Raw genomic sequence first — 57,252 nt, 5'->3', positions numbered from 1 at the left:
GCCGCCTTACGCGGCGAGCTTCGCCAGGGCCGCGTCGACGCGGGCCAGGGTCTTCTCGCGGCCCAGGATCTCCAGGGACTCAAAGAGCGGCAGGCCGATCGTGCGGCCGGTGACCGCGACGCGGACCGGGGCCTGGGCCTTGCCGAGCTTCAGGCCGTGCTCCTCGCCCGCGGTGAGGATGGCGTTCTTCAGGGCGTCCGCGTTCCACTCGGCGTCGGCCAGCTTGGCGCGGGCCGTGACCAGCAGGGCGTCGGAGCCCTCCTTCATCGCCTTGTTCCAGGACGCCTCGTCCGTCGCCGGCTCGTCCAGGAAGAGGAAGTCGACGTTGGCCGTGATGTCCGAGAGGACCGTGACCCGGGTCTGGGCGTGCGGGGCGATCTCCGCGAACCGCGCCGCGTCGAAGGCCTCCGGGGCCCAGGGGGCGAACGGGGCCTTCAGCCAGGGGCCGCACGCCTCGGTGAACGCCTTCACGTCCATCCGGCGGATGTGCTCGGCGTTGACGTGCTCGCACTTCTTCAGGTCGAAGCGCGCGGGGTTGGCGTTGACGTCCCCGATGTCGAAGGCGGCCACCATCTCCTCGACGGAGAAGATGTCCCGGTCCTCGGCGATCGACCAGCCCAGCAGGGAGAGGTAGTTGAGCAGCCCCTCCGGCACGAAGCCGCGCTCGCGGTAGAGGTTGAGCGAAGCCTGCGGGTCGCGCTTGGAGAGCTTCTTGTTGCCCTCGCCCATGACGTACGGGAGATGGCCGAAGGCGGGGGTGTCCTTGGCGATGCCCAGCTCGATGAGCGCCTTGTAGAGGGCGAGCTGGCGCGGGGTGGAGGAGAGCAGGTCCTCGCCCCGCAGGACGTGGGTGATCTCCATCAGGGCGTCGTCGACCGGGTTGACCAGCGTGTAGAGCGGGGCCCCGTTGGCGCGGACGATGCCGTAGTCGGGGACGTTCTCCGGCTGGAAGGTCAGCTCGCCACGGACCAGGTCGGTGAAGGTGAGCGGCTCGTCGGGCATCCGGAAGCGGACGATGGAGGTGCGGCCCTCGGCCTCGTACGCGGCGGTCTCCTCGGCGCTCAGCTCGCGGCAGTGGCCGTCGTAGCCGGAGGGCTTCCCGGCGGCGCGGGCGGCGTCGCGGCGGGCGTCGAGCTCCTCGGTGGTGCAGTAGCAGTGGTACGCGTACCCGCCCGCCAGGAGCTTGTCGGCGACGTCCTTGTAGATGTCCATCCGCTGCGACTGGCGGTACGGGGCGTGCGGGCCGCCGACCTCGGGGCCCTCGTCCCAGTCGAAGCCCAGCCAGCGCATGGAGTCGAGGAGCTGCTCGTAGGACTCCTCGGAGTCACGGGCGGCGTCCGTGTCCTCGATGCGGAAGACCAGGGTGCCGCCGTGGTGCCGGGCGAAGGCCCAGTTGAACAGGGCGGTGCGGACCAGGCCCACGTGGGGGTTGCCGGTCGGCGAGGGACAGAAACGTACACGGACAGGTGCGTTAACCACGCTTGATCACCTTGTTGGTGAGAGTGCCGATGCCTTCGATGGTGACGGCGACCTCGTCGCCGACATGGAGGGGTCCGACCCCCGCGGGGGTGCCGGTGAGGATCACGTCGCCCGGGAGCAGCGTCATGGCTTCCGTGATGTGGACGACCAGGTCCTCGATCGAGCGGATCATCTCGCTCGTACGGCCCAGCTGGCGTTGCTCGCCGTTGACCGTCGCCTGGATGGTGACGTCGCCGGGGTCGAGGTCGGTCTCCACCCAGGGGCCGAGGGGGCAGGACGTGTCGAAGCCCTTGGCCCTGGCCCACTGCTTCTCACGCTTCTGGGCGTCGCGGGCGGTGACGTCGTTGGCGCAGGTGTAGCCGAAGATGACGTCCTTCACGCGCTCGCGCGGGACCTCCCGGCACATGCGGCCGATGACCACGGCCAGTTCGGCCTCGTGGTGCAGCTCGTTCGAGAAGGAGGGGTACTCGATCGCGTCGCCGGAGCCGATCACCGAGGTGGTGGGCTTGAAGAAGGCGACGGGGACCTCGGGCACCTCGTTGCCCAGCTCCGCGGCGTGCTCCGCGTAGTTGCGGCCGATGGCCACGACCTTGTTGGGGAGCACGGGCGGCAGGAGCCGGACCTTGCTCAGCGGGACCTTGGTGCCGGAGAGCTCGAACTCGGCGTACGGAATGCCCTTGATGATGTCGAGGACGAGACCATCGGGCCCCTCGCCCTCGACGGCGCCGAAGGCGACATTGCCGTCGATGGAGAACCTGGCGATGCGCACGGGATGCTGTCGCCCCTCACTCACTTGCTGGCTGAAGACTGACGCTCCAGGCTAACGCGTTGCCCGGCGGGGATTGCCCCGATTTCGAGCGGCGCGGGCGGTGGCGGGGTGAGGGGGACGGCCCGGGGGCGGCGCCCTCGCTACTGGGCGGCCACGGCGGCGGCAGGGGCTTCCATCAGGATGGTGCGGCGGGGGTTGGCGGTCTGGCCCGGGAGCTCCACGGCGTGTTCCGGCCGCTCCGGCGTCCGCAGTTCACCGGCGTCCTTGAGGTGCGCCAGCGTGGTGCGGCGGGGGTTGGCAATGTTGCGGAACGTCATCGTCGTCTTCATCTGCCGTTCGGACCCTGTCGGTACGGGCGCCGCCCGGAGGGGCGCCGGTGGTCGGTTGTGCCATCCCAGTAAAGCGTCAGGCTAAACATCCAATTCCCGGCCGGAGCCCGGAAGAGACAACGATCATTGTGTGAGTTTGCTCACGACCGCGCACACAATTCACTCATTCCGGGCAGTCGATCACGCTGACAGAAAAGGACATTCCATCACTGAATCAACCATTCCACTCCTGACCATGGCGACTGGGACACCCATGGGGGCTTAAAAATTCGCTCCGTATCGACCGTTTTATGCATGATCACGCTCCACGGCTTGTCACTCGTTAATCACAACGCGTCACTCATGTGACGGTGCGACAGGGGGCCCTTGTTGGAGATCCGGCACTGTGCTGGAATTCCACGCACCGCCGCGGGTTTCAAACCGGCGCGCAGGGGGCGCGACAGAGCGCCGAGTGGCGGCGGAGAGGGGAAGAGGGCGCCGGTCACTCACGACCACCATGGGGCGGGCACGGGACGCCCCACAACGCCGACACCGTTCCACCGCCTCGCGCGGGCGGAACGCCTGGTCCAGAGGTTGCGACGCTAGTGCAGGGACGTTTCAAGAGGGATGGCAGCGCTGCGGCCGAGCAGGAGCCGCGCGGCGGGACCGACCGCGGTCCCTCGGCCCCGCACGCCCAGAACCCCGGGGCGGCCACGGCCGCCGATGGCGGTGACCGCGCTCAGCGCCCCGCCTCGGAAGGCGCCGACGACACCGCCGCGGTCTCCTCGCCGCAGGCCCAGGACCCCGTCAGCACCGGCTCGCGCGTCGCTCTGCGCAACTGGCGCATCAGCACCCGGCTGGTCTCCCTGCTCGCCCTTCCCGTGGTCGCCGCGACCGCGCTCGGCGGTCTGCGGATCAACGAGTCGATGAACGACATGCAGCAGCTGGACCACATGCAGCTGCTGACCAAGCTGACGAAGCAGGCGACCTTCCTGGCGCAGGCGCTCCAGGAGGAGCGCGACAACTCCGCCGGTCCGCTGGCCAACGGCGCGAAGCCCGACGACTTCAAGGTCGCCGATCCGCGCAGGAAGACCGACCGGGCGAAGACGGCCTTCCTCGACGCCACCAACGAGATCGGCGACCCCTCCGGCGACGAGGCCCTCGAAGGCATCGCCGCGAGCACCTCGCAGATCGCGGGCCAGCTGGCCGGCATCCGCGGCATCCGCAAGGAGGCGTACGCGAACGGCGCCCCGAGCTTCCTGACCGTCGACCAGTACAGCCAGCTGATCACCTCGCTGCTGAGCCTCTCCCAGGACATGGCGCAGGCGACCAGCAACTCGGAGATGATCAAGCGGACCCGTGCGCTGGCCGCCTTCTCCTCCGCCAAGGAGTACGCCTCGATCCAGCGGGCCGTCATCGCCGCGGCCCTGCCCGGCGGCAACGACGACAAGAAGCCGCACCTGGACTCGAACGAGAAGCAGTTCGGCAAGCTGGCGCTGGAGGAGGAGCAGTCGGCACTGCGCTCCTTCAAGTCCGTGTACGCCGCCACCGGCAACAACGCCGACGAGCTGACCGCCACGCTCGACGAGGGCAACCCGGAGATCAAGGCCGCCTCCACCTACGCGAAGAAGGTGCTGGACAGCCCCACGGGCATGGCAGGCACCACGCGGCGCTCCTACCTCGACTGGTACGACCAGAGCTCCACCAAGATCGGGGCGATGACGACCATCGAGGAGACCCTCCTCAGCGACATGGAGGGCAAGGCCCGCGAGCTCCGCGGCGAGTCGAAGCGCGAAGCGATCATCAGCGGTGCGCTCATCCTGCTCGTGCTCGGTGTCTCGCTGGTCGGCGCCTTCGTCGTCGCCCGGTCGATGATCCGTTCGCTGCGCCGCCTCCAGGACACCGCCACCCGGGTCGCCCAGGACCGGCTGCCCGAACTCGTCAAGCAGCTCTCCGAGGCCGACCCGCAGGACGTGGACACCTCGGTCGAGTCGGTCGGCGTGCACTCCCGGGACGAGATCGGCCAGGTGGCCGCGGCCTTCGACGACGTGCACCGCGAGGCCGTCCGCCTCGCCGCCGAGCAGGCCCTCCTCCGGGGCAACGTCAACGCGATGTTCACCAACCTCTCGCGCCGCAGCCAGGGCCTCATCCAGCGCCAGCTCTCGCTCATCTCCGAGCTGGAGTCGCGCGAGGCCGACCCGGACCAGCTGTCCTCGCTCTTCAAGCTCGACCACCTCGCGACCCGTATGCGCCGTAACGGCGAGAACCTCCTCGTCCTCGCGGGCGAGGAGCCGGGCCGCCGGTGGACCCGCCCCGTCCCGCTGGTCGACGTGCTCCGTGCCGCCGCCTCCGAGGTGGAGCAGTACGAGCGGATCGAGCTGGCCGCGGTACCCGCCACCGAGGTCGCCGGCCGCGTCGTCAACGACCTCGTCCACCTGCTCGCCGAGCTGCTGGAGAACGCCACGTCGTTCTCCTCCCCGCAGACCAAGGTGCGGGTCACCGGTCACGCGCTGCCCGACGGGCGGGTGCTGGTCGAGATCCACGACACCGGCATCGGCCTCTCCCCGGAGGACCTGGCCGCGATCAACGAGCGGCTCGCCTCGCCGCCCACCGTGGACGTCTCGGTCTCCCGCCGCATGGGTCTGTTCGTGGTCGGCCGGCTTTCGCTGCGTCACGGCATCCGGATCCAGCTGCGGCCCTCCGACTCCGGCGGTACGACCGCGCTGGTCATGCTGCCCGTCGACCTCGCCCACGGCGGCAAGCAGCCCGCGCCCAAGCCCTCCCCCGGTCAGCAGGCCGGCGCCCCGGGCGGTCCGCTCGCCGGCGGCCAGACGGGTGCCGCGGGCGGCTCACGCCCCGGTCTCGGCGCCGCCCCGGCGGGCCCGGCAGGACGTCTGGCCCCGGGCCAGGGCGGCGGCGCACGCGGCCAGGTCGGCCCGGGTTCCGCGCCGCGTGCCGCGCTGCCTTCCCGCGACTCCGGTCCGCGCCCGCCGCAGGGCCAGCAGAACGCCGGGTTCCCGCCCGCCGGGACCGGCCCGCAGGACGCCTCCCGTCCGGAGCCGCAGCGTCACGGCGGCGGCCTCGCCGGCGCCTTCGGCAACGGAGCCCGGCTCGGTGCCCGTGGCCAGGGCGACGGTCCGGGCCACCAGGAGCCGGGCGGCCGACCCGACCTGTTCAGTGAGAAGCGCCAGGCCCAGGACCGGCAGCACGACAACGCAGCCTGGCAGTCGCCGCCGCAGCAGGACCGGCACAACCCGGCCGGTCCGGGCGGTTTCCAGCAGCCCGGCCAGGGCGGACCCGAGCGCCAGCTGCCTCCCGTCGGCGGTCCGCGTGCCGAGCTGCCCGGTGCCCCCTCCCAGGGCCCGGCGACGGGCGGATACCCCGTACCGCAGCGTCCGCAGACCACCAGCTGGGGTGCCGACGACCCGGCGCGGCGCACTCCCCTGGACGCCCCGCGCGGTCACGAAGAGCCCGATTCCACCGGCCAGTTCGAGCGCCCGGTGAACCCGCAGTTCGCCCCGCGGATGCCGCTGGACGAGCAGCAGGGCCCCGGCTCCACCGCCGAGTTCGCCCGCCCGGACTTCTCCGCCCCGGCCCCGCAGGCCCACGCCCCGCAGGACTTCCCGGCCCAGGACCCGGCGGGCACCGCGCAGTTCGCCCGCCCGGACTTCGGGCAGCCGCAGCCGGTCCGGGCCCAGGACCAGGGCTTCCCGGCCCCGGTCCAGCAGGGCCCGGGTGACGGCTTCGGCACGCCGCGCCCGCCCGCCGGTGACGGTCAGTACCGCCCGGTGCTGCCGCCGCAGCCGCAGCCCGAGGCGCTGCCCGCCGCCGGGCCCGGGGACGGCCGTACGCCGCTGTACGACACCCTGGAGACCAACTGGTTCCACGGCCCGCAGCAGAGCGCCCAGCAGCAGCACAGTGCCCAGCAGCCCGCCCAGCCGCAGGCGCCGGACTCGTCCCTCCCCCGTCGTCAGGCCCCGGAGTCCCCGGCTCCCGCGGCCCCGGCCGGTGGCGGCGACACGGGAGGCACCCCCGCAAGTTCCTGGCGCCCCTCGCCGAACGACGAACTCGTGCGGCAGGCGGAGCGGGTCAAGAAGCCCGCGGCAGGCGGAGTCACCACTTCCGGACTGCCGCGTCGAGTGCCCCGCGCCAATCTGGTGCCGGGAACCGCTCAGCAGCAGAACCACCAGTCCGGTCCGCAGGTGTCACGCGCCCCCGACGATGTGCGCGGGCGGCTGACCAATCTCCGCCGGGGCATTCAGCAGGGGCGGCAGGCCAACGGCCAGTCGACCGGCAGTTTCCCACTCGGCCCCACTCACCAGCAGGAGCGTTAGTTGAGCCCGATGAGTCAGGCCGCGCAGAATCTGAACTGGTTGATCACCAACTTCGTGGACAACACCCCCGGGGTGTCCCACACCGTGGTGGTCTCCGCCGACGGACTCCTGCTGGCCATGTCCGAAGGATTCCCCCGTGACCGCGCCGACCAGCTGGCCGCCGTCGCCTCCGGGCTGACCTCGCTGACCGCGGGCGCCTCCCGGATCTTCGAGGGCGGCGCCGTCAGCCAGACGGTCGTGGAGATGGAACGCGGATTCCTCTTCCTGATGTCCATCTCGGACGGCTCCTCACTGGCCGTTCTCGCCCACCCCGACGCCGACATAGGTCTGGTCGGGTATGAGATGGCCCTGCTGGTCGACCGCGCGGGCAGCGTCCTCACCCCCGACCTCCGTGCCGAACTCCAAGGCAGCCTGCTTCACTAGGCGTCCGTGGATCGATGACAGACTCGATTGCCCCAGGAAACGCCCTCAACCCTCGTCCGTCAGACCACCTGGAGCCCCTGCCGGCCCCATCAGACGGCACGCCGACGCATTGCTGTCACGCCCGGAGGATTCATGACCCCGCCACCCGCCTCACCCGATCCGTACGGCGCACTGCATCACGCGTCGTACGACGGTGAAGGCGACCAGCCGCTGGTCCGCCCGTACGCCATGACCGGCGGCCGGACCCGGCCGCGCTACCAGCTCGCCATAGAGGCACTGGTCTCCACCACCGCCGACCCCGCGCACATGGCGACGCTGCTCCCTGAGCACCAGCGGATCTGCCACCTCTGCCGTGAGGTCAAGTCGGTGGCCGAGGTCTCGGCGCTGCTGTCGATGCCGCTCGGTGTGGCCCGGATTCTCGTCGCGGACCTGGCGGAAGCCGGCATGGTGGCCATCCACCAGCCGGGCAATGGAGAGGCCGGCGGCGCGCCGGATGTGACACTGCTCGAAAGGGTGCTCAGTGGACTTCGCAAGCTCTAGTGGCGGCGCGACCCGGGCCACCACCTCGGCGAAGATCGTGGTGGCCGGGGGCTTCGGCGTGGGCAAGACCACGTTCGTCGGTGCCGTCTCGGAGATCAACCCGTTGCGTACCGAGGCCGTGATGACGTCCGCGTCCGCGGGCATCGACGACCTGACGCACACGGGTGGCAAGACGACGACGACCGTCGCCATGGACTTCGGTCGCATCACCCTGGACCAGGACCTGATCCTGTACCTCTTCGGTACGCCCGGTCAGGACCGCTTCTGGTTCATGTGGGACGACCTGGTCCGCGGCGCCATCGGCGCCGTCGTCCTCGTCGACACCCGCCGCCTCGCCGACTGCTTCCCCGCCGTCGACTACTTCGAGAACAGCGGACTCCCCTTCGTCATCGCCCTCAACGGCTTCGACGGACACCAGCCCTACACCCCCGACGAAGTCCGCGAGGCCCTCCAGATCGGCCCGGACACCCCGATCATCACGACGGACGCCCGTCACCGCGCGGACGCCAAGAGCGGTCTGATCACGCTCGTCGAGCACGCGCTCATGGCGCGGCTCAAGTAGGCACAAGTCGGTATTGCCGTACGGTAGTTGCCGTAGTCGGGCGGGGGTGGACTGTGTCGTTTGACACGCTCCGCCCCCGTATTCATAACGTTTCGACAGAGAATTGACCCGCGACCGACACCCGACGCATCCGTCTGGTGTCACAGCGCACACCCGAGCCCCGTCTTTTGGCGGGGCTCGTTCCTTATGCCCGTTTTATCTGAGGTCTGCGCCACTCGGAATGGCAGGTTCCGACTGTTTGGAACGCGACCGGTCCCCATGCTGGAATTCGACGGACTTCCGAGTAGTACGGCCCTGAACGAAATACGGCACAGCTGAGGTGCCGACGCCGAGAGGTTGTTGGTCGAGTGAGGCGAAGCAACGCGGGCTCCACGGCGCAGCGGGAGCGGGGCAGTTTCACGCCTCCGTCGCGCGCCGCGGCGTCGTCCGCCGATGCGTCGGACGCCAAGGTGCCCGTCGGCGGTTCCAGCAAGCTGTCTCCGCGCAACTGGCGGGTGCCCACCCGGCTGAACGCGATCCTCCTGATCCCCGTCCTGGTCGGCCTGGTCATGGGCGGTTTCCAGGTGAAGGGATCGATCGACACCTGGAGCGAGGCCGAGGACGCCGCGAAGACCGCGCTGGTCGTGCGTGCCGCCGCCGAGTACGGCCAGGCGCTCCTCAACGAGCGCGACCTCTCCGCCCAGCCGCTGCTGTCGAACAAGCGCGACGCCGCCGTCGTCGCGGAGGTCCAGACCACGACGGACAACGCGGCGGGCAAGTTCAACGAGGCCGTCAAGGACATGCCGAAGAAGAAGGGCCTGGAGCGCCGTCTCCGGCTCTTCAGGCTGGAGGAGCCGACCCTCCCCGGGCTCCGCAAGTCCGCTTTCGCCGAGGGCCTGGACCCGGTGAAGACGGAGGAGGGCTACGTCAAGGTCCAGCACTCTCTGATGGACTTCAGCAATGAGCTGGGGCTGGGCACGGGCAACATCACCAGCTACGGCCGTACGGTCTACGCGCTGGAGCTCGCCAAGGCCGCAGAATCGCTTCAGCGCTCCATCGGCATGCATCTGCTGGTCCGGCCGAGCCAGCAGCGCGCCACGTTCGACGCCCAGGTCAAGGCCTTCGGTTCGTACAACTACCTGGAAGTGATCGCGCTCGGCGAGTTCAACTCCGGTGGGACGGACGCGGACGCGGCCCGACTGAAGCAGGTCATGGCCGCCAAGGCCGACGAGGGCAACGAGAAGCTGAAGAAGGCCAAGGAACAGGCCGACGCCACCGGGGTGCCGTTCGTGACCCCGCCCAGCATCGACGGCTCGGTCTTCGACGGCATGGCCGAGCAGATCTCCCAGGGCAAGTCGCCCGGGAAGCTGGCCGCGAAGGGCATCACGCCGGAGACCTGGATGGCCGCCGCCACCGCCAAGTTCGACGGCTACACCACGGTCGAGAACGAGCTGGTCGACAAGGCGGTGAACGAGGCCGCGGACATCTCCTCCCGCGCCCGGACCGACGCCATCGTCAACGCCGCCGTGGTGATCGTCGCCCTGCTGGCCGCCTTCGTCCTGGCCGGTCTCATGGCCCGGCAGATGAGCCGGTCGATGCGCCAGCTGCGTACGGCCGCCTTCGGGATCGCCGAGCAGCGGCTGCCGATGCTGGTCGACCAGCTCTCCCGGGCCGAGCCGGGCCGGGTCGACACCCGGGTGCAGCCCATCCCGATCCACAGCCGGGACGAGATCGGCGAGGTCGCCCGCGCCTTCGACCAGGTGCACCGGGAGGCGGTCCGGCTCGCAGCCGAGCAGGCCATGCTCCGGGGCAACGTCAACGCGATCTTCACCAACCTGTCGCGCCGCAACCAGTCCCTGATCGAGGGTCAGCTGACCCTCATCACCGACCTGGAGAACAACGAGGCCGACCCGGACCAGCTGGAGAACCTCTTCCGGCTCGACCACCTGGCCACCCGCATGCGCCGCAACGGCGAGAACCTTCTGGTCCTCGCGGGCGAGGAGCCCGGCCGCCGCTGGAACCAGCCGGTGCCGCTGGTCGACGTGCTCCGCGCCGCCGCCTCCGAGGTGGAGTCCTACGAGCGCGTCGAGCTGTCGGGCGTACCGGAGACCGAGATCCACGGGCAGGCCGTCACCGACCTGGTGCACCTGCTGGCCGAGCTGCTGGAGAACGCGACCACGTTCTCCTCGCCGCAGACCAAGGTGCGGGTCACCGCGACCCGGCTGCCCGACGGCCGCATGATGATCGAGATCCACGACAAGGGCATCGGTCTCACCCCCGAGGACTTCGCCGACATCAATCACCGGCTGGCCAACCCGCCGACCGTGGACGCCTCGGTCTCGCAGCGGATGGGCCTGTTCGTGGTCGGCCGCCTCTCCGACCGGCACGGCATCCGGGTCCAGATGCGCCCCTCGGGCGAGCAGGCCGGGACCACCTCACTGGTCATGCTGCCGGACGCGATCACGCACGGCGGTGGCGGCGAACCGGACGCCGGGGCCGGCGACTTCACCGTCTCCTCGATCATTCCGGAGCAGCAGGGCCTGGAGCAGCAGCCCCAGGCGCACCAGCGCACCGCGGCGGAGCTCGGCTTCGACGACTCCCGTTACGAGCAGCCGCCGACGGGGGCCGCGCTGGACCCCGTGGGCCGTTCGCTGATGCGCGAGGAGCGCCGGGCGGCGCTGGGGGCGCAGGCCTCCGGCGAGCACCAGCAGTTCGGCCAGCAGCCGTATGCCGCCGAGGGGCATCAGCCGTACGCGCAGGGCCCGTACGCCGGGGCCGGATACGGTCAGCAGCCGGGGCAGGAGCCGTACGGCCAGGAACGCTACGACGGCCAGGACCCGTACGGACAGCAGGGCCAGGACCCGTACGGACAGCAGGGCCAGGACCCGTACGGGCAGCACGGCCAGGAGCCGTACGGACAGCAGGGCCAGCAGCACTACGGGCAGCAGGCCGCGTACGAGGGCGGCTACGCTCCGTACGCCGCTGAACCGGCCGCCGGACATGCGGAGTCCGGTCAGCCGGCCGGTGAGCTCCCGCGGCCCGGGTACGACGGGCCGTTCGCTCCCGGGCCCCAGCAGGGCGAGTGGCCGGATCAGGGCGACTACCGGGAGGCGTACGCGCCGCCGGCTCCGGAGGAAGCGGAATCAACCCTCCCGTCTGCCCCCGCCGAGTCGCCGGAACGCGTAGGCTTCGACCATTCGGGGCCCACGCCCAACTCAGGCCACGAGCTCACCGAAGCCGGTCTGCCGCGCCGGGGTGGTCAGCAGCACTGGCAGCCCACCGGCCGCGGCAACCACCGGCCCGCCGCAGCGCAGCAGCCGCAGCAGCAGGAGTTGCCGCAGCAGCCCGCGCAGCAGGACGGAAACGGCTCCTCCGACGACTGGCACTCGGCCAACGACGAGCGCTGGGAGCGGGCCGAGAAGCTGCGGGAGCCGAAGGCGGGCGGGATCACCCCGTCCGGTCTTCCCCGACGGGTGCCCAAGGCCAACCTGGTCGAGGGCACGGCGGAGCAGGCCGTTCAGGACGGCCCTCAGGTTTCCCGCGCCCCCGAGGACATCCGCGGCAGGTTGAGCAACCTGCGGCGGGGCGTGCTCCGGGGACGCAGCGCGGGTTCGGACGACAGTAATACCTACGACCAGGAGCGTTAGTGTGAGCCCGATGAGCCAGGCGGCGCAGAATCTGAACTGGTTGATCACCAACTTCGTGGACAACACCCCCGGGGTGTCCCACACGGTGGTGGTCTCCGCCGACGGACTCCTGCTGGCCATGTCCGAAGGATTCCCCCGTGACCGCGCCGACCAGCTGGCCGCCGTCGCCTCCGGGCTGACCTCGCTGACCGCGGGCGCCTCCCGGATCTTCGAGGGCGGGGCCGTCAGCCAGACGGTCGTGGAGATGGAACGCGGATTCCTCTTCCTGATGTCCATCTCGGACGGTTCCTCACTGGCCGTTCTCGCCCACCCCGACGCCGATATCGGTCTGGTCGGGTACGAAATGGCACTTCTCGTCGACCGGGCGGGCAGCGTCCTGACCCCGGATCTCCGGGCCGAGCTCCAGGGAAGTCTTCTTAACTAATAGACAGACAGTGCGTTTCGCGCCACTGGGCCATAAGGTGCGGTGGCGCGGACCCACTGGGATCGGGACCGGCAGTCGGAGGAGGAATCGTGGACACACCCCGCAACGGGCACCAGCACGACGGTGGCCGCCAGGTATCGGGTGAGCACGGGGACAACCGGTTCAACTTCCCCTCATCCCCCAGCAGACAGGGTGCCCAGCCTCCTTTCCCGCCCTACCGGCAGCCGCAGCAGCCGCCGCAGCCGCGGGGCGCCCAGGAGGACACCGGGTGGCACCCGCAGCGTCCGCACCGCTACGACTCGCCCCGGGCGCCCCGCATCCAGCCGGTGCAGCCGCGGCAGAGCCCCGAGCCCTCCGCGCACAACCCGCTGGTTCGTCCGTACGCCATGACCGGCGGCCGGACGCGCCCGCGCTACCAACTCGCCATTGAGGCGTTGGTCAGTACCACGGCCGATCCGTCCCGGCTGCACGGGCAGTTGCCCGAGCACCAGCGGATCTGCCGGCTGTGCTTCGAGATCAAGTCGGTCGCCGAGATTTCGGCACTGCTCTCGATACCCCTCGGCGTTGCCCGGATCCTCGTGGCCGACCTGGCCGAGGCCGGACTCGTCGCTATCCATCAGCCCGGCGGCGACGAGTCCGCCGGCGGCCAGCCAGATGTGACACTGCTCGAAAGGGTGCTCAGTGGACTTCGCAAGCTCTAGCGGCGGAGCAGCCCGCTCCACTACCTCGGCGAAGATCGTGGTGGCAGGGGGCTTCGGCGTGGGTAAGACCACGTTCGTCGGTGCCGTCTCGGAGATCAATCCGCTGCGTACCGAAGCCGTGATGACGTCCGCGTCCGCGGGCATCGACGACCTGACGCACACCGGGGACAAGACGACCACCACGGTGGCGATGGACTTCGGCCGTATCACCCTGGACCAGGACCTGATCCTGTACCTCTTCGGTACGCCCGGTCAGGACCGCTTCTGGTTCATGTGGGACGACCTGGTCCGCGGCGCCATCGGCGCCGTCGTCCTCGTCGACACCCGCCGCCTCGCCGACTGCTTCCCCGCCGTCGACTACTTCGAGAACAGCGGACTCCCCTTCGTCATCGCCCTCAACGGCTTCGACGGACACCAGCCCTACACCCCCGACGAAGTCCGCGAGGCCCTCCAGATCGGCCCGGACACGCCGATCCTGACGACGGACGCCCGTCACCGCGCGGACGCCAAGAGCGCGCTGATCACGCTCGTCGAGCACGCGCTCATGGCGCGGCTCCGCTAGCGGGGACACCGCGCATGCGGAAGGCCCCGCACTCCCGAGGGAGTGCGGGGCCTTCCGCATGCGGTGCGCGCGCTCGTGTCAGTGCTGCCAGGAGTGCGGGGCGCGGAAGCCCGGGGTGCGCTCCAGGCGCCGCCACACGGCGGTGCTGCGGCCGTGGTGGGCGGGGGGAGCGGCGGGGCGGGACGCGGCGCGGGCGAGCAGGACCGCGGTTATCGCGGCCAGCTCCTCGGGCTCGGCAAGCCCCTTCTCGACGCGCAGCACGGACTCGGCGGCAGTGCTCATAGGTGGTCTCTCCGTCTTCTCGGCAGGGCAGGCGGTCGCGGGGCGGGCCGGCGGCGGTGCCGCGCGGCCCTGCGGCCTACTGCGGGGGGTTGCCGTGCTTGCGGGACGGCAGGTCGGCGTGCTTGGTACGCAGCATGGCGAGCGAGGCGATCAGCACCTCGCGGGTCTCGGCGGGGTCGATGACGTCGTCGACCAGGCCGCGTTCCGCCGCGTAGTACGGATGCATGAGTTCCGCCTTGTACTCCTTGACCATGCGCTTGCGCATGGCTTCCGGGTCCTCGGCGTCGGCGATCTGCCGACGGAAGATGACGTTGGCGGCGCCCTCGGCGCCCATCACCGCGATCTCGTTGGTGGGCCAGGCGTAGGTCAGGTCGGCACCGATGGACTGGCTGTCCATGACGATGTACGCACCGCCGTAGGCCTTGCGCAGGATCAGCGAGATCCTCGGCACCGTGGCGTTGCAGTACGCGTAGAGGAGCTTCGCACCGTGCCGAATGATTCCACCGTGCTCCTGGTCGACGCCGGGCAGAAAGCCGGGTACGTCCAAAAGAGTGATGATGGGGATGTTGAACGCGTCACACATCTGGACGAAGCGGGCCGCCTTCTCGGAGGCCTCGATGTCCAGCACACCCGCCAGCGACTGCGGCTGGTTGGCGACGATGCCGACGACCTGGCCGTCGAGACGGGCCAGGGCGCAGACGATGTTGCGGGCCCAGCGCTCGTGGACTTCCAGGTAGTCGCCGTCGTCGACGAGCTCCTCGATGACCTTGTGCATGTCGTACGGGCGGTTGCCGTCGGCCGGGACCAGGTCCAGCAGGACATCGCCGCGCCGGTCCGCCGGGTCCTCGGAGGGGACCACCGGCGGGTTCTCGCGGTTGTTCTGCGGGAGCATCGACAGGAGGTACCGGACCTCGGCGATGCAGGTCTCCTCGTCGTCGTACGCGAAGTGCGCGACGCCCGAGGTCTCGGCGTGGACGTCGGCGCCGCCGAGCCCGTTCTGGGTGATCTCCTCGCCGGTGACCGCCTTCACGACGTCCGGGCCGGTGATGAACATCTGCGAGGTCTCGCGGACCATGAACACGAAGTCCGTCAGCGCCGGGCTGTAGGCGGCGCCGCCCGCGCACGGGCCGAGCATCACGCTGATCTGCGGGATCACGCCCGAGGCCTTCGTGTTCCGCTGGAAGATCCCGCCGTACCCGGCCAGCGCCGAGACGCCCTCCTGGATACGGGCCCCGGCGCCGTCGTTCAGTGAGACCAGCGGCGCGCCCGCCGCGATGGCCATGTCCATGATCTTGTGGATCTTCGTGGCGTGGGCCTCGCCCAGCGCGCCCCCGAAGATCCGGAAGTCGTGCGCGTACACGAAGACCGTACGGCCCTCGACCGTGCCCCAGCCGGTGATCACACCGTCCGTGTACGGCTTCTTCGCCTCCAGGCCGAACCCGGTCGCCCGGTGCCGACGCAACTGCTCGACCTCCCTGAACGAACCCTCGTCCAGGAGCAGCGCGATGCGCTCGCGCGCGGTCAGCTTGCCCTTGGCGTGCTGCGCCTCGGTCGCCCGGTCACTCGGTCCGCGCCGGGCCTGCTCACGCAGTGCCAGCAGTTCGGCCACACGGCCACGGGTGTCGCTCGGTTCGCCCGGAGTCTCGTCCACAACGGTCATGTACCGACCCTACGAACCCGGGCAAGTAAACCCTGCCGTCGACTCCGTACAGTCTCCTGCCCGGTTTCCTGGCGGGGCTCCACATACTCCGGGCGACGTGCAGGCGAAGTACCAGCCGGTACGGGTCTTTCTTTGTGGGGGTCTCACAAAGTGCGGTGGTCGTGGGTCGCCACCGTCCGTCAGTCCCGGGGTGTGCTCCGGTTGGGGGGTCCGCACCTTTGACCATGATGCGGCCCCCCTCGCGCGGCTGGGTCGCCGGGGTTCTCAGCCGCCGCAGTGGAAGCGGGCGTCACCCCAGTCGGCGTGGTCGTTGCCGTTGCCGTCGCCGCCGTCGCCGACGACCAGGTCGACGTAGGCGGCCCCGGTGACGTCGGCCTCCAGTGTCCAGGCGGTGTCGGCCGCCTTCAACACCGGCGACGTCACTTTCGCGGCACCGTCGGCCAGGACGGAGAAGCGCACGCTTCCGGCGCTCTTCTGGACGTCGTCCACCCCCACCCGGGCGGTGAAGGAGGTGCACCGCCCGCCGAGGTAGTAGCGGACCTTCGCCGGGGCGTGGGTGCCCAGGCCCTTGGCGTAGACAGTGCCGCCGATGGTGAGCGGGGTGCCGTCACCGGTGCCGGTCTCGCCGTTGGAGAGGTCCCGTTCGACGGGGCCCCAGCCGTTCTCGGCGGCCGTCCAGTCCAGGTCACTGGCCCAGCTGTCGGTGGTGGGCGGCGGCGGCAGGGTGCGTACCGAGGTCTGCGCGCCCAGCGTGCGCCGGGCACCGTCGACGGCGTACGTGGCCTCGGCCGCCAGTGCGTACGTCTGGTACACCGCGTCCGCCGGCGGGGTGACCCGCCAGGTGCCGGTGGCCTTGGCGCCCGCCGCGACGGAGTCGAAGGTGACGGGGCCGTCCGTCTCGGCCGTCCAGCCCTCGGGGACGGTCAGGGCGAGCGCGACGCCGGTGGCCGCGGTCGCCTCGTGGTTGGTGAAGGACGCCTTGACGGTGGCGGCCCTGCCCGGTTCCAGGGTCTCGGCGCCGGGGTCGACGGCGAGGGTGCCGCAGGCGGCCCGCTCGGACTCGGGGGCGGGACCGAGGTCGGTCACGGTGAAGGAGTCGAGGACGAAGTCGGCGCCGTCGGGGGCGTCACCGCGCTTGCGCAGCCCGGTCCAGGTGTCGCCGCAGCCCGCGGTGAGGGTCTCGGTGAAGTGGCCGGTGGTGCGCTGCTGCCCTATCGCGGTGGTCCGGGTCTCCACGGCGTCGGGCGTGCCCTCCGCGGTGATCCGGTCGTAGCCGTCGACCCATTCGTAGGCCCCGGCGTGGCTGGACTGGTAGTCGTACGCGACCTTGTAGCGGTGCCCCTCGGTCATGGGCACGGTCCAGGGGGCGGTGCGGTAGACGAGCCCGGCGTTCTCCTCGTGGGACTTGAGGGATTCCTCGCCGCCGAGCACATCGTCGGACAGCTTTCCGTTCCACCCTGCCTGGGTGTACGGGGCGTGCAGCTGGGAGATGACGGTGCGGGGGTCGGTCGAGCCGCCCGCGTCGCCCTTCAGGAAGGGGCCCCAGCCCTGGTCGACGTCCTCGAAGTCCTCGTGGACGACGGTGCCCGGCACGGTTTTCGGGGCGTTGGCGACGATGCGCACGTCGTCGGCCCGTACGGTGGCCGCGCTGCCGCCGGCCGCCTCCACGCGCAGGGTGGCGCGCCCGTTCGCGGGGGCGGTGAAGTTGACCTCGGCGCGCTGGAAGTAGCTGCCGTGCCAGTCGGACGCGGCAACCTGGTCCTTGACGGTGGAGCGGTCCACGGCGACGGACTTCCCGCCGATCGAGAGCGTGGTGTGCCGGGTCTTCCCCGGCTGCACCTCGATGAGCGCGGAGGCGGTGTAGCGCTGGCCCGGGACGAGCCCGTCGACGCGCTGCGCGAGCGCGGCGGGTGCGCTGCCGGTGAACGCGGCGCTGTTGCGGCCCTTGCCGTCGGTGTCGCGGCCGACGGCCCCGGTCTTCGTCCAGGCGGTCAGCGCCCCGTCGTTGAAGCCCGGGTCGTGGACCGGGGTGCCCTCGCCCCACTCCGGGTCGGCGGCCCTGGGTGCCTGCCGGGGGTAGAGGACGTACGGCTGGCCGGCCTTCGCGGTCAGGGTGACCCTCCCGTCGACCGGCTTGACCGTGCCCGTCTTCACGCGGCCGTTGTCGGTCAGCGCGTAGACGGTGTACGTACCGTTCGACGGCACGGCCCAGCTGCTGGTCCCGCCGGACTGGCTGTAGTGGTACAGCTTCTTCCCGCCGTCCCAGGGCAGCAGGTAGCCGGTGCCGCTGAGGACCTTGCGGCCGTGGTCGTAGAAGGTCCGCTTCCCGTCCTCGACGGTGCCCCGGACCCCGCCGGTGAGGGTGATGTCGTTGCCGTCCCAGCGGGTGATCCTCTGCTGCTGGAGGTACTTGGCGGGCAGGTTGCGCTGCCAGATGTTGTCGTAGAAGGCGTTCCAGTCGGTCTCGCCGGTCCAGCCCTCGAATTCGGCGAGGGCACTCTGGCCGAGCACCGGGTCGTTGTTCCAGGTGTCCCGCTCGCCGTTGCGGATGAAGCGGATGATCTTCGAGTTGAGCCCCTTGTTGGTGGCCCCGCCGTAGTCGAGGTCGTTGGCCCAGTGCGACCACAGGGTGCCGCGCTCGAACTTGTCGGACCACTCGCTGCCGACGTTCCAGCCCTGCTTCTGCACGGCGCGCAGCGTCTTGTCCGCGATCCAGCCGTGCGTGTAGTAGACGTCGATGTAGAGGAAGCCGAGGTTGGGGTCGGTCTCGTCGCGCAGCTGCTGGAAACGCCTGGCCAGGTCGCCGCTGTTGATGTCGCGGCGCTGGTCGATGTAGTAGCTCTGGCCCAGCCAGTTCCAGCCGGGCCTGGTCTTGTCGACGAGCTGCTCGTCGAACTCCCTGGCCTCGGGGTACGCCTCGGTCGCGTTGACGTGGACGCCGAAGGTGGCGCCCCATTTCTTGCCGTCCTTGAGCAGCGCGTTGAGGTCCTTGAGCCCTCCGGCGCGCTTGTTGTAGTCGCCGCCGTAGTCGGGGTGGGCGGAGTCGTGGCCCTCGGAGGCGTACCCCTTGAGGACGGCGAGCTGGCCGAGTCCGTCGGTGGCCAGGGAGATCCGCTTGACGTCGTCGAGGGTACGCAGGAAGGGATGGGTGGCCTGGCTGGCGAAGTTGAACGGGATGTGGGTGACGACCCGGTCAGCGGTGGACTCACTGCCGGGGGCCCGGACGCCGATGGCACGGAAGGCGACGGCGCCGTCCTGCCAGTCCACGGTCCGGTCGCCGTTGGCGTCGGGGGTGACGACGACCCTGGCCCAGGGGAGGTCGTCCCCGCTCTCCGGCTCCGGTGCGCCCTCGCCCCGGTAGGTCCACTGGCCGGACCAGACGCCGACCCGGACGCTGCCGTCGTCGGCGGTGCGGGCCTGGTGCCAGAAGCGGGCGTCGTCGCCGCCGGTGGCGCCGGAGGGTTTGTCGTAGGAGGAGTTGGACTCGACGGCGGCGGCGAGCGAGGAGGTGTTGACGATCGCGTAGGTGGCGCCGAGCGGGGCCTTGTCGGCGGCGGTGGCGGCGGTGACCGGGCCGAAGACGTCGGCGGTCTTCGTCGAGTCGTTGTCGAGCCTGGTGAAGGCGGTGGCGGCGCCGGTGTCGGTGGAGCCCACGGAGACCAGGTCGTGGCCGGGTATGTCGAGGGTGGAGACGCGGAACGCCCCGGTGTCGCGGACGGCCGTCACCTTGAAGGTGGTGGCGCGTCCGGTGACCGAGAGCGAGGCGTCGATCTCGACCCCGGGCAGGCCGGTGAAGGTCAGGGTGTAGTGGGCGGCCGAGGCGGTGATCCGGGGGGCGCCCTTGAGCTGGACGGGGTACGCGCTGCCGTTGAGGGTCACGGTGGTGACCGGCCGCGTGCTGCCCAGCAGCCGCCCGCCCCCGGCCCGGTCGGTGTACGCGAGGACCCGCGGGAAGTCCTCGGCCACGGCGACCGCGAGCTGGGCGGACCGGATGACGGGGGCGTCCGCGGGCACGGACGGCGCGACCGCGGCGGACGGGCCGGAGGCGGGAGCGGCGGCCGAGGCGGGGAGCGCCGTCCCCGCCAGGGCCAGGACGACGGCTGTGGCGGCGGCTGCGGCGCCCGCCGAAGTGAATCTTCGAGAGGACATGTGCACTGCGTAGTCCCCGCCCCGGGACACCGTCAACGACCTGCGACGACTCCGAACGCACCAGTCCAACAACCGCGTTGCGTAAGTCCAAGTGGGCCCTGACCGGCCCGGGTGAAGTCCGTCAGGGCCGGGCGCGGGGACTCCGGTACGTCACCAGCGGACGGCCGTGAAGTCGACCGGCCGGGGCCGCAGCAGCGCCGCGCGTTCCGTGAGGGCGTGCAGCCGCCGGGACATCTCGTCGGCGTCCAGCCGTCGTCGGTCGCCGTGGCCGGGCAGTACCCATTCGAACCTCAGCTTCCCCGCCGTCCGGGCCAGGGAGGCCGCCTGCTCCTCGATGGAGTACCAGGTCACGGGGTCCACGACCTCCAGGTCCTGGGTCGTACGCGACCAGTGGAAGCTGTCGCCGCTGAAGCAGTACCGGTCGTCGGCGAGGTAGAGCACGCTGCCCTTCGTGTGGCCGGGCAGCGGATGGACGGTGACTCCCCCGCCGACCTCCACCGGGTCCAGCCCCCGGATCACCTGGTCCGCGTCCGGGGCCGCGTCCAGATCGCCCTCGTGGATCCAGAGCCTGGCCCCGTAGTGGTCGGCGTAGCGCCGCCCGTGCGCGGCATGGTCGCGGTGGGTCAGCAGTACGTCGGTGACGGGCCCCGCCACCGTCGCGTACCGGTCCGCGAGGCCGGAGCTCCAGCGCGGGGTGTCGATCATCATCGACGTACCGGAGGGCCGCCGGAGCAGGTACGCGTTGGCCCCGGCGGTGTGCGTGGAGTTGTGCCCGCAGATCAGCACGCCGTCGTCCAGCGCCATCGGGAACGGGTCGAGCACCGGGTCCAGCTTCCGCGACCCCGGCCGGATCGAGCGGGTGTGGCAGGCGAAGGCGGCGGCGTGTAAGCGCCGGGTCTCCTCCGGACTCTCCGGCTGGCGCAGCACCTCCGACCTGTGGTTCACCTCCTCGAACAGCTCGGGGGCGAACTGCCGGGCGACATCGCAGTTGGTGCAGCGGTCGTCCACGTACCAGTCATCCACAGCGGGGCTCCTCACCTGTCCGCGTATACGACCCGGGCCGGGCCTCCGGCTCCAGGCACAGCCAAGGCATAGCCCACGGACGGCCATGAGGGGAAGGGTGCACCGGGGCCCGGCGTGCCCTTGACGGTTCCTCGGCGAAGGCGGCGGAGGACTCGTTCCGCCGGTTCGTGAAGGGACGCGAGTCCACCACGTCCTGAACTCCGCGCCCCGCGTCATGCGCCCTGCGTCCTGCACGGACGCGACGTCACCGCCGTCCGGGACGCGCACCTCACAAGGGCGACCGGACCGGGTGCACGGCGGCCTCGCGGATGTCCCGCGGCCGCACCGGACTCGCGCCCCGGGCAGCCCGGCAGCCCGCACGGGTCTCCTCACACACCTGGCAGCGCTCAGGCGTACCGGGGAGGGCGAGAAAGGGGAACTCGTGCACGGCATCGACCGCGAACAGGCTGGCCAGGTTGTCCGCGGACTTGCCGGGCACCGCCTGCCGGAACCGGGACAGGACGTCACGAGGGCCGAGGCAGGCCGCACGCTTCTCCGGCGTGGTGGCGGAAATCCGTCAGCGCGGGGACGGCCGGGATCAGTGGAACGCCGGGCCGTCGGACGGTGCCAGGGTCCGCAGGACGTCGAACTCGTTGCCCTCGGGGTCGGCCATGACCACCCAGCTCCGGCCGGGCCCCTGCCCCACGTCCACCGTGGTGGCGCCGAGGGCGAGCAGTCTGGTCACCTCGGCGTCGGTGCTCCGGTCGATCGGGCTGACGTCGAGGTGGATCCGGTTCTTCGCCGCCTTGCCCTCGGGCACGTGGATGAACAGCAGGGTGGGCGGCATCTGCCGGGCCCGGACCTGCTCGACGGTGGGCTCCCAGGAACCGATCTCGACCTTGTCCTCACCCCGGTCGATCACCTCGAAGTCCAGGACCGCGCACCAGAAGGCCGCGAGCCGCTCCGGATCGCGGCAATCGACGACCAACTCCGTGAATCTACTGGCCACTTCTCCCCCAGGCAGTGCGGACGGCAGGCTCAGCCTACGAGGCCGGGCCGCCGTCCGCCCCGGCTTGTTCAGGCCCGGTGCGCCTTGGTCCAGCCCGGCGCGTCCTGCCCCAGCCCGATGCGGCTCGATCCGGAAGGCAGCCCTCCGGCAGTCAGCCGGTCCGGCCCGCGCACCGCGAACTCGCACCAGACCACCTTGCCCGGGTTCCGCTCCCCCACGCCCCACGTGTCGGCGAGCGTCGCGACCATGAGCAATCCGCGCCCGGACTCCGCGCCGGAATCCGCCCAGGCCCCGGGGAGCCGCACCTCCCCGTCCCCACTGTCGTGGACCTCCACACGCAGGACACCGTCGCCCGGGTCCAGGCTCAGCCGGAGCCGGAACCCCCGGCCGGGCGGCACCCCGTGCAGCAGGGCGTTGGTGGCCAGCTCACTTACGCAGAGCACCACATCGTCGGCACGCTTCTCGCACGCCCAGTCGCGCAGGGCATCACGTACGAACTTCCGTACGAGCGGGATGGCCCGGCGTTCCCGCCGGTGGAACACCTCGCGGAAGTGGGGGAGTTGGGTAATCTCGTTCACGCAGCCAACGTCACGCAATGTCACTGGTGATGAACAGTGCGTGGGGTCGTACATCTCATCTGTACGACCTCTGACGGGTCATCCGGGGTTCGGAACGGGGAGAGGCAGTCCATGCACACAGCGAAGAAACGCAAGAGCAAGCAGATCACCACATGGACGATGATCGGGAACTTGCTCGCGGAACACCGTGGTGACATGCGAATGACCCAGGCGGCCCTGGCCGAGCTGTGCCGGGTGAGTGTGGACACCATCGCGTCGATCGAGCAGGGCCGCAGGCCGCTCCAGCGCGACCTGGCCGTCCTGCTCGACAAGCACCTCCAGACGAAGAAGACGTTCCAGACCTTGGCGGAGGCGATGCCGAGCAAGGACCGGCTGCCCGCGTTCGTCCATGACTTCCTGGACTACGAGCGGGAGGCACTGACGCTGCTCTGGTACGAGAACCAGGTAGTGCCGGGGCTGATCCAGACCGAGGAGTACGCCCGCTTCCTCTTCTCCTGCCTCTTCCCTCCTCTGGACGAGGCCGAACAGGAGAGCTGGGTGACGGCACGCATGGACCGGCAGAAGCTCCTCGAACGCAAGCCGCGCCCCATGCTTCACTTTGTCCTGGAGGAGAGCACCCTACGCAGCCGACTCGGCGACCCTGCCATGATGCGGAGCCAGATCCGGCATCTGCGCCAGTGCATGGAACTCCCCTTCCTGGGTCTCCAGATCATGCCGATAGAGCTTCCGAAGCATGCCGCGCTCGACGGCCCGATGGTGCTGCTGGAGACCCCCGAGCACGACCACTTGGCCTACGTCGAGGGTCAGTTGACCAGCTACCTGCACGAGGACCCGGATCAGGTCAGTGTGCTTCAGCAGAAATATGGGATGCTGCGTTCGCAGGCGCTCTCCGTCGATGCGAGTGCCCGGCTACTGGACGAACTGCTTGGAGAGACATGACCCGCGCAGCACACCCGGCCTCCCCCTCCGCCACCCTTGCTTGGTTCAAGTCGAGCTACAGCGGCAGCCAGGGCGGTGCCTGCCTGGAGGTCGCCTACGACTGGCGCAAGTCCAGCTACAGCGGCAGCCAGGGAGGCGACTGCGTGGAGGTGGCCGCGCACCCCGCCGCCGTCCACATCCGCGACTCCAAGGTCACCGAAGGCCCCGTCCTGACCGTCCCGCCGACCGCCTGGACCGCCTTCCTGAGCGCCACGGTCTGAGAAGCCGTCGCCCTACCGGTCATGGAGTCTGCCGTCGAACGGGCGTCCCGATCGGGTGAGCGCGGGCACTGCCCGGCCTGAGAGCGGGGCCTGGCGGTATACGGGAAAATCCAGGGGAGTGGACGGGCGCGCGCTGCTACGGTCGGGCGCTATGAGCTGGCTCCCCGATGACTTCGCCCATCCCGTCCTGGTACCGCTGCCGGGCAGTGACCATCACCTGCGGCCGATCCGGGAGGCGGACACCCCGCTCGACTATCCGGCTGTGATGGGTTCGCGCGAGCGGCTGTGGAGCATTTTCGGCCCGGCCTGGGGCTGGCCCGCGGCCACCATGACCTACGAGGCCGACCAGGCCGACCTGTTGCGGCACGAGAAGGAGATCGCAGCACACCAGTCCTTCAACTACGCGTTGCTCGACGTGGCGGAGACAGCTCTGCTCGGCTGCGTCTACATCGACCCACCGGAGAGGGCCGGCGCGGACGGCGAGATCTCCTGGTGGGTGGTGGACGAGCTGGTGGGCAGCAAGGTCGAGCAGGCCCTCGACGAGCTGGTGCCGCAGTGGATCGCCGCCGACTGGCCGTTCGAGCAGCCGCGCTTCCTCGGCCGCGAGATCTCCTGGGCGGACTGGCTCGCCCTGCCGGAGCACGCCGACGCGTAAGTAGCTTCTGCCGTAACGCTCTGGGCAAGGGCTGTCCCGTAATCCCTTGCGGGCGTGCGGCGTCAGGGATTACGGGACAGCCTTTACTTGGCGCTCGCACGGCCGTCTCGCTCCGCGCCGTGCCGCGCCGCCCACCACCGCCCACCACCGCCTGCCGCCGTCCCTACGGCCGCCTGGTGGCCCATCCCCCGCGCGGAGCCTTACTCCCCCTGTGCGCCGATCGCGGCGACGACGGCACCCACCCGGGCCGTGGCACCCTCCCCACGCGCGACGAACACGAGCGTGCCGCCGACCGGCGCGGTGATCACGGCCGCTCCCCGCTCCCACACAAGGGTGAGCAGCGGCTCGTCGGCGGTGACCTGGTCGCCCTTCCTCTTGTGCCAGCGCACGATCCGCAGCCGCGTTTCCGGGCCCGGCAGCAAGAGGTGCCGGGGCAGGCTCACGAAGGCGTGGCCGGTCACGGACTTCCGCACGGTGGCCCGGACCTGCGGCACCTGCCGGGGCGCGGCCCGGTCCGGGAAGGGCACCGGTCGGGCTTCGGTCTTCGTGGCGGGGCCTGGTACGGGGGCGCGGCCGGGGGCTGGTTCTGGGGCCGGTGCGGACTTCGGTTCGGGCGGGGCCGCGCGCGGGACCGTCGCGTCGGCCCGGACCGTCCGTGCCGTCCGTATCTCCCGCTCGTCGATCAGCCCGGTCACCGCGTCCGGGAGGCGGAGCCCGTCCGGCCCGGCCAGCGCGGCGCAGCGGCCGAGGATCTCGTCCACGCCGGGCCGGTCGCCGGGCGCCTTGGCGAGGCCCGCCGCGACGACCGGGACGAGGTCGGCCGGTACTCCCGACAGGTCCGGCTCCTCGTGCACGACGCGGTACATCACGGCCTCCTTGCGGCCGCTGCCGAACGGGGCCTCTCCGGTGGCGGTGTAGGCCAGTACGGCCGCCAGACAGAAGACGTCGCTCGCCGGACCGGCTTCCTCGCCCCGGATCTGCTCGGGCGACATGTAGGCGGGGGTGCCGATCACACCGGACCTGGTGAGCTCGGACGTCTCGTCCAGGGCTCGGGCGATGCCGAAATCGATGACGCGCGGCCCGTCGTTGGCGAGGAGCACGTTTCCGGGCTTGAGGTCGCGGTGGACCACTCCGCACGCGTGGATGGCCTTCAGTCCTTCGGCCAGGCCCGCACCGAGCGCCGCGACCGCCTCCGCCGGGAAGGGGCCGTACTCGGCGACCGCCTCGCGGAGCGACGGGCCGGGGATGTAGGACGTGACCAGCCACGGCTGGTCGGCCCCGGTGTCCGCGTCGACGACCTGCGCGGTGTAGAAACCCCCGACACGGCGGGCGGCCGCCACCTCGCGGCTGAAGCGGCGGCGGAAGTGCACGTCCTCGGCGAGCGGGCGCCGTACGACCTTCACCGCGACGATCCGCCCGCCCGGCGAGCGCCCGAGGAACACTTCGCCCATTCCACCGGCTCCCAGTCGCGCCAGCAGCCGGTACGGGCCGACCGCGCGGGGGTCGGCGGGGAGCAGCTCTCTCATTCCGCAGATGCTCGCAGGTCTGGGTGAACCATCGGCACGGATCACCAACATCCGTGCGAACCAAGGGCGTTGCGGACGACGGGCCCGCGTCCGCTTCTCAGCGCTCCCGCGTGTACGTCACGACCCACGCGACGCTGAGAACGACGCCGAGACACCCCACGCCGAAGACACCGAGAGCCGTCCAGATCCCCTTCCCGTCCGCTACGGAGCGCACTCCGCCCGCCAGTCCCCCGACGGCCATGCAGAGGCCGAGGACGAAGCTCCGGGAACTCCGGGGGCTCAGCCGGTGCCGCGGGTCCGGACGGCGACGGTCCCGCGACGGCGGGCCTGCGGAGTGCTTCACCGGAATCCTTCTTCGCGCCGGAGGAAAACGACCATGCTAAAGGGCTGTCCCGTCGCGGTTCGCGAGGGCTGGCCGTCAGGTCTTCCGCTGGAGGACCGGGCGCTGCTGGAGGACCGGGCGCCGCTGGCCGAAGCACGTCCTCGCCCGCATGACGACCTGAAAGGTCCTCCGCGGCTGCCGCCTCGAAGGCGACGGCGTCCGCCATGCCATGCCCGGCATCGCCCGGCATCGCACGGATGCACCAGACGCCGCGCAGCCCGGCCTCCGGCCGGACGCCGGCCGTCCGAAGACGGGGCCCAGGCCCGCACATGCCCGCGGCGTCGCGGTGTCCGGTACCGCCTGGCCGCCGCCCGAATAGGGGGAGTCATGAAAAGTTCACCCGCTTGAGAGCGCTCTCAGCCCTATGTCTTGACGGCTGGAGCGGCCCTCACGAGAGTGGAGATTTCCCCCCACACCCCCAGGAGTCCCCGTGGTCTCACGCAGGCTTTTCCTGAAGGGCGGCGCCACCGCCGCCGCGACCGCTCTCACGTACCCGGCCTGGGCCAGTTCGCTGAGCCCGAGCGCGCACGCGGCTCCCGCGACCTGCGAACTCGCCCTGGCGAACCTGTCGTTGCCGGGCAAGGTCAACGCGTACGTCACCGGCCGCGAGCAGGGCTCCGGCCACTGGGTCCTGCTGCGGGCCGACGGCACCCCCTACCGCCCGGACTCCCCCTCCGCCCCGCAGACCCCGCTGCCCGTCGACTGCGCCATCCCGCTGAACGCGGCGGGCGCCGCTCCGGTGGTCCTCACCCTCCCGCAGATGTACGGCGCGCGCGTCTACTTCGTACGCGACGACACCCTCACGTTCTTCCTCAACCCGGGCCCCGAAGTCGTCGAACCGGCCTTCGCGACGCCCACCGACGCCAACTACGGGCGCACCTGGTCCTTCTGTGAATTCACGTTCAACCCACAGCAGTTGTACGCCAACATCAGTTACGTGGACCTGGTCACCGCGCTGCCGATCGGCCTGACCCTGGAGGGTGACGCGACGCACACCGTGGCCCCGCTCCCGGACGGCGCGGTCCAGCGCGTCGCGGACGGTCTCACCGCCCAGGCCGGCACCGACGGCCAGCCCTGGGACAAGCTGGTGATCCGGGGCGGGGACGGCGGCGTCCTGCGGGTGATCTCCCCGCAGAGCCTGATGGCGCCGTATTTCGACCGGCCGGACGAGATGCCGTTTCGGGACGCGTTCACCTCGTACATCGACCGGGTCTGGGACAAGTACCGCTCCACCGATCTGCGCATCGACCTCCAGGGCGGGCGCGGCGTCCGCACCGGCCGGGTGAACGGCGACGTCCTGGCCTTCGAGGGCGACCACACCTTCGCCAAGCCGACCTCCAAGGACGTCTTCACCTGCGACCACGGCCCGTTCACCAACAACCCGGCCGACTCCGACGACAAGAAGGCGCTCCTGGCCCGCCTCGCCTCCGGCTTCAACCGCTCCCTGATGCTCACCCACCCCGACCAGCCGAACGGCACCTCCCCCGCCGACTACTACCAGGACCCGGCCACCAACCACTGGTCCCGCGTCGTCCACGCCCACACCCCGATCGGCTACGCCTTCCCGTACGACGACGTCCGCCCCGACGGCCAGCCCGACGTGTCGGGCGCCGCCAACGACGGGAACCCGCGCCGGTTCACGGTGGCGGTCGGCGCCTGATCCGGTGGGCCAGGGCCCCGTTAGAGTCGCTGGATGACCGAGGACCTACGCATCTGCTTCATCGGCGACTCGTTCGTCCAGGGCATCGGCGATCCCGAGCACCGGGGGTGGGTCGGCCGGGTGCTGGAGGCCACCGGCAGGGACATCACGGCCTTCAACCTCGGTATCAGGCGCAACACCTCCGAGGATGTGCTGCGCCGCTGCTGGCGGGAGGTGCTGCCGCGGACCCTGTCCGGCGCCGACAACAGGCTCGTCGTCTCCTTCGGCAGCAACGACATGACCGAGGAGAACGGCACGGTGCGCGTCGGTGCGGCCCGCTGTCTGGAGAACCTGGCCTCGGTCCTGGACGAGGGCCGGTGCCGGGCCGTCACGCCGCTCGTGGTCGGCCCGCCACCGGTCGTCGGCGTGGGCGCCGGACATCTGACCCGTACGGCGGAGCTCGCCGACGCGATGGGGGCGCTCTGCCGGGAGCGGCACGTGCCGTTCGTCCCCACCACCCGGCTCCTGGCCGACGACCCCGTCTGGACGCGCGAGGCCCTGGCGGGCGACGGCGCCCACCCGGGTGGCGGCGGCTACCGGCGGCTGGCCGCTCTCGTCCTGGCTGGCCCGTGGCAGCGGTGGATCGCCCGGTCACCTTCCTGAACTGAACGGCCGGTGCGCGAGGGAGACGTATCCCGCTCCCCGCACGCGACCGCCGTCCGCAGCCGCGCGGGGCCGGGCCGGTGCGGTGCGGTGCGGTGCTCAGCTGATGATCCCGCCGTGCGCCCACCGCGGATCGTCGAGGTCCAGCCCGCCTCGCCCCGGGCCCCGAGTCCGTCCAGCACCGCCCGGTGCGGCCGACGCCACAGGCCGGTATCGGTCAGCACCGTGAAGCGGCGATGCGCGGTGACGGGCCGGGCGGCGGGCGGCGGGCGGCGGGCGGCGGGCGGCGGGCGGCAGATGCCACCAGGCACAGCCGCCGGACACAGCCGCCGGACAGCGCGTACACCACTGCCGTGAACACCACTGCCGTGAACACGGCCCGCTCGCCACACGGGGGGGCGGTCCCGCCACCGTGCGGACGAGCGGCGAACATCGGCGTCAACGGGGCGGCCAGCTGCCAGAGTTCATCAGGAACCAGACGCCCGGCGGACCGGCGTCCACGGCCGGCATCAGGCCGCACGACCCTCACACCACGTCAGACAACCTCTCATCCGTGACGGGTACGGCCGCTCTGGCGGCCTGCTCGATCTTCGCGCGGTAGGCCGCACGGGCTTCCTCGTCGATCTGCTCCTCGTGTTCGGCGCGCAGCCCGGTCCGGCCGTCGAGGCCCTCGCGCAGGATGTCGGCGTGCCCGGCGTGCCGGACGGACTCGCTGAGGACATGGACCATGACGGCGAACAGGTTCGTGTTGGGATACGGCTCCGGCCACCACGGCACGTGGCCGGGGGCGTCGAGGGGAAGCGCGTTGATCGTCGCGTCCGAGTGTTCCCACGTGCGCTGGTAGAACCCGATGATCTGATCGCTGGTCTCGTCCTCGGTCGCCCACAGATCGCCGCCGTCGTGGTCCTGCCACCGGGGCAGCGGTTCCGGGGAAGGGCGGCCGAAGACCTCGCCGAAGTACCTGGCCTCGACGCTGGCCACGTGTTTGACCAGGCCGAGGAGGTTGGTCCCGGTCGCGGTCAAAGGCCGGCGGGCGTCGTACGCGGACAAGCCGTCGAGTTTCCAGAGCAGTGCCTTGCGGTCCCTCCGCAGTCTCCCGTGCAGGTTGTCCTTGGCGAATTCGTCGATCATGCGGCATGAGCCTGCCATGGGCCGCTCGTGGTCTCAAGATCGCGCAGTGGTCCGCGACGACCGGCAGAACCGGGGCCCGGCCCTGGCCGCCGCCCCGGCACGGCGGGCCCCGGTCCGGTGAGGGGCTCCGGGTCAGCGGACCAGCTCGGCTGCCAGGAGGTCCATCAGGAGGCCGTCGTGCCAGGTGCCGTCGGCGGCGCGCTCGTACTGCCGCATGACGCCCACCGGGCGGAAGCCGGCCTTGGTGTAGCAGCGGATCGCCGCCGCGTTGTCGGCCGCCGGGTCGATCACCAGGCGGTGGTAGCCGTGGTCGTCGACGAGGTGGCGGGCCAGCGTCCGTACGACGTCGGTGCCGAGGCCCCGGCCGTGCACCGCGGGATCGAGGAAGAGGTCGATGCCCGCGTGCCGGTACTCGGCGTCCTCCTCCGCGTACCACTGGATCATGCCGGCGACCCGCCGTTCGTACTCGACGGCCAGGCAACGCGTATCCGGATCGCCGAGCCCGGCCAGCACCTCAGCCTCCAGGTCCTCCCCGCCCCGCCACCGGGCCCGCACCTCGGGTGTGGCCCGGATCGCGGCCAGAGCGGGAGCGTCCCCGCGTCCGGCGGGCCGGAGAACCACCTGTGCGCCGCGCAGCAGACCCACTCCCACAACCCCGCATTCCTTCTGTACCTGTCCAGTGGACCGGACCGTTCCCCTGCCGGAGGGACGAGGCCGGGCGCATCGCCGGGAGGACCGGGCCGGACCGGCGGAGCCAGCGGACGAGAGCGCCCCGCCCCGGAGTCCCGCGGTCGCGCCCTCCCGGGCCGCTGGGACGCCGGAGCGAAGGGTGCCGGGGGCCGACCTGCCCCGGCCACGCGGTTCGCCCCTCGCGTGTCAGCGGGAGCAGATCACACTGACGAGCGTGAACGACGCGTAGAACGGCCCCTGGGACAGCCCGGCGAACCAGCGGTGCCCGCGGTCGCGGTCGACGTGGCCCGCGTCGATGGCCTTCTGCATGGTGCGGCCCAGGCCCAGGGTGTGATCCGCGTCGTGGACATCCCGGAAGACCGGTGTGGTGGCGAGCACCTCTTCGACGCGGAAGCCCGCCTGTCCGGCGAGGCGGGCGAGGCTGCGGCCGATGGTCGCGTGGCGCACGGCCTCGGCCGTGGTGTAACGGGTGAAGGCGCGGCTCGTCTCAAGGTCCTCGGCGTCGACGATCAGCGTGTCCCAGTCGGGTTCGGCGAGGCCGATGCGGGCGCCCGGACGGGTCGCCCGGTACATCTGGGCGAGGACACCGGCCGGATCGGCGACGTGCATCAGGACCCGGTCGGCCTTGGCCCGGTCCACCGTGCCCGGCTCGACGGGCAGGGCGTGCGCGTCGCCCTCGCGGATCTCCACCCGGCGCAGGTCCTCCGTACGCGCACGGGCCAGCGCGAGCATGCCCGGGTCACGGTCCACGCCGATGACCGTGCCGCCGTCGCCGACGCGTTCGGCCAGCGTCGGCAGATCCGTACCCGGGCCGCATCCCACGTCCAGGACGGTCTGGCCCGCGCGGATGTCCAGCAGGTCCAGCGTCTGCCGTTTGTACGCACGGCCCGTATCACTGGCGGCGGCGCGCAGCATGTAGGAGGCCTGGTCGGGTGGGGGCGTGCCCAGGGTCGATGACATGGGGGCAGTCAAACACCTGGGCCCGGCGTCCGTCGTGCGTTTCCCGTTCCGCGCGGGGGACGCCCGCGGATGCTCCGCCCGTGTCCGGGGCGGGCGCTGAGGAACGGCGGAACGCAAGGAGGGAGGTCAGCGGGCGCGGAGTGCCCCTCGCAGCCGCCGCGGACCTCGCGGCGCTGACGGCCGGTCCCTGGCGGCCTCCGCCTCCGCCCGCGGGCCGTCCCGGGCGCATGTCCAGCCGGCCCGGCTCGCGCCCCGCCGCGTCCCCGCGGCGCGGCAGCGCTCCGGTGACCCCGCCCTCGCGGGCGGATGCCCCCGCTCCGGGCGGGCCGGGACGGGGGCATCCGGGGCCGGTGCGCGCGGTACGGGGGTCAGCAGCCGCCGCAGTTGTAGTACGTCACGTCCCAGTGGTTGCCCTCGTCGGCGTAGATGTTGCCGGAGCCCGCCTTGTACTGGGGGGCGCCGTCGCCGCGGAGGCCGATGTAGGTGAACGTGTTGTGGATGTAGTTGGTGAGGCAGGTCGACTTGCCGAAGTCGAGCTTGTAGCCGTTCCAGTGGGAGTACGTGCCGCTGGCGTGGCCGGTCTCGGTGCCGCCGGTGATGTTCAGCGCGCAGCCCGTGGCGCTCTTGAGGGTCTGGGCGCCCTGGGCGGTCGGCAGGTTGAGCTGGTCGAAGGACGTGCAGGTGGAGACGTTGCGGTTGGAGCAGCCACCGGAGGACGACCAGGTGATGCCGGAGGGGCTGAAGCGGGCGGTGGCCTGGGCGTGGGTGAGCTTGGTGACGGCGTGGGCCTGGGGGGCGGCGCCGCCGATCACACCGAAGCCCGGCGCGAAGAGCACACCGAGCACCAGGGCGAGTGCGGTCAGGACGGGGCGCAGTCTCATTGCGGACGACATGGGGGGAATCCTCCTGCTCATGACAAGTAAGGGCAGGGAGATACTGCCCGAGTTCTACGCGCGTCCGCCAGAGGGGGACGGCATCAACAGGGGGCAATTGGCGGCACGTTCGGCCGCCGTTCACGCCCCCTGCGGCATTCCCGGGTGATCGCCGGACCCCCACTCCGGCGACTCTGTTGAAACTTGAACTAGATTCCGGTACAGTCAATCTCGTTGAAGGTTAAACAACAACCGCGACGGTCACGACCGTCGCATCCCGTCACATCACGTCCCCCGAGGAGGAGCCATGGCTCTGTTCAACCGCAAGAACGACAAGACCCCCGCCGTCCCCGCCGCCGTGGACCCGGCCCTGGCCGCCCTCACCGGTGACTACACGATCGACCCGGCCCACAGCAGCATCGGCTTCACCGTGCGCCACGCCATGGTGACCAACGTGCGCGGCTCCTTCGGCGAGCACGAGGGCAGCCTCAAGCTCGACGGTTCCGACCCGGCGAACTCCACCGCGTCCATCGACGTCAAGATCGCCAGCGTCGACACCGGCATCGCCGACCGCGACGGCCACCTGGTCAGCGGCGACTTCTTCGACGCCGAGAAGTTCCCGCTCATGACGTTCCGCTCGACCCGCGCCGAGCAGCTCGGCGGCGACCAGTACCGCGTCACGGGTGACCTGACGATCAAGGACGTCACGCGTCCGCTCTCCATCGACCTGGAGTTCAACGGCTCCGCCACCGACGTCTACGGCAACGAGCGCGTCGGCTTCGAGGGCAGCGCGAACATCCTGCGCTCCGAGTGGGGCCTGACCTGGAACGCGGCGCTGGAGACCGGCGGCGTGATGGTCAGCGACAAGGTCAAGCTGAACTTCGACATCTCCGCGATCAAGGCCGCCGCGCCCCAGGCCTGACGCCGCTCCCCCGCCGGATCCCCCGTCGGCCCGCTCCCGTCGGCTCCCCGCCGGGCCGGGGCCGTCCCGGACCGGCACGTACCCCCTCACCGCGCGGTCACCGGCCGCCGGGCCCCGCTCAGGCCCGGCGAGCGGCGACCGCGCGGCGTACGTCGTCGTCGATCAGGTCCGCGTTCAGCGCCGCGGCGGCCTGCATTCCGGCTGCCGCGGCCACGATGACCTGGGCCTTCGGGTCAGCGGCGTTTCCGGCCACCCGGACGCGGGGCACCTGCGTGGACCCGGCCGGACCGGTGGCGAAGCAGCTCCCCGCCGACGCGCCGCCCGCCGTCACCGCGGTCACGGACAGGCCGAGACCGGCGAGCGCCTCCGCACGGGCGACGGACCGCGGCTGCACCACGACCGCCCCGCACGGCACCACCCGGCCGCCGCTCAGCCGCACCCCGGTGAGCCGGTCGTCCGCCACCTCCAGGCCGGTCACCTCACCGTCGACCACGGCGATGCCGCGCGCCGCCAGCTGTTCGTACTCCTCCTCGGCGGGCTCCGGCCCGGTGTGACCGAAGAGCGTGACGTCCTCGGCCCACTGCCGCCACATCAGCGCCTGGTGCACGGCCAGCGGGCCGGTGGACAGGACGCCGACCGGGCGGGAACGGACCTCCCAGCCGTGACAGTACGGACAGTGCAGCACCTCGCGCCCCCAGCGCTCGGCCACGCCCGGCACCCCGGGCACCTCGTCGACCAGGCCGGTGGCCACCAGGAGGGCGCGGGCCACGACGGCCGTCCCGTCCTCGCATACGACGCGGAAGTCCTCGTCGCCGGGCAGCCGTTCCGCCGCGGCCACGGCGCTCTCGACGACCTCGCCCCCGTACCGGGCCACCTCCTCGCGGCCGGTGGACACCAGCCGTGCGGGCGGGAGCCCGTCGTGCCCCAGGTATCCGTGCATGTGCGCGGCCGGGGCGTTGCGCGGCTGTCCCGCGTCGAGCACCAGCACCGAACGGCGCGCCCTGGCCAGGGTCACCGCCCCGCTCAGCCCGGCGGCACCGCCGCCGATCACCACCACGTCGTAGCGCCGGTCCGTGCCGCCGCGTGCGGTCGTTCCGCTCATCAGGAGCTCCTCCCTCTCGCCTTCGTCAGGGAGCGTCCACGAGGCGGTGCACTTTCGGCAAGAATGATTGCCGTATCGGCAAACGGCAGAGCTACGGCGTGGTCCCCTCCGTCTCGCCGACCGTCTGCTCCGACCAGATGACCTTGCCCGTGTCCGTGTAGCGGGTGCCCCAGCGTTCGGCGAACTGGGCGACCAGGAACAGGCCCCGGCCGCCTTCGTCGGTGCTCGCCGCGTACCGCAGGTGCGGGGCGGTGCTGCTGCTGTCGGACACCTCGCAGATGAGGTTGCGGTCGTAGAGCAGGCGTACGGCGATGGGCGCGGTGCCGTAACGGACCGCGTTGGTGACCAGTTCGCTGAGGATCAGCTCGGTGGCGAAGGCCTCTTCCTCCAGTCCCCGGTCGGTGAGCCACTGGGAGACGTTCTTGCGGACCCCGGCGACGGCCGCCGGGTCGGTGGCCACGGGCCACTGCGCCACCTGCCCGGGGTCGAGGGTGCGGGTGCGGGCCACGAGCAGCGCGACATCGTCGTCCGGCCGGTCACCGAGCAGGGCGTCGAGCACGTCGTCGCAGGTCTCCTCCGGCGTCCGGTCGCGCCCGGCGAGCGCCTCGCGCAACCGGTCGAGGCCGACGTCGATGTCCCGGCCGCGCCGCTCGACGAGTCCGTCCGTGTACAGCACGAGACGGCTCCCCTCGGGTACGTGGAACTCGGCGGCCTCGAAGGGCATGCCGCCGATGCCGAGCGGAAGCCCGGCGGGGACCTCGGGAAACTCGACGGTGCCGTCGGGCAGGACCAGCGCGGGGCCAGGATGACCGGCGCGGGCCACCGTGCAGTTGCCGTTGACCGCGTCGTAGATCGCGTAGAGGCAGGTGGCCCCGGCGATCTCGGCGTCGCCCTCCGCGATCTCGTCCCGGTCGATCCGGGCAACCAGCTCGTCCAGGTGCCAGAGCAGTTCGTCGGGTGCCGGGTCCAGCGAGGAGAAGTTGTGGACGCTGGTGCGCAGCCGCCCCATGGTGGCCGCGGCGTGCAGCCCGTGCCCGACCACGTCGCCGACGACCAGGGCCACCCGGGCGCCGGAGAGCGGGATCACGTCGAACCAGTCGCCTCCGACGCCCTCGTAGGCGGGCAGATAGCGGTAGGCGACGTCCAGGGCGCTCTGCTCGGGCAGTCCGCGGGGCAGCAGACTGCGCTGGAGCGTCACGGCGAGGGCGTGCTCCCGGGTGTAGCGGCGGGCGTTGTCCACCCCCACGGCGGCGCGGGCGACCAGCTCCTCGGCGAAGGACACGTCGGCGTCGTCGAAGGGCCGCGAATCGCCCGTGCGCCAGAAGTTGACCATGCCCAGGACGGTGCCGCGCGCGTGCAGCGGCACCGACAGCATCGAGTGGAAGCCGTGGGCCTTGATCCGTTCGGCCACGTCGGAGTCCCAGTTCCGCAGGCCCAGCCGGGTGAACTCCTCCGCCAGGTCGGCGTCCTCGCGGTGGGCGCGCATGGCGCGGGTCCGGGCGGGAACGAAGCCCACGACGCGGCCGACCGGGTACAGCGGGTGCTCGTCGGTGACGGACGCGACGACGGTGCGGCGCATCTCCAGGGTGGCGCCCTGCGGGGTGACCGGTTCGTCGCCCCGGCGCACGGGATCGGCGATGTCGACGGTGGTGGCGTCGGCGAATCCGGGGGTCGCCACGTCCGCCAGCTCCTGGGCGGTGCGGGTGACGTCGAGCGTGGTGCCGATGCGGGATCCGGCCTCGTACAGGAGCAGCAGCCGTTCGGTGGCGAGTTCGGCCTGTCCGGTGACCGCGCGGAGTTCGGTGGTGTCGCGCAGGGTCACCACCGTGCCGGGCGGACCGCCCTGGGCGTCGGTCGGGCGGAGGTTGACGGCCAGCAGCCGGTTCCCGGCCCGCAGCACCTCGTCGGTGACGGTGCGGCCGGAGACGAGGAGCTTCGCGGCCTCCGGGGCCAGCCCGAGCGTCGCCACCGGTCTGCCCTCGGCGTCCGGGGGCAGGTCGAGCAGGCGGCGGGCCTCGTCGTTGGCCAGGGTCAGCCGCCGGTCGGCGTCGACGATGAGGACGCCCTCGCGGACCGCGTGCAGGACCGCGTCGTGGTGTTCGTACATCCGGGTCATCTCGGCGGGGCCGAGGTTGTGGGTCTGCCGTCGCAGGCGGCGGCTGAGAAGTGCCGCGCCGCCCGTGGTGAGCGCGAGGGCCACCGCCGCGGCGGCGGCGGCCAGCAACAGGGAGCGGTCCGCCAGGCTGTTCACCGACTCGACGGTGATGCCCACGGACACCAGCCCGGCGACCGAGCCGTCGATCCGGCGCACCGGCACGAGCGTGCTGACCGCGGGGCCGCCGCTCACGACGACGGTACGGGTGTAGCCGGACCCGGTCAGGGCGTCCGGAGGGAGGCCCTCGATCCGCTGCCCGATCATCGCCGGATCGGGGTGGGTGTAGCGCACGCCCTCGGGACTCGCCACCACGACGTACGCCACCTCGGTCTGGCGGCGGACCTGCTCGGCGCGGGGCTGGAGCTGCGCGGTGGGGTGCGCGCTGTCCAGGGCCTGCACCATGCCGGGTGAGTGGGCGAAGGCGGAGGCGACACTCAGGGTGCGCTGCCGGGCGTCGGACATGCTGGCGCGGCGGCCCTGCACGACCAGCGCGACCGCGCCCGCCGCGACGAGCAGCAGCACGAGTCCGAGGACGCAGCAGAAGACCTGGCCCGCCAGGGTGCGCACGCTGAACAGGGAGCGCAGGCCGCCGCCCGGGGACCGGGTCGCCGTGTCCCGGGCGGTCGGCGCGGGGGAGGCCCCCGGGCGTCCTTCATCGTGCCGACGTGATCGCCGGACGGAGCGTCGCAGCTTCGCCCGGAATCGGCCGATATCAGCCATATGTTCAGGTCTAGCATGAATCGCGGCTGCCCGAGAGGCCGTGCCGCGCCGAACGGCTCCGGTCACCCGTACCGGTTCGCTGGCGCCCGGCACCGGTCCCTCGCCGGGGAGCGGCGGCTCGGCCGCCGGTGCCCCGGGGAAGGCGGCGGGGTGTTCCCGGGCTCCCCCGCAGGAGCCCGTCGCCGAAGCCCGCCGCCCTCCCCGGGGCAGCGGCCGTCACGGCGGCTTCGACGGGGCCAGCACCCCTGGCCCCCTCACACGCGCGGGCGGAACCGTTGTCCGGTACCGGCCCCGGAGCCGGTACCACCGTCGCGGCGTGGGCTGGCCCCGCCGGAACACCGCCGTCCGTACATCACGCCGGGATGGGTCCGGACCCGTCTTCGGCCGGGTCCGGAGAACGGAGCGTCCCGCGTCCGGAACCTCATCACCCTTGGCCTGAACAACACTCTGGGTAGGGTGACGGGATGACGGAATTAGATCTCCTCGACGACAGCGCGGCCTGGCAGCAGGACTTCGAGCGGCGGACACGTGCCGCGTACACGATGTCCGGGCTCGACGCACCCGCCGCGGAACACATGCTCGACGGCGTCCGCCGCACCGCATGCACCTGGACCGTCGCCGGGATCATGGACGCCGGAACACGGGTGGGGTATGCCGCCGTGGTCGTCGCCGAGGAGAACGGCGCGGTCGTCAGCCGCGTCGGCGACCTCCACGTCGACGCGGCCCACACCGGCCGGGGCCATGAACGGGCCGCCCTGGACTGGGCCGAGCGCTGGTGCGAGGAGCGCGGCGCGACCGTGATCCGCGTACGGCTCGCCGAGCCCGCCGACGGCCTGTTCGACGCCTACGGCCTCCGCGGCCAGCTCAGGGCGCGGCGGATCGACTTCCCGCCGGAGCTCGTCAAGGACTTCGCCGCCCGGCCGATGACTCCGGCCGACTTCCCCGAGTGGCTCGCCACCGAGAAGGCCTCCTACGCGGACAACATCACCCGGTCCGGCGCGCTGAGCGCCGAGGAGGCCCTGCGCAAGTCCGACCGTGACTTCGCGGAACTGATCCCCGAGGGCCTGGACACCCCCGACAACACCTTCCTCGTGCTGGAGGCGAACGGCGAGCCCGTCGGCACCGGCTGGCTGAAGCACGGATACCTGCCGGGTGTGACGTACGGCTACGGGCTGCGGATGGCGGAGGAGCACCGCGGCAAGGGATTCGGCAGGGCGGCGATGGCGGCGGGCGAGCGGGCGACGCTCGCGTCCGGCGACTCGGCGCTGATGTTCAGCGTGTGGGGCGGCAACGAGGTCGCCATGAACCTGTACACGAGTGCGGGCTACCGGATCGTCGAGGAGAACCGCTCCCTCCCCCTCTCCCGCTCCTCCGGCTGACCGCCCGGTGCCGGGCCGGCGGACCCGTCGCGGGCCCGCCGGTCCGGAGCGGTCACTCCGTCGGCTCGACCCCGGCCCGCAGCAGGCCGTAGGTGCAGGCGTCCTCCAGCGCCCGCCAGGAGGCGGCGATGACGTTGTCCGCGACGCCGACCGTCGACCACTCACCCTCGCCGTCGCCGGTGGTGATGAGGACGCGGGTGGTGGACTCGGTGCCGGTGCGGCCTTCGAGGATGCGGACCTTGTAGTCGATCAGCTCCAGCTTGGCGAGCTGCGGGTAGATGCGTTCCAGGGCGACCCGGAGCGCGCGGTCGAGGGCGTTGACCGGACCGTTGCCCTCGGCGGTGGCGACGATCCGCTCGCTCCTGGCCCAGAGCTTCACCGTCGCCTCGTTGGCGTGCGTGCCGTCGGGGCGGGTCTCGATGATGGACCGCCAGGACTCGGTACGGAAGTAGCGGCGCACCCGGCCCTCCACCTCGGCGCGCAGCAGCAGTTCGAAGGAGGCGTCGGCGGCTTCGTACGTGTAGCCCTGCAGTTCGCGTTGCTTGACCCGCTCGACGATCCGGCCGACGAGTTCGCGGTCGCCGCTGAGGTCGAAGCCGAGTTCCTTGCCCTTGAGTTCGATGGAGGCCCGGCCCGCCATGTCGGAGACCAGCATCCGCATGGTGTTGCCGACCCGGGCGGGGTCGATGTGCTGGTAGAGGTCGGGGTCGACCTTGATCGCGGAGGCGTGCAGCCCGGCCTTGTGGGCGAAGGCCGAGACACCCACGTAGGGCTGGTGGGTGGAGGGGGTCAGGTTGACGACCTCGGCGATGGCGTGCGAGACGCGGGTCATGTCAGCGAGCGCGCCCTCGGGGAGCACGGTTCTGCCGTACTTGATCTCCAGGGCGGCGACGACGGGGAAGAGGTTGGCGTTGCCGACCCGTTCGCCGTAGCCGTTGGCGGTGCACTGGACGTGGGTGGCGCCCGCGTCGACGGCGGCCAGGGTGTTGGCGACCGCGCAGCCGGTGTCGTCCTGGGCGTGGATGCCGAGCCGGGCACCGGTGTCGGCGAGCACCGTGGCGACGACGGCCTGGATCTGGGCGGGGAGCATGCCGCCGTTGGTGTCGCAGAGGATGACGACGTCGGCGCCCGACTCGGAGGCGGCGCGGACAACGGCCTTGGCGTACTCGGGGTTTGCGCGGTAGCCGTCGAAGAAGTGCTCGCAGTCCACGAAGACCCGGCGGCCCTGGCCGCGGAGGTAGGAGACGGTGTCGACGATCATCTCCAGGTTCTCCTCGAGGGTGGTGCGCAGCGCGAGTTCGACATGGCGGTCGTGCGATTTGGCGACCAGGGTGATCACCGGGGCGCCGGATGCCAGCAGCGCCTTGACCTGCGGGTCCTCGGCGGCCTTGGCACCGGCCCGGCGGGTCGCGCCGAAGGCGACCAGTTGGGCGTTCTTGAACTCGATCTCCTGCCGGGCACGGGCGAAGAACTCGGTGTCGCGGGGGTTGGCGCCGGGCCAGCCGCCCTCGATGAAGCCCACTCCGAAGTCGTCCAGGTGCCGGGCGATGGTGAGCTTGTCCGCGACCGTCAGGTTGATGCCCTCACGCTGGGCCCCGTCGCGCAGCGTGGTGTCGAAGACGTGGAAACTGTCGTCGGTGGCGTTGGCCTTGGTGGTCATGCTGGTCTGACTCCTGTCGGATGAGCGGATCCGGACGATCTGGTTCCACTTGCCCCCATCATCCCGTGTGCGTCTCGCCCCGGCCGGAGTGAGGGCCGGAAAACGAAAAAACCCCTCGCGGGTGCGAGAGGTCTGCGCGCGGGTCTGGGGCACGGTGGCCGTGCCGCACGAGGTGGTGCGGGACGATCACTGCGGACCGGCGCGCCTGCTGCCGATAATCATGGCGAACGAGGGCACGGACGCAGTCTTGCACAAGGCCGCGGCCGTGCCCCGCCCCGTCTCAGGATGCGGGCGTGACGCTGGACGCCCCGGGCCGCTCCGCGGCGCCCCGCTCCGCTTCCCTGGCACCGATCCGGCCCAGATCGATGTCGCGGGTCTCCCGCATCGTCAGGTAGACGACCAGGGAGACCGCCGCGCAGCCCGCCACGTACCAGTAGAAGCCGGACTCGATGCCCGCCTGCTTGAACCAGAGCGCCACGTACTCGGCGGTGCCGCCGAAGAGGGCGTTGGCCAGGGCGTACGGAAGGGCGACGCCCAGGGCGCGGATGCTGGTCGGGAAGAGCTCGGCCTTCACACAGGCGTTGATCGAGGTGTAGCCGGTGACGACGACCAGGGCGAGCAGCGCCAGCCCGAAGGCGGGCCAGAAGGTGCCCGCGTGCCTGAGCATCGTCATGATCGGCACGGTCAGGAAGGTGGAGCCGACCGCGAAGGTGATGAGCAGCGGACGGCGGCCGATGCGGTCGGAGACCATCCCGGCCAGCGGCTGGATGCACATGAAGACGAACAGGGCGCAGAAGCTGACGAGCGAGGCGGTGGACTTCTCCATGCCCGCGCTCTTGGAGAGGAACTTGGTGAGGTACGTGGTGTACGTGTAGTACGCCACGGTGCCGCCCATGGTCAGCGCCATCACCAGGAACGCCTCGCGCTTGTGCCGCCACAGCGCCTTGAGGGTGCCCCGGTCCTGCTGTCCGGCGGCGCCGGACTCCGCGTAGACCTCGGTCTCCAGCATGTTGCGGCGCAGGTAGAAGACGATCGCGGCACCGAGCGCGCCGATGACGAACGGGATGCGCCAGCCCCAGCTGTGCAGGGCCGCCTCGGACATGTTGCGCTGCAGGACGATCTGGAGGCCCAGGCCGACGAGCTGCCCGGCGGTCATGGAGACGTACTGGAAGCTGGAGGCGAAGCCGCGCCGCTGCGGGGCGGAGGCCTCGGTGAGGTAGGTGGCGCTGGCCGCGTACTCTCCGCCCACCGAGAGGCCCTGGAGCAGCCGGGCGACCAGCAGGACGGCGACGCCGCCGTACCCCGCGACGTCGTACGTCGGGGCGGCGGCGATGAGGATCGCGGAGGCCGACATGAGGGTGACGGTGAGGGTGAGCGCCGCCTTGCGGCCCCGGCGGTCGCCGATCCGGCCGAGCAGCCAGCCGCCGACCGGCCGCATGAAGAAGCCCACGGCGAAGATGCCCATGGTGTTCATGAGATTGGCGGTCTCATTGCCTTCGGGGAAGAACGAATCCGCGAAGTAGACCGCGAAGGTCGCGTACACGAACCAGTCGAACCACTCGACCATGTTGCCGGCCGAACCGACCCAGATTTTCTTCCACTGCTCTCGTCCCATGGTCCGTCACCGTGCCCGAACCACCGGGAGGGGAACAAGAGCGCGCGGCGCAACGATCACACGTACTTACGTGCGTTCCGTTCACAGCGGCGCGGCAGAGGACCGGCCGGGGCGGTGCCCGGCCGCTACCGGGCCAGCAGCGAATCCCCGACGAACTCCCCCACCCGGGCGAGGGCCTGGGCGCGCCCGGTGCCGGGGAGGCCGACCGCGACATGCACGCTGAAGCCGTCGAGCAGGGCGCGCAGCCGGGCCGCGAAGCCCCCGGCGTCGACCGGGCGGAACTCCCCCGCCGCCGTGCCCCGCGCCAGCAGCTCCGCCAGGTCGCGGTGCCAGGCGTCCTCGATGGCGGCCTGGCGGGCGCGCGCGTCGTCGTCCGCGTTGCGCGAGCGGTTCCACACCTCCAGCCAGAGCGTCCAGTGCGGGTCGCCGGGGCCGTCGGGGAGGTACAGGCCGACGTACCCGTCGAGGTGTTCGCGGGCGCTCCCCGGTCCCGACAGGAGGGCACGCCGCCGCGCGCCGAGCCGTTCCTCGCTCCACTCCAGGGTCTGGAGCAGCAGCTCGTCCTTGGTCCGGAAGTAGTAGAGGAGGTGCCCGCTGCTCATCCGGACCTCGCGGCCGAGCCCGGCCATGGTGAGGCCGTCGAGCCCCCGCTCGGCGATGGTCGCCATGGCGGCGGCCAGCAGTTCCTCACGGGGCGGGGCGGTGTTGCGGCGGCGGGGCGCGGGGGGCACGGTTTCAGACCTTCGGCTGCTGCTGGGTGATGCAGTGGATACCTCCACCGCCGGCGAAGATCGTACGCGCGTCGACGAGGGTGACCGTGCGGTCGGGGAAGAGTTCACCGAAAAGAGCGGCCGCCTGCTGGTCGCGCGGGTCGTCGAAGGCGCAGAGCACCACGCCGCCGTTGCAGAGGTAGTGGTTGATGTAGGAGTAGTCGGCCCACTCGCCGTCCGCCGTGAGCACGGTGGGCGCCGGGACCTCGACGACGTTCAGTGCGCGGCCCCGGGCGTCGGTGGCCTCGCGCAGGATGCGCACGGTCTCCCGGGTGATCTCGTGGTCGGGGTGGGCCGGGTCCGGCTGGACGTGGGCGACGACGGTGCCGGGGCGGACGAAGGCGGCGACGATGTCGACGTGCCCGAGGGTGCCGTACGTGCCGTAGTCACCGGAGAGTCCGCGCGGCAGCCAGATCGCCTTCTCGGTGCCGAGCCGGGCGTGGATCTCGGACTCGACCTGCTCGCGGGTCCAGTCGGGGTTGCGTTCCTTGCCGAGCTGGACGGTCTCGGTGAGCAGGACGGTGCCCTCGCCGTCCACGTGGATCGCGCCGCCCTCGTTGACCAGCCGGGAGCTGCGCACGGGGACGCCGGCGAGCTCGGCGACGGCGCGGGCGATGTGCCGGTCGTGCTCCCAGCGGGCCCAGCCCTGGGCGCCCCAGCCATTGAACGTCCAGTCCACAGCGGCCAGTTCACTTCCGTCGGTGACGAAGGTGGGGCCGATGTCCCGCATCCAGGCGTCGTCGAGGGGGCGTACGGCGATCTCCACGTCCGGGCCGAGGAGCGCGCGGGCGCCGTCCTCCTGGCCGGGGCCGACGATCATGGTGACCGGCTCGAAGCGGCGTACGGCACGGGCGACGGTGGCCCAGGCGTCCCGGGCCGCGGCCAGTTCGGCCCCGGACTCGAAGGTGGGGTTGGGGCCGGGCCAGGCCATCCAGGTGCGTTCGTGCGGGGCCCACTCGGGGGGCATGCGGAAGGTCACTGCGGGTCCTTGCGGAGGTCTCGGGAGAAGGGTCGGAGAAGGCGTCAGAGGAAGTAGAGGCGGTTGAGGGAGACGGAGTCGGCGGGCTCGGAGCGCAGCGGGTCACCGTCCAGGGTGACCAGACCGCTGCGGGCGTCCACGGCGACCTGTCCCGTGCGGGAGTTGTGGATCAGGTCGCCGGGGCCGATGCCGCGGGTGCCGCGCACGCCGACGCGGCGGCGCCGGGTGGGCATCTCGTCGGCGCCGAGCTGGGCCGCCGCCTGCGAGACGAAGGCCACCGAGAGGTCGGCGGCGGTGGCCCCGTGTGCTCCGAACTGCGGTCCGAGGACCAGGGGTTCGCAGGTGTCGGTGGCGGCGTTGGGGTCGCCGGTGACCCCGTACGCGGGAAATCCGGCCTTCAGCACCAGCTGCGGCTTCGCGCCGAAGAACTCGGGCCGCCACAGCACGATGTCGGCGAGCTTGCCGCTCTCGATGGAGCCGACCTCGTGCGCGAGGCCGTGGGCGATGGCGGGGTTGATGGTGAGCTTGGCGATGTACCGCAGGACCCGGGCGTTGTCGTCACCGGGGCCGTCGCCCTCCATGGGGCCCAGCTCCGCCTTCATCTTCCCGGCCATCGCGAAGGTGCGGCGCACCGTCTCCCCGGCCCGGCCCATGCCCTGCGCGTCGGAGGAGGTGATCCCGATGGCGCCCAGGTCGTGCAGCACGTCCTCGGCGCCCATCGTCCCGGCGCGGATGCGGTCACGGGCCATGGCGGCGTCGCCCGGCAGGTCGGTCTTGAGGTCGTGTACGGAGACGATCATCCCGTAGTGCTCGGCGACCGCGTCCCGGCCGAAGGGCAGCGTGGGGTTGGTGGACGAGCCGATGACGTTCGCCACGCCCGCCATCTTCAGGACGTTGGGGACGTGCCCGCCGCCGCAGCCCTCGATGTGGAAGGCGTGGATCGTACGGCCTTCCAGGACGCGCAGCGTGTCCTCGACCGACAGGCACTCGTTCAGCCCGTCGCTGTGCAGGGCGACCTGGACGTCGTGCTCCTCGGCGACCCGCAGCGCGGTGTCCAGGGCGCGGGTGTGGGCGCCCATGTCCTCGTGGACCTTGAAGCCGCAGGCCCCGCCCTCCGCGAGCGCCTCGACCAGCGGAGCCGGACGGGAGGACGAACCCCGGCCCAGGAAGCCGATGTTGACCGGCCAGGCGTCGAAGGCGTTGAAGGCGTGGCGCAGCGCCCACGGCGAGTTGACACCGACGCCCCAGACCGGGCCGAACTCCTGGCCGATGATCGTGGTGACCCCGGAGGCGAGCGAGGCCTCCATGATCCGCGGCGAGAGCAGGTGGACATGGGTGTCGACGGCGCCCGCCGTGGCGATCATGCCCTCGCCGGAGACGATGGTGGTGCCGGTGCCGACGACCACGTCGACACCGTCGAGGGTGTCCGGGTTGCCCGCCCGGCCGATCGCCGCGATCCGGCCCTCGCGGATGCCGATGGACACCTTGCGGATGCCCTGCACGGCATCGATGACCAGGACGTTGCTGATGACGACGTCGCAGGTGTCGCGGACCGCGGCGGCCTTGAGGTGGAGCCCGTCGCGGGCGGTCTTGCCGAAGCCCGCGAGGAACTCCTCGCCGTACGCCTGCGCGTCGGACTCGACGCGGACGGTCAGCCCGGAGTCACCGAGCCTGACCCGGTCCCCGGCCCGCGGGCCGTGCACGGAGGCGTACTCGTACGGGTCGATGCTCATCGTCCGGCTCCCAGGTATCCACAGGCCGCGGCGCGCCGCAGGGCCTCCTCGCGTGCGCCGGGCGCGTCGAGCGGCCCGTCCACCAGCCCGGCGAAGCCGATCGCGATCCGGCCGCCGCCGATGGGCACGAGCCCCACCTCGACGCTCTCGCCCGGCCCGAACCGCACGGAGGACCCGGCGGGGACGCAGAGCCGCATCCCGTAGGCGTCCGCGCGGGCGAAGTCGAGCCGGGGGTTGGCCTCGAAGAAGTGGAAGTGCGAGGTCACCGAGACCGGCACGGTCGCGGTGTTGCGGACGGTCAGCCGCACCGCGGGCTCCGGCTCGGGTGCGGCGGGCCCGGGGAGTACGGCTCCGGGGGCCTCGTCGCCGAGCCCGTCACCCAGCGGCCGGGGCACCACGGCGAGCCGTGAACCGTCGTCGAAGACGGCCTCCACATGGACCTCGGTGACGACGTCGGCGACGCCCGGAAGTACGTCGTCGGGGCCGAGCACGGACCGGGCCGCCTCGATGGCCCCGGCCAGCCGGAGCCCGTCCCGGGCGGCTTCGCAGACGGTGTCCGCGATCAGGGCGGTGGCCTCGGGGACGTTGAGCCGGAGCCCCCGGGCGCGGCGGGCGCGGGCCAGTTCGGCGGCGCTGAACAGCAGCAGCCGGTCCCGTTCCGTCGGAGTCAGTCGCATGTGTCCCACCTCTCGGTTAGAGTGCCACTCTAACCGAAGGTTAGAGCAGTGCTCTAAAAGAGGCGGGAGACCCCGCTCCGGAAGCGGGGGGGCGGACCCTTCGCCGGGCGCGCGAAAGCCGCGCCGGCGACGTGCCTGGCGCGGCTTTCGCGCGTACGTGCTCCGGGGCCGCGCCCCGGGTCCACGGGGGCTCAGCCCAGGGGGTGCATCCAGCCGTGCGTGTCCTCGACGACGCCGCGCTGGATGTCGAGCAGGCGCTCGCGCAGCTTCATCGTGACCTCGCCGGGCGTGCCGTCGCCCTGGACCCATTCGCCGCTCGCGCACTTGACGGTGCCGACGGGGGTGATGACCGCGGCGGTGCCGCAGGCGAAGACCTCCAGGAGGCCGCCCTTCGCGCTGTCCTCGCGCCACTGGTCGATGGAGACGCGGCCCTCCTCGGACTCGTAGCCGAGGTCACGGGCGACCTGGAGCAGCGAGTCGCGGGTGACACCGGCGAGCAGCGAGCCGGTCAGGGCCGGGGTGACGATCTTGTCCCCGTACACGAAGTACAGGTTCATCCCGCCGAGCTCCTCGACCCACTTGTGCTCGATCGCGTCGAGGTAGGCGACCTGGTCGCAGCCCTTCTCGGCGGCCTCGGCCTGGGCGAGCAGCGACGCGGCGTAGTTGCCGCCGGTCTTGGCGTCGCCCATGCCGCCGGGGACGGCGCGCACCCGGTCCTCCGAGAGCCAGATGGAGACCGGCTTCACACCGCCGGGGAAGTAGGCGCCCGCGGGCGAGGCGATCACCGCGAACAGGTACTCGTTGGCGGGCTTCACCCCGAGGCCGACCTCGGTCGCGATCATGAAGGGGCGCAGGTAGAGGGACTCCTCGCCGCCGTGCGCGGGCACCCACGCCTTGTCCTGCCGGACCAGCGTGTCGCAGGCCTCGATGAAGGTCTCCACGGGCAGCTCCGGCATGGCCAGACGGCGGGCGGAGGCCTGGAAGCGCTTGGCGTTGGCCTCGGGCCGGAAGGTGGCGACGCTGCCGTCGGGGCGGCGGTACGCCTTCAGGCCCTCGAAGATCTCCTGGGCGTAGTGGAACACCGTGGTGGCCGGGTCGAGCGAGAGCGGGCCGTAGGGGACGAGCTGGCCGTCGTGCCAGCCGCGTCCCTCGGTCCAGCGGATCGTCACCATGTGGTCGGTGAAGCGGCGGCCGAAGCCGGGGTTGACCATGCTGGCCTCGCGCTCCGCGTCGGACAGGGGCTTCGAGGAGGGCTTGAGCTCGATCGTGGGCGTCGTCATGAGTGCGTGTCCTTCACCGGTTGTATGGGGTGGACCGCGCTCACGCCGCTCCCGCCAAGCAGGCACCAGGACGTCCGAGCTTCCGTTCGAGCCACGGCCCCGTTCGATTATCGCTCCCGAGGGGCCGTGTGTGAAACGTGTGAATGCGGTCCAGTGGTCGATGGTGGCACCCGGGGCCGCACAGGTGAAGCCGCCGGGTGCGGCTGCTACCCGGCGGCTTCGAAGCGGAGTCGTCGGGTCAGCCCGCTGCGCGTACCGCGAGCGCGTCGCCGATCTGTTCGGTCGTACGGCTCGCGCCGTCGCGCTCCGCGAGGTCGGCGCAGACGGCGTCCTCGATGCGCGACGCCTCGGACTCGTGGCCGAGGTGGCGCAGCAGGAGGGCGACGGAGAGGACCGTGGCGGTCGGGTCGGCCTTGCCCTGGCCCGCGATGTCGGGCGCGGAGCCGTGGACGGGCTCGAACATCGACGGGAAGGCGCCCGTCGGGTTGATGTTCCCGGAGGCGGCCAGGCCGATGCCGCCGGTCACGGCGGCGGCGAGGTCGGTGAGGATGTCACCGAAGAGGTTGTCGGTGACGATGACGTCGAAGCGCTCCGGCTGGGTGACGAAGAAGATCGTCGCGGCGTCCACGTGCAGATAGTCGGTGGTGACCTCGGGGTATTCGGCCGCGATCCGGTCGAAGGTGTTCTTCCAGAGGTGGCCCGCGTACACCAGCACGTTGTTCTTGTGCACCAGCGTGAGCTTCTTGCGCGGCCGGGCGCTGGCCCGCTCGAAGGCGTCGCGGACGACCCGCTCGACGCCGTACGCCGTGTTCACGCTGACCTCGGTGGCGACCTCGGCGGGCGTGCCGGTGCGCAGCGAGCCGCCGTTGCCGGTGTACGGGCCCTCGGTGCCCTCGCGGACGACGACGAAGTCGATGTCCGGGCGCCCGGCCAGCGGAGTCGCGGTGTTCGCGAACAGCCTGGACGGCCGCAGGTTGATGAAGTGGTCGAAGGCGAACCGCAGCTTCAGCAGGAGCCCGCGCTCCAGGACGCCGGACGGCACGGAGGGGTCGCCGATCGCGCCGAGCAGGATGGCGTCGTGGCCCTTGAGGGCTTCGAGGTCCGCGTCCGGAAGGGTTTCACCGGTGCGGTGCCAGCGCCGGGCGCCAAGGTCGTACTCCTTGGTCTCCAGCTTCACGTCCTGCGGGAGAACAGCGCGGAGGACCTTCAGGCCCTGGGCCACGACCTCCTGGCCGATACCGTCACCGGGGATCACTGCGAGATTGATGCTGCGAGACATGCCCGCACCCTACTGCCCGTCCCATCCCATGACACGTAACGTCCATCATGCGGACACGTGGAGAGCCATGTGTGTACCGCTCACGTATTCGGCGGTACGCCGCCGGACCAGGGGTGGACGTTCTGGTCCATGACCCTCCCCCGCTGGACGCCCATGACGTCCCGTACGAGATCCCGGCCGGCTTCGGGATCAGTGACGGGGGCCAGACCCGCTGGCTGGACCGGCGCCTGGGCGAGCCGCGGGCCCGCCACGACATCGACTTCATCGTGGCCTTCTTCCACCACCGCGCCTTCTCGACGGCCAACGCGCACGCCTCCGACGGCGGGGGGCGCGACGCCTGGGTGCCGCTCTTCGAGAAGCACCGGGTGGACCTGGTCGTCAACGGCCACCACCACGTCTGCGAGCGCACCGGCACGATCCCGGGAAACGCCGTCCGGCGCACGGCGCCGACCGGCGACCGCACCGACCCGGCCCGGGACGGCAGCGTGTACGTCACCGCGGGCGGCGCGGGCAGGGCACTTGTACGACTCCCCGGTCCCGGACAGTTACGAGGGGCACGTGGCCGACCGGGAGAGCGTGGACACGTACCCATCGGCCGAGGGCGGCTGGAAGGCCGCCGAGACCGTGGAGCGGTCCCGGGTGCGCTCCACCGGCTTCTCGTTCCCGGCCGTGACGGCCGAGCCCGGACGGCACGTCCGGATGAGAGGGACGGCGCCCGCCGAGCCGGGCGAGCGCATCGACCACTTCGAGACGGGCAGGGCCCGAGGCACCGGACCGGGAGACCGGCCGGACCGGAAGAGCGGCCGGACCGGGCTGATCCGGCCGGTCTCAGTGGCCGGTGGAGCCGCCGTTGTCCCTGCGGTCCAGGGCGCGCTGGAGGGCGGCGGCGGCATTGCGGCGCTCCGACTCGGTCGGGCGGTGGGAACGGCGGACACGGCGGACGGTCGTCTGGACCATGGTGGATCGACTCCTTGAGATCACGGGGATTTCGAGATCGAAGACCGAAGATCGTGAAAGTGATTTCGAGATCAGGATTTCGAGGCGCCGGAAGGGCGGGGAGCGGCACCGCAGGGGTTACCTGCGTGAGGCGCGCACTCACGACCGCCAGTCGCTGGATCGAGCGTGACGTTCGGCTTCTACAAAACTAGGGCAGCCGAGCCGGTCTGTCTCCACAGTTACTCGGACTTCCTACTATCTGAGACGGCGGTGTGGGCCCCGACCCCGCAACCGGCCGGACGAGCACCCGGAATTCCAGGCATCGTCCCTGGTCGGACGGGGTGCCGAGGACGCGCGCCACCCAGGCGGCAGTTGACCGGCAGAAACCCGGCAATCCACGCCCCGCGCCATGTTCCCGGCACCATCCCGGCCCTCAGGCACCCCGCGCACGTCCCCGCACGCGTCCGGCCGCCCCCTGGTCCGGACCAGCCGTGATCCGCCACACTGCCGCCATGTCCGACACCACGGCCACCACAGCCGCATCCACGCAGTGGACGCCCATCCACGGCGCCTCCTACCAGCCGGTCCCCTACCGCCCCGAGCGGATGGCGGCCGAGGAATCGCTCACCACCGCCGCCCGGCTGCGGCAGCGGATGGACGAGCGCAGGACCGTACGCCGGTTCTCCGCCGACCCCGTGCCCGAGCAGGCCGTGCGGGACGCGGTCGCCTGTGCCGCGACCGCGCCGTCCGGCGCCCACCAGCAGCCGTGGACCTTCGTCCTGGTCAAGGACCCGGAGGTGCGCCGGCGTATCCGGGAGGCGGCGGAGCACGAGGAGCGGCTCAGTTACGACGGCAGGCTCGGCGAGGAGTGGCTGGCGGCGCTGCGCCCGCTGGGCACGGACGCGGTCAAGGCCCATATGACGGACGCCCCGGCGCTGCTCGTGGTGTTCCAGCAGCGGTACTGGGTCGGGGAGGACGGCACCCGGCACAAGCACTACTACGTCGACGAGTCGGTCGGTATCGCGGTCGGCATGCTGCTGACGGCCCTGCACCAGTCGGGCCTGGCGGCGCTGGTCCACACGCCGAGCCCGATGCGGTTCCTGCGCGAGGTGCTGGGCCGTCCGGAGAACGAGAAGGCGTTCGCGGTGATCCCGGTCGGCTATCCGGCCGACGACTGCGAGGTGCCCGGCCTGATACGCAAGTCGCTCGACCAGGTGCTCGTGGAGATCTGAGGGCCGGGAGGGACGTACGGGGCCCGGAAATGGAAGCCGCCTCCCGGCCGGCAGGGGAACCGGGCGGGAGGCGGAGTTCATGGGCGGGGCGCCGGGGGTGAGGCGCCCCGCGGGGTGTCAGCCCTGGTGGGGGTAGGTGTAGTCGGTCGGCGGCACCAGGGTCTCCTTGATGGCCCGGGTCAGGGTCCAGCGCTGGAGGTTCTGCGGGGCGCCCGCCTTGTCGTTGGTGCCCGAGGCACGGCCGCCGCCGAAGGGCTGCTGGCCGACGACGGCACCGGTCGACTTGTCGTTGATGTAGAAGTTGCCCGCGGCGTACCGCAGCTTCTCCATCGTGTACGCGGCGGCGGCGCGGTCGTTCGCGATGACGGAGCCGGTCAGCGCGTAGTCGGAGACCGACTCCATCTGCTCCAGCATCTCGTCGTACTTCTCGTCCTCGTAGACGTGCACGGCGAGGATCGGGCCGAAGTACTCGGTGGTGAAGACCTCGTTGGCCGGGTCGGTGCACTCGACGACGGTCGGGCGGACGAAGTAGCCCACCGAGTCGTCGTACGTGCCGCCCGCGACGATCGTGCAGCTCGGGTCGGCCGTGGCACGGTCGATCGCGGCCTTGTTCTTGGCGAACGAGCGCTCGTCGATGACGGCACCGATGAAGTTCGACAGGTCGGTGACGTCGCCCATGGTGATGGAGTCGACCTCGGCGGCGAAGGCCTCCTTGAAACCGGAGTTCCAGATGGAGGCCGGGATGTACGCCCGGGAGGAGGCCGAGCACTTCTGGCCCTGGAACTCGAAGGAGCCGCGGGTCAGCGCGGTCTTCAGGACGGCGTGGTCGGCCGACGGGTGGGCGACGACGAAGTCCTTGCCACCGGTCTCGCCGACGAGCCGCGGGTAGGTGCGGTAGTTGGCGATGTTGTTGCCGACCGTCTTCCACAGGTGCTGGAAGGTGGGGGTCGAGCCGGTGAAGTGGATACCGGCCAGGTCGCGGTGGTTCAGCGCGACCTCGGAGACGGCGAGGCCGTCGCCGGTCACCAGGTTGATGACGCCCTTGGGCAGACCGGCCTCCTCCAGCAGCTGCATCAGCAGCACCGCGGAGTGGGTCTGGGTCGGGGACGGCTTCCACACCACGACGTTGCCCATGAGGGCGGGGGCGGTGGGCAGGTTGCCCGCGATGGCCGTGAAGTTGAACGGCGTGATCGCGTAGACGAAGCCCTCCAGCGGGCGGTGGTCCATGCGGTTCCACACGCCCGTCGAGTTGGCGGGCGGCTGCTCGGCCAGGATCTGGCGCGCGTAGTGCACGTTGAAGCGCCAGAAGTCGACGAGCTCGCAGGGGGTGTCGATCTCGGCCTGCTGGGCCGTCTTCGACTGGCCGAGCATGGTGGACGCGGCCAGCGTCTCGCGCCACGGGCCGGACAGCAGCTCGGCGGCGCGCAGGATGATCGCGGCGCGGTCGTCGAAGGACATCGCGCGCCAGGCCGGAGCGGCGGCCAGCGCGGCGTCGACCGCGTCCTTGGCGTCCTGCTGCGTGGCGTTGGCGTACGTACCTATGACGGCCTTGTGGTTGTGCGGCTGCACGACGTCGAAACGGTCGCCGCCGCCCATCCGCTTCTCGCCGCCGATGGTCATCGGCAGCTCGATCGGGTTCTGGCTCAGCTCCTTGAGCTTCTCCTCCAGGCGGGCACGCTCCGGGGAGCCCGGGGCGTAGGAGTGGACCGGCTCGTTGACCGGCGCGGGGACCTGGGTCACAGCGTCCATGAGTTCCGTTGCTCCTTGGGTAGAGAGGTGAAGGGGAAGGGGGAGGGCTCAGCCCTTGGTCAGGATGGAGCGGCCGAAGAACAGCAGGTTCGCCGGCTTCTCCGCGAGACGGCGCATGAAGTAGCCGTACCAGTCGGTGCCGTACGCCGTGTAGACGCGCATCCGGTGGCCCTCGGCCGCAAGCCGCAGGTGCTCCTCACTGCGGATGCCGTAAAGCATCTGGAACTCGTACTCATCCAGTTTGCGCCCGGCCCGGCGGCCCAGCTCCTGGGCGATGGCGATGAGGCGCGGGTCGTGCGAGCCGATCATCGGGTAGCCCTCGCCCTCCATGAGGATGCGCAGGATCCGGACGTACGCCTTGTCGATCTCGGCCTTGTCCAGGTACGCGACGGAGGCGGGCTCCTTGTAGGCGCCCTTCACGATGCGCACGCGGCTGCCCGCGGCGGCCAGGCGGCGGGCGTCGTCCTCGGTCCGGAACAGGTACGCCTGGATCACACAGCCGGTCTGCGGGAAGTCCTTCCGCAGCTCCTCGTGGATGGCGAACATCGAGTCGAGGGTGGTGTGGTCCTCGGCGTCCAGGGTGACCGTGGTGCCGATCGCGGCGGCGGCCTCGACGACCGGCCGGACATTGGCGAGCGCCAGCTCGTGGCCCCCGTCCAGCGACTGGCCGAACATGGAGAGCTTCACGGACATCTCGGCCTTGGTGCCCAGGCCCAGGCCCTTGAGGCGCTCGATCAGTTCGAGGTAGGCGTCGCGGGCGTCGCCGGCCTGCTCGGGGGTGGTGATGTCCTCGCCGACCACGTCGAGGGTGACTTCGAGGCCCTTGGCGGCGGCGTCCTCGATGACGGGCACGACATGGTCGACGGTCTCACCGGCGATGAACCGGTCGACGACCTGCTTGGTGCCGGGTGCGGCCGAGATGAAACGGCGCATCTTGTCGCTGCGGGACGCGGCGAGAATCACGGGAGCCAGCACGGGGCACCTCCACGGAAAGTACGGACGAAGGCCATACCGGACGTGGGGGAACAGACCGGTACAGCACGGAGAACCACCGTGAAATCTAAGGATCGCTCCGATCCTGTGCCATCGACAGCTGTCACGCATCCGCTCCCCTGTTCTCAGACATATGTCTGAAGGGGTGCGAGAATGGCCGGGTGAAGGGCGATTACCAGGAGCTGGTCGACGAGATCTCCGGGCTGCTCGGCGCCCCCGCGACGCTGGAGAACCGGGATTTCGGCCTGGTCGCCTTCGGTGCCCACGACAGCGACGACGACAGCGCGATGGACCCGGTCCGCACCCGCTCGATCCTGACCCGCCGCTCCACCCCGGCCGTCCGCACCTGGTTCGAGGGCTTCGGCATCACCCGCGCGACCGGCCCCGTCCGCATCCCCGCCGCCCCGGAAGCCGGTGTCTTCCGGGACCGGATCTGCCTCCCGGTACGTCATCGGGGCGCGGTGCTCGGTTACGTATGGCTGCTGGACGCGCACCCCGGGCCGACCGACGAGCAGCTGACCGCGGCGATGGAGGTGGCGGCCCGGATCGGCGCGCTGCTGGCCGAGGAGGAGCGGGCGGGCAGCGATCCGTCGCGGGAGTTCGGCGCGGTGCTGGCCGCTGGCCGGGGCTGGCAGCGCGACATGGCGGTGGCCGCGCTCGCCGAGTCGCTCGGCCCGGACGCGCAGGGGCTGCACACGGTGGTCTGCGTGACTCCGTGGCCGCACGATCCGCCGTCGGTCCGTACGGTGCCGTCGGCGGCGGCGCTCGCCCCGGTCGCCGGGCCGGGCCCGCTGCCCTCGCTGGCCGCGCTGGTGCGGCTGCGCTCCTCCGGGGTGCTCGACCCGGCGTTCGCCGCCGCGGACCGGCTGCGCGCGGTCGCCGGGCGGCCCGCCACCGCCGGGCTCGCGGTGCCCCGGCGGGGTCTGACGGAGCTGGCCGCGGCCTGGCACGAGGCGGCGGCCGCCGCCCGCGCCGCCACCGCCGAGGACCGCTTCGGCGAGGTCGTCGAGTGGTCGGCGATCGGACCGTACCGGCTGCTGACCACTCTTCCCGCGCAGACCGGCGCGGACCCCGCGGTACGCGCCCTGCTCACTCCGGCGCACAAGGATCTGGCCCACACCGCCGAGGTGTTCCTCGACTGTGCGGGCCAGGCGTCCCGGACGGCCGCCGCGCTCGGTGTCCACCGCCAGACGCTCTACTACCGCCTCTCCCGCATCCAGCAGCTCACCGGCCTCGACCTGAACGACGGCGAGGACCGGCTGCTGCTGCACATGGCCCTCAAGAGCGCCCGGCTGGGCCGGGTCTGATCCGGCGGGGCCGGCCCTCACGGGGGTCGGGTGCGGAGCACTCCTGGTCCGCCCGGCCCTCCAGCACGACCTTCAGACCGTCCGCCAGGTCCTGGGCGGACGGGGCGGACTCCTCGTCCATCATCCACTGGACCATCACGCCGATGAGCAGCGCCTGGGAGAACAGCCCGGCCACTCGCGACCGCTCGGGGTCCTTCTCCGGGTCGATGCCCAGCATGTTCTCGGCGAGCCCGGCCCGCCCCGCGTTCTGCGGGCCCAGCAGGGCCTTGCGCAGCTCGGGGTCCTTCTCCAGCCGGGAGACGACTTCCATCTGGAGCTGCCAGACGGACCGGGTCTCGGGGTAGCTGGCGATCACCCGCTGCCAGCTGTCACGGAACTGGTCGAGCGGCGCCCGGGGCCCGCCGTCGGCCGCGCTCCCCTCCACCGGCTCGGTGAGCAGATCGCCCCACTCCTCCGTCACCCTGAGGAAGGCGAGGTTGAGCAGTGCCTCCTTGGAGCCGTAGTGGTAGCCGATGGAGGCGAGGTTGGTGCCGGAGGCGGCCACGATGTCCCGCGCCGTCGTCCGGGCGTACCCCTTCTCCAGCAGGCAGCGCTTGGCGCCTTCGAGCAGATCCTCACGGTGTCCCATGACAGCAGCGTACCCGGCACCCAGACGGACGTGTAAGACGTACGTCTAGATTCCGGGTACGCGACAGGCAGCGCCGGTCAGTAGGTGAGGTTCACCGTGCGGGCCGAGGCCGCGCCGATCTCCGTGGAGATCTCGGCGAGCACCGCGGCCGGGACATCGTCGTCGACGGTGAGGACGACCAGCGCCTCGCCGCCCGCGCCGGTCCGGGAGACCTGCATGCCCGCGATGTTCAGTCCGGCCTCGCCGAGGATGCGGCCGACGGTGCCGACGACACCGGGGCGGTCCTCGTAGCGCAGCACGACCATGTGGTCGGCCAGTGCCAGGTCCACGTCGTACTCGCCGACGGCGACGATCTTCTGGAGGTGCTTGGGACCGGCCAGCGTGCCGGAGACCGAGATCTCCTCGCCGCCCGAGAGCGTGCCGCGGACGGTGACCACATTGCGGTGCTCGGGCGACTCGGAGCTGGTGGTGAGGCGGACCTCGACACCGCGCTCCTGCGCGAAGAGCGGGGCGTTCACATAGGACACGGTCTCGTCGACCACGTCCTCGAAGACGCCCTTGAGCGCGGAGAGTTCGAGCACCTTGACATCGTGCTGGGTGATCTCGCCGTAGACCTCGACGTCGAGGCGGACCGCGACCTCGCCCGCGAGGGCGGTGAAGATGCGGCCGAGCTTCTCGGCGAGCGGCAGCCCCGGCCGTACGTCCTCGGCGATCACGCCGCCCTGGACGTTGACCGCGTCCGGCACCAGCTCACCGGCGAGGGCGAGGCGCACGGACCTGGCGACCGCGATGCCCGCCTTCTCCTGGGCCTCGTCCGTGGAGGCGCCGAGGTGCGGGGTGCAGACGACCTGGTCGAACTCGAACAGCGGGGAGTCCGTGCAGGGCTCCTTCGCGTACACGTCGAGACCGGCACCGGCGACCCGGCCCTCCTTGAGGGCGGAGGCGAGCGCCGCCTCGTCGACGATGCCGCCGCGGGCGGCGTTGACGATACGCACCGAGGGCTTCACCTTGTGCAGCGCGTCGTCGCCGATCAGACCGATCGTCTCGGGCGTCTTGGGCAGGTGCACGGTGATGAAGTCGGCGACCTCCAGCAGCTCGTCGAGCGTGAGGAGCTTGACACCCATCTGCGCGGCACGCGCGGGCTGCACATAGGGGTCGTACGCGACGATCTTCATGCCGAAGGCCGACATGCGCTGGGCGACCAGGACACCGATGCGGCCGAGGCCGACGACGCCGAGGGTCTTCTCGCTCAGCTCGACACCGGTGTACTTCGACCGCTTCCACTCGCCGTTCTTGAGCGCGGTGTTGGCCTGCGGGATGTTGCGCGCGGTGGCGACCAGCAGACCGCAGGCCAGCTCGGCGGCGGTGACGATGTTGGAGGTCGGGGCGTTGACGACCATCACGCCGGCCTTGGTGGCGGCGGAGACGTCGACGTTGTCGAGGCCGACGCCGGCGCGGGCGACGACCTTCAGCTTCTTGGCGGCGGCGATGGCCTCGGCGTCGACCTTGGTCGCCGAGCGCACCAGGATGGCGTCGACCTCGGCGATCGCGGGGAGGAGCTCGGCGCGGTCCGCGCCGTTGCAGTGCCGGATGTCGAAATCCGGTCCCAGCGCGTCCACCGTGGCGGGCGACAGCTCTTCGGCGATGAGTACGACAGGTTTCGAGCTCACGTGGGTCCTCACAGGTCCAGTGCGGACGGCCGTCCCGACGGCCGCAGGCGTGGAGGGGCTTGCCGCGTGGAAGACGCACGACACTGTGGGCCTGACGCGTGTATGTGTGGAGCAGTGTAGTCATGCACCAGGGCGCATATTGCGCCCCGTTGGCAGGATCACCCACACGGGGGTGGACGACTTGTACACACGTACGACGCCGCGACGTCCAGCGGTGAAAAGGGGAACGCCCCGGGGCGGGTGTGTGGGCCCGCCCCGGGGCGCCGGTGCTACGCGTCCTCGTCGTTGACCCAGCTCATGAGCTTGCGCAGCTCGCGGCCGGTGGTCTCCAGGAGGTGGTC

The 57,252-nt window shown here is 71.4% G+C and carries 46 protein-coding genes and 1 pseudogene; 18 read left to right on the top strand and 29 right to left on the bottom strand.

Annotation, left to right across the window (positions count from 1 at the left end):
- Nucleotides 1–6: 6 nt before the first annotated feature.
- From gltX to ACFVWY_RS17015, 3 genes are all read right to left on the bottom strand, one after another.
- Nucleotides 7–1,479: a glutamate--tRNA ligase gene (gene gltX, locus ACFVWY_RS17025; protein WP_389872573.1), complete on the bottom strand. Its 1,473-nt coding sequence runs from the start codon at nt 1,477–1,479 to the stop codon at nt 7–9.
- Nucleotides 1,472–2,248: a fumarylacetoacetate hydrolase family protein gene (locus ACFVWY_RS17020; protein WP_389872571.1), complete on the bottom strand. Its 777-nt coding sequence runs from the start codon at nt 2,246–2,248 to the stop codon at nt 1,472–1,474. The genes gltX and ACFVWY_RS17020 overlap by 8 nt, the downstream gene beginning before the upstream one ends.
- A gap of 140 nt (nt 2,249–2,388) precedes the next feature.
- Nucleotides 2,389–2,577 carry a hypothetical protein gene (locus ACFVWY_RS17015; protein ID WP_389872569.1) on the bottom strand — a complete coding sequence of 63 codons (189 nt, stop codon included), beginning with the start codon at nt 2,575–2,577 and terminating at the stop codon, nt 2,389–2,391.
- A gap of 584 nt (nt 2,578–3,161) precedes the next feature.
- On the opposite strand from ACFVWY_RS17015, the gene ACFVWY_RS17010 reads away from it, so the two are divergent.
- From ACFVWY_RS17010 to ACFVWY_RS16975, 8 genes are all read left to right on the top strand, one after another.
- Entirely contained in the window at nt 3,162–6,890 is a 3,729-nt protein-coding gene (locus ACFVWY_RS17010) for a nitrate- and nitrite sensing domain-containing protein (RefSeq protein WP_389872566.1), read from the top strand.
- A gap of 9 nt (nt 6,891–6,899) precedes the next feature.
- Nucleotides 6,900–7,313, top strand: a complete 414-nt coding sequence (locus tag ACFVWY_RS17005) for a roadblock/LC7 domain-containing protein (RefSeq protein WP_259934900.1) — start codon at nt 6,900–6,902, stop codon at nt 7,311–7,313.
- 132 nt (nt 7,314–7,445) lie between these two features.
- The gene (locus ACFVWY_RS17000; RefSeq protein ID WP_352276250.1) at nt 7,446–7,853 is read left to right on the top strand and encodes a DUF742 domain-containing protein; all 408 of its coding nucleotides are present in this window, start codon (nt 7,446–7,448) and stop codon (nt 7,851–7,853) included.
- The gene (locus ACFVWY_RS16995) at nt 7,834–8,415 is read left to right on the top strand and encodes an ATP/GTP-binding protein (protein ID WP_376688983.1); all 582 of its coding nucleotides are present in this window, start codon (nt 7,834–7,836) and stop codon (nt 8,413–8,415) included. Before ACFVWY_RS17000 ends, ACFVWY_RS16995 begins: the two co-directional genes overlap by 20 nt.
- A 347-nt stretch (nt 8,416–8,762) precedes the next feature.
- Nucleotides 8,763–12,041, top strand: a complete 3,279-nt coding sequence (locus ACFVWY_RS16990) for a nitrate- and nitrite sensing domain-containing protein (RefSeq protein ID WP_389872562.1) — start codon at nt 8,763–8,765, stop codon at nt 12,039–12,041.
- A gap of 10 nt (nt 12,042–12,051) precedes the next feature.
- Nucleotides 12,052–12,465, top strand: coding sequence for a roadblock/LC7 domain-containing protein (locus ACFVWY_RS16985; RefSeq protein ID WP_376688985.1), 414 nt, complete (start codon nt 12,052–12,054; stop codon nt 12,463–12,465).
- 89 nt (nt 12,466–12,554) lie between these two features.
- Nucleotides 12,555–13,166 carry a DUF742 domain-containing protein gene (locus ACFVWY_RS16980; protein ID WP_389872561.1) on the top strand — a complete coding sequence of 204 codons (612 nt, stop codon included), beginning with the start codon at nt 12,555–12,557 and terminating at the stop codon, nt 13,164–13,166.
- Nucleotides 13,147–13,728, top strand: a complete 582-nt coding sequence (locus ACFVWY_RS16975) for an ATP/GTP-binding protein (RefSeq protein WP_014048542.1) — start codon at nt 13,147–13,149, stop codon at nt 13,726–13,728. Before ACFVWY_RS16980 ends, ACFVWY_RS16975 begins: the two co-directional genes overlap by 20 nt.
- Before the next feature lie 78 nt (nt 13,729–13,806).
- Here ACFVWY_RS16975 and ACFVWY_RS16970 read toward each other — a convergent pair whose 3' ends face one another.
- From ACFVWY_RS16970 to ACFVWY_RS16945, 6 genes are all read right to left on the bottom strand, one after another.
- The gene (locus tag ACFVWY_RS16970) at nt 13,807–14,010 is read right to left on the bottom strand and encodes an acyl-CoA carboxylase subunit epsilon (RefSeq protein WP_389872558.1); all 204 of its coding nucleotides are present in this window, start codon (nt 14,008–14,010) and stop codon (nt 13,807–13,809) included.
- Nucleotides 14,011–14,086: 76 nt separating this feature from the next.
- On the bottom strand, nt 14,087–15,670 hold the full coding sequence (locus tag ACFVWY_RS16965) for an acyl-CoA carboxylase subunit beta (RefSeq protein WP_389872555.1): 1,584 nt from the start codon (nt 15,668–15,670) through the stop codon (nt 14,087–14,089).
- Between the two features lie 264 nt (nt 15,671–15,934).
- Nucleotides 15,935–19,819, bottom strand: a complete 3,885-nt coding sequence (locus tag ACFVWY_RS16960; protein ID WP_389872552.1) for an endo-alpha-N-acetylgalactosaminidase family protein — start codon at nt 19,817–19,819, stop codon at nt 15,935–15,937.
- A 150-nt stretch (nt 19,820–19,969) separates the two neighbouring features.
- Nucleotides 19,970–20,842 carry a 4Fe-4S domain-containing protein gene (locus tag ACFVWY_RS16955; protein WP_389872549.1) on the bottom strand — a complete coding sequence of 291 codons (873 nt, stop codon included), beginning with the start codon at nt 20,840–20,842 and terminating at the stop codon, nt 19,970–19,972.
- 577 nt (nt 20,843–21,419) lie between these two features.
- Nucleotides 21,420–21,830 (bottom strand): VOC family protein, encoded by a 411-nt coding sequence (locus ACFVWY_RS16950; protein ID WP_389872547.1) that lies wholly within the window; start codon nt 21,828–21,830, stop codon nt 21,420–21,422.
- 68 nt (nt 21,831–21,898) lie between these two features.
- Complete coding sequence (locus ACFVWY_RS16945; protein ID WP_389872545.1) at nt 21,899–22,408, bottom strand: ATP-binding protein; 510 nt, start codon at nt 22,406–22,408, stop codon at nt 21,899–21,901.
- A gap of 111 nt (nt 22,409–22,519) precedes the next feature.
- On the opposite strand from ACFVWY_RS16945, the gene ACFVWY_RS16940 reads away from it, so the two are divergent.
- The 3 genes from ACFVWY_RS16940 to ACFVWY_RS16930 all read left to right on the top strand — a co-directional run bounded on the left by ACFVWY_RS16940 (nt 22,520) and on the right by ACFVWY_RS16930 (nt 24,262).
- Nucleotides 22,520–23,347: a Scr1 family TA system antitoxin-like transcriptional regulator gene (locus ACFVWY_RS16940; RefSeq protein ID WP_389872543.1), complete on the top strand. Its 828-nt coding sequence runs from the start codon at nt 22,520–22,522 to the stop codon at nt 23,345–23,347.
- Nucleotides 23,344–23,607 (top strand): DUF397 domain-containing protein, encoded by a 264-nt coding sequence (locus ACFVWY_RS16935; protein WP_389872540.1) that lies wholly within the window; start codon nt 23,344–23,346, stop codon nt 23,605–23,607. The genes ACFVWY_RS16940 and ACFVWY_RS16935 overlap by 4 nt, the downstream gene beginning before the upstream one ends.
- Nucleotides 23,608–23,758: 151 nt before the next feature.
- On the top strand, nt 23,759–24,262 hold the full coding sequence (locus ACFVWY_RS16930; protein ID WP_389872538.1) for an N-acetyltransferase: 504 nt from the start codon (nt 23,759–23,761) through the stop codon (nt 24,260–24,262).
- A gap of 200 nt (nt 24,263–24,462) precedes the next feature.
- Here the strand turns inward: ACFVWY_RS16930 and ACFVWY_RS16925 are convergent, their stop codons facing one another.
- Entirely contained in the window at nt 24,463–25,788 is a 1,326-nt protein-coding gene (locus ACFVWY_RS16925) for a protein kinase (protein WP_389872535.1), read from the bottom strand.
- A gap of 812 nt (nt 25,789–26,600) precedes the next feature.
- Between ACFVWY_RS16925 and ACFVWY_RS16920 the strand changes: the two genes are divergently transcribed.
- Nucleotides 26,601–27,830 (top strand): glycoside hydrolase family 64 protein, encoded by a 1,230-nt coding sequence (locus tag ACFVWY_RS16920; protein WP_389872532.1) that lies wholly within the window; start codon nt 26,601–26,603, stop codon nt 27,828–27,830.
- A 33-nt stretch (nt 27,831–27,863) separates the two neighbouring features.
- A complete protein-coding gene (locus tag ACFVWY_RS16915) occupies nt 27,864–28,472 on the top strand; it encodes a GDSL-type esterase/lipase family protein (RefSeq protein ID WP_389872530.1) in 609 nt (202 codons plus the stop codon).
- 525 nt (nt 28,473–28,997) lie between these two features.
- Here ACFVWY_RS16915 and ACFVWY_RS16910 read toward each other — a convergent pair.
- The 4 genes from ACFVWY_RS16910 to ACFVWY_RS16895 form a co-directional block, all read right to left on the bottom strand.
- Nucleotides 28,998–29,603 carry a DinB family protein gene (locus ACFVWY_RS16910; RefSeq protein WP_389872527.1) on the bottom strand — a complete coding sequence of 202 codons (606 nt, stop codon included), beginning with the start codon at nt 29,601–29,603 and terminating at the stop codon, nt 28,998–29,000.
- A 132-nt stretch (nt 29,604–29,735) separates the two neighbouring features.
- Nucleotides 29,736–30,242: a GNAT family N-acetyltransferase gene (locus ACFVWY_RS16905; RefSeq protein WP_389872891.1), complete on the bottom strand. Its 507-nt coding sequence runs from the start codon at nt 30,240–30,242 to the stop codon at nt 29,736–29,738.
- 237 nt (nt 30,243–30,479) lie between these two features.
- Nucleotides 30,480–31,253 (bottom strand): methyltransferase domain-containing protein, encoded by a 774-nt coding sequence (locus ACFVWY_RS16900; protein ID WP_389872524.1) that lies wholly within the window; start codon nt 31,251–31,253, stop codon nt 30,480–30,482.
- A 368-nt stretch (nt 31,254–31,621) separates the two neighbouring features.
- Nucleotides 31,622–32,146, bottom strand: coding sequence for a hypothetical protein (locus ACFVWY_RS16895; protein ID WP_389872522.1), 525 nt, complete (start codon nt 32,144–32,146; stop codon nt 31,622–31,624).
- 286 nt (nt 32,147–32,432) lie between these two features.
- Here ACFVWY_RS16895 and ACFVWY_RS16890 point away from each other — a divergent pair, with 286 nt between their 5' ends.
- Complete coding sequence (locus ACFVWY_RS16890) at nt 32,433–33,047, top strand: YceI family protein (protein WP_389872521.1); 615 nt, start codon at nt 32,433–32,435, stop codon at nt 33,045–33,047.
- Between the two features lie 118 nt (nt 33,048–33,165).
- Here the strand turns inward: ACFVWY_RS16890 and ACFVWY_RS16885 are convergent, their stop codons facing one another.
- Together ACFVWY_RS16885 and ACFVWY_RS16880 are read right to left on the bottom strand one after the other, a co-directional pair.
- Nucleotides 33,166–34,149: an NAD(P)/FAD-dependent oxidoreductase gene (locus tag ACFVWY_RS16885; RefSeq protein WP_389872519.1), complete on the bottom strand. Its 984-nt coding sequence runs from the start codon at nt 34,147–34,149 to the stop codon at nt 33,166–33,168.
- A 91-nt stretch (nt 34,150–34,240) separates the two neighbouring features.
- Nucleotides 34,241–36,862: a SpoIIE family protein phosphatase gene (locus tag ACFVWY_RS16880; RefSeq protein ID WP_389872888.1), complete on the bottom strand. Its 2,622-nt coding sequence runs from the start codon at nt 36,860–36,862 to the stop codon at nt 34,241–34,243.
- 626 nt (nt 36,863–37,488) lie between these two features.
- On the opposite strand from ACFVWY_RS16880, the gene ACFVWY_RS16875 reads away from it, so the two are divergent.
- The gene (locus tag ACFVWY_RS16875) at nt 37,489–38,403 is read left to right on the top strand and encodes a GNAT family N-acetyltransferase (protein ID WP_389872517.1); all 915 of its coding nucleotides are present in this window, start codon (nt 37,489–37,491) and stop codon (nt 38,401–38,403) included.
- A 52-nt stretch (nt 38,404–38,455) separates the two neighbouring features.
- On the opposite strand, the gene cimA is transcribed toward ACFVWY_RS16875, so the two are convergent.
- The 8 genes from cimA to ACFVWY_RS16835 all read right to left on the bottom strand — a co-directional run bounded on the left by cimA (nt 38,456) and on the right by ACFVWY_RS16835 (nt 48,396).
- On the bottom strand, nt 38,456–40,063 hold the full coding sequence (cimA, locus tag ACFVWY_RS16870) for a citramalate synthase (protein ID WP_389872516.1): 1,608 nt from the start codon (nt 40,061–40,063) through the stop codon (nt 38,456–38,458).
- Nucleotides 40,064–40,343: 280 nt separating this feature from the next.
- Entirely contained in the window at nt 40,344–41,678 is a 1,335-nt protein-coding gene (locus ACFVWY_RS16865; RefSeq protein ID WP_389872514.1) for an MFS transporter, read from the bottom strand.
- 125 nt (nt 41,679–41,803) lie between these two features.
- Entirely contained in the window at nt 41,804–42,409 is a 606-nt protein-coding gene (locus tag ACFVWY_RS16860) for a TetR/AcrR family transcriptional regulator (RefSeq protein ID WP_389872511.1), read from the bottom strand.
- A gap of 4 nt (nt 42,410–42,413) precedes the next feature.
- Nucleotides 42,414–43,415 (bottom strand): agmatine/peptidylarginine deiminase, encoded by a 1,002-nt coding sequence (locus ACFVWY_RS16855; protein ID WP_389872886.1) that lies wholly within the window; start codon nt 43,413–43,415, stop codon nt 42,414–42,416.
- 56 nt (nt 43,416–43,471) lie between these two features.
- A complete protein-coding gene (locus ACFVWY_RS16850) occupies nt 43,472–45,160 on the bottom strand; it encodes an urease subunit alpha (protein WP_389872509.1) in 1,689 nt (562 codons plus the stop codon).
- Nucleotides 45,157–45,837, bottom strand: coding sequence for an urease subunit gamma (gene ureA / locus ACFVWY_RS16845; protein ID WP_389872507.1), 681 nt, complete (start codon nt 45,835–45,837; stop codon nt 45,157–45,159). Before ureA ends, ACFVWY_RS16850 begins: the two co-directional genes overlap by 4 nt.
- Nucleotides 45,838–46,028: 191 nt before the next feature.
- A complete protein-coding gene (locus ACFVWY_RS16840; RefSeq protein ID WP_389872505.1) occupies nt 46,029–47,117 on the bottom strand; it encodes a branched-chain amino acid aminotransferase in 1,089 nt (362 codons plus the stop codon).
- A 238-nt stretch (nt 47,118–47,355) separates the two neighbouring features.
- Nucleotides 47,356–48,396: a 3-isopropylmalate dehydrogenase gene (locus ACFVWY_RS16835; protein WP_389872502.1), complete on the bottom strand. Its 1,041-nt coding sequence runs from the start codon at nt 48,394–48,396 to the stop codon at nt 47,356–47,358.
- Nucleotides 48,397–48,539: 143 nt separating this feature from the next.
- Here ACFVWY_RS16835 and ACFVWY_RS16830 point away from each other — a divergent pair.
- Nucleotides 48,540–49,155 (top strand): annotated as a pseudogene (locus ACFVWY_RS16830) (metallophosphoesterase family protein); the annotation flags it as partial.
- 69 nt (nt 49,156–49,224) lie between these two features.
- On the opposite strand, the gene ACFVWY_RS16825 reads toward ACFVWY_RS16830, so the two are convergent.
- Nucleotides 49,225–49,353, bottom strand: a complete 129-nt coding sequence (locus ACFVWY_RS16825) for a hypothetical protein (RefSeq protein ID WP_268246630.1) — start codon at nt 49,351–49,353, stop codon at nt 49,225–49,227.
- 491 nt (nt 49,354–49,844) lie between these two features.
- On the opposite strand from ACFVWY_RS16825, the gene ACFVWY_RS16820 reads away from it, so the two are divergent.
- On the top strand, nt 49,845–50,564 hold the full coding sequence (locus ACFVWY_RS16820) for a nitroreductase family protein (protein ID WP_389872500.1): 720 nt from the start codon (nt 49,845–49,847) through the stop codon (nt 50,562–50,564).
- 117 nt (nt 50,565–50,681) lie between these two features.
- On the opposite strand, the gene pruA is transcribed toward ACFVWY_RS16820, so the two are convergent.
- Nucleotides 50,682–52,313: an L-glutamate gamma-semialdehyde dehydrogenase gene (gene pruA / locus ACFVWY_RS16815; RefSeq protein ID WP_389872499.1), complete on the bottom strand. Its 1,632-nt coding sequence runs from the start codon at nt 52,311–52,313 to the stop codon at nt 50,682–50,684.
- A gap of 48 nt (nt 52,314–52,361) precedes the next feature.
- Nucleotides 52,362–53,288 carry a proline dehydrogenase family protein gene (locus tag ACFVWY_RS16810; RefSeq protein WP_389872497.1) on the bottom strand — a complete coding sequence of 309 codons (927 nt, stop codon included), beginning with the start codon at nt 53,286–53,288 and terminating at the stop codon, nt 52,362–52,364.
- A gap of 179 nt (nt 53,289–53,467) precedes the next feature.
- Between ACFVWY_RS16810 and ACFVWY_RS16805 the strand changes: the two genes are divergently transcribed.
- Complete coding sequence (locus ACFVWY_RS16805; RefSeq protein ID WP_389872494.1) at nt 53,468–54,613, top strand: PucR family transcriptional regulator; 1,146 nt, start codon at nt 53,468–53,470, stop codon at nt 54,611–54,613.
- Here the strand turns inward: ACFVWY_RS16805 and ACFVWY_RS16800 are convergent.
- Together ACFVWY_RS16800 and serA are read right to left on the bottom strand one after the other, a co-directional pair.
- Nucleotides 54,585–55,241 carry a TetR/AcrR family transcriptional regulator gene (locus ACFVWY_RS16800; RefSeq protein WP_389872492.1) on the bottom strand — a complete coding sequence of 219 codons (657 nt, stop codon included), beginning with the start codon at nt 55,239–55,241 and terminating at the stop codon, nt 54,585–54,587. The genes ACFVWY_RS16805 and ACFVWY_RS16800 overlap by 29 nt on opposite strands.
- A 77-nt stretch (nt 55,242–55,318) precedes the next feature.
- On the bottom strand, nt 55,319–56,911 hold the full coding sequence (gene serA / locus ACFVWY_RS16795) for a phosphoglycerate dehydrogenase (protein ID WP_389872491.1): 1,593 nt from the start codon (nt 56,909–56,911) through the stop codon (nt 55,319–55,321).
- Nucleotides 56,912–57,252: the final 341 nt, after the last annotated feature.

This window comes from Streptomyces sp. NPDC058195 (genome assembly GCF_042883525.1).
Taxonomy (GTDB): Bacteria; Actinomycetota; Actinomycetes; order Streptomycetales; family Streptomycetaceae; genus Streptomyces.
This window is presented reverse-complemented; position numbering and strand designations above follow the sequence as displayed.

Excerpts from the sequence above, each read along its gene's own strand:
- ACFVWY_RS17015 (WP_389872569.1), bottom strand. The coding sequence starts at position 2,577 with ATGAAGACGACGATGACGTTCCGCAACATTGCCAACCCCCGCCGCACC.
- ACFVWY_RS17005 (WP_259934900.1), top strand. The coding sequence starts at position 6,900 with ATGAGTCAGGCCGCGCAGAATCTGAACTGGTTGATCACCAACTTCGTG.
- ACFVWY_RS17000 (WP_352276250.1), top strand. The coding sequence starts at position 7,446 with ATGACCCCGCCACCCGCCTCACCCGATCCGTACGGCGCACTGCATCAC.
- ACFVWY_RS16985 (WP_376688985.1), top strand. The coding sequence starts at position 12,052 with ATGAGCCAGGCGGCGCAGAATCTGAACTGGTTGATCACCAACTTCGTG.
- ACFVWY_RS16970 (WP_389872558.1), bottom strand. The coding sequence starts at position 14,010 with ATGAGCACTGCCGCCGAGTCCGTGCTGCGCGTCGAGAAGGGGCTTGCC.
- ACFVWY_RS16965 (WP_389872555.1), bottom strand. The coding sequence starts at position 15,670 with ATGACCGTTGTGGACGAGACTCCGGGCGAACCGAGCGACACCCGTGGC.
- ACFVWY_RS16960 (WP_389872552.1), bottom strand. The coding sequence starts at position 19,819 with ATGTCCTCTCGAAGATTCACTTCGGCGGGCGCCGCAGCCGCCGCCACA.
- ACFVWY_RS16940 (WP_389872543.1), top strand. The coding sequence starts at position 22,520 with ATGCACACAGCGAAGAAACGCAAGAGCAAGCAGATCACCACATGGACG.
- ACFVWY_RS16935 (WP_389872540.1), top strand. The coding sequence starts at position 23,344 with ATGACCCGCGCAGCACACCCGGCCTCCCCCTCCGCCACCCTTGCTTGG.
- ACFVWY_RS16930 (WP_389872538.1), top strand. The coding sequence starts at position 23,759 with ATGAGCTGGCTCCCCGATGACTTCGCCCATCCCGTCCTGGTACCGCTG.
- ACFVWY_RS16925 (WP_389872535.1), bottom strand. The coding sequence starts at position 25,788 with ATGAGAGAGCTGCTCCCCGCCGACCCCCGCGCGGTCGGCCCGTACCGG.
- ACFVWY_RS16915 (WP_389872530.1), top strand. The coding sequence starts at position 27,864 with ATGACCGAGGACCTACGCATCTGCTTCATCGGCGACTCGTTCGTCCAG.
- ACFVWY_RS16910 (WP_389872527.1), bottom strand. The coding sequence starts at position 29,603 with ATGATCGACGAATTCGCCAAGGACAACCTGCACGGGAGACTGCGGAGG.
- ACFVWY_RS16900 (WP_389872524.1), bottom strand. The coding sequence starts at position 31,253 with ATGTCATCGACCCTGGGCACGCCCCCACCCGACCAGGCCTCCTACATG.
- ACFVWY_RS16895 (WP_389872522.1), bottom strand. The coding sequence starts at position 32,146 with ATGTCGTCCGCAATGAGACTGCGCCCCGTCCTGACCGCACTCGCCCTG.
- ACFVWY_RS16890 (WP_389872521.1), top strand. The coding sequence starts at position 32,433 with ATGGCTCTGTTCAACCGCAAGAACGACAAGACCCCCGCCGTCCCCGCC.
- ACFVWY_RS16885 (WP_389872519.1), bottom strand. The coding sequence starts at position 34,149 with ATGAGCGGAACGACCGCACGCGGCGGCACGGACCGGCGCTACGACGTG.
- ACFVWY_RS16875 (WP_389872517.1), top strand. The coding sequence starts at position 37,489 with ATGACGGAATTAGATCTCCTCGACGACAGCGCGGCCTGGCAGCAGGAC.
- cimA (WP_389872516.1), bottom strand. The coding sequence starts at position 40,063 with ATGACCACCAAGGCCAACGCCACCGACGACAGTTTCCACGTCTTCGAC.
- ACFVWY_RS16865 (WP_389872514.1), bottom strand. The coding sequence starts at position 41,678 with ATGGGACGAGAGCAGTGGAAGAAAATCTGGGTCGGTTCGGCCGGCAAC.
- ACFVWY_RS16855 (WP_389872886.1), bottom strand. The coding sequence starts at position 43,415 with ATGCCCCCCGAGTGGGCCCCGCACGAACGCACCTGGATGGCCTGGCCC.
- ACFVWY_RS16850 (WP_389872509.1), bottom strand. The coding sequence starts at position 45,160 with ATGAGCATCGACCCGTACGAGTACGCCTCCGTGCACGGCCCGCGGGCC.
- ureA (WP_389872507.1), bottom strand. The coding sequence starts at position 45,837 with ATGCGACTGACTCCGACGGAACGGGACCGGCTGCTGCTGTTCAGCGCC.
- ACFVWY_RS16840 (WP_389872505.1), bottom strand. The coding sequence starts at position 47,117 with ATGACGACGCCCACGATCGAGCTCAAGCCCTCCTCGAAGCCCCTGTCC.
- ACFVWY_RS16835 (WP_389872502.1), bottom strand. The coding sequence starts at position 48,396 with ATGTCTCGCAGCATCAATCTCGCAGTGATCCCCGGTGACGGTATCGGC.
- ACFVWY_RS16825 (WP_268246630.1), bottom strand. The coding sequence starts at position 49,353 with ATGGTCCAGACGACCGTCCGCCGTGTCCGCCGTTCCCACCGCCCGACC.
- ACFVWY_RS16820 (WP_389872500.1), top strand. The coding sequence starts at position 49,845 with ATGTCCGACACCACGGCCACCACAGCCGCATCCACGCAGTGGACGCCC.
- pruA (WP_389872499.1), bottom strand. The coding sequence starts at position 52,313 with ATGGACGCTGTGACCCAGGTCCCCGCGCCGGTCAACGAGCCGGTCCAC.
- ACFVWY_RS16800 (WP_389872492.1), bottom strand. The coding sequence starts at position 55,241 with ATGGGACACCGTGAGGATCTGCTCGAAGGCGCCAAGCGCTGCCTGCTG.